42 protein-coding genes, 2 tRNA genes, 3 pseudogenes and 1 riboswitch (1 of these 48 only partly in view) are annotated in these 46774 nt (G+C 65.2%); of the genes and pseudogenes, 14 read left to right on the top strand and 33 right to left on the bottom strand.

Features of this window, described 5'->3' with window-relative positions; translation table 11 throughout:
* Nucleotides 1-222: 222 nt before the first annotated feature.
* From IWX77_RS17390 to IWX77_RS16905, 6 genes and pseudogenes are all read right to left on the bottom strand, one after another.
* Nucleotides 223-429, bottom strand: coding sequence for a hypothetical protein (locus IWX77_RS17390; RefSeq protein ID WP_442784415.1), 207 nt, complete (start codon nt 427-429; stop codon nt 223-225).
* A gap of 70 nt (nt 430-499) precedes the next feature.
* Nucleotides 500-796: pseudogene (locus IWX77_RS17385) on the bottom strand (tyrosine-type recombinase/integrase); the annotation flags it as partial.
* A 614-nt stretch (nt 797-1410) separates the two neighbouring features.
* A complete protein-coding gene (locus tag IWX77_RS01580) occupies nt 1411-1647 on the bottom strand; it encodes a helix-turn-helix domain-containing protein (protein ID WP_196842737.1) in 237 nt (78 codons plus the stop codon).
* A gap of 171 nt (nt 1648-1818) precedes the next feature.
* A tRNA-Arg gene (locus IWX77_RS01575) sits at nt 1819-1891 on the bottom strand.
* Nucleotides 1892-1954: 63 nt separating this feature from the next.
* A pseudogene (locus IWX77_RS16910) lies at nt 1955-2583 on the bottom strand (isocitrate/isopropylmalate family dehydrogenase).
* Complete coding sequence (locus tag IWX77_RS16905; protein WP_327012044.1) at nt 2576-3094, bottom strand: isocitrate/isopropylmalate family dehydrogenase; 519 nt, start codon at nt 3092-3094, stop codon at nt 2576-2578. The pseudogene IWX77_RS16910 and the gene IWX77_RS16905 overlap by 8 nt, the downstream one beginning before the upstream one ends.
* Before the next feature lie 251 nt (nt 3095-3345).
* On the opposite strand from IWX77_RS16905, the pseudogene IWX77_RS01565 reads away from it, so the two are divergent.
* Nucleotides 3346-4682 (top strand): annotated as a pseudogene (locus IWX77_RS01565) (aldehyde dehydrogenase family protein).
* Between the two features lie 20 nt (nt 4683-4702).
* Nucleotides 4703-5476, top strand: a complete 774-nt coding sequence (locus IWX77_RS01560; protein WP_196842736.1) for an SDR family NAD(P)-dependent oxidoreductase — start codon at nt 4703-4705, stop codon at nt 5474-5476.
* A 53-nt stretch (nt 5477-5529) separates the two neighbouring features.
* On the opposite strand, the gene IWX77_RS01555 is transcribed toward IWX77_RS01560, so the two are convergent.
* From IWX77_RS01555 to IWX77_RS01535, 5 genes are all read right to left on the bottom strand, one after another.
* Nucleotides 5530-6978: an amidase gene (locus IWX77_RS01555; RefSeq protein WP_196842735.1), complete on the bottom strand. Its 1449-nt coding sequence runs from the start codon at nt 6976-6978 to the stop codon at nt 5530-5532.
* Nucleotides 6979-7020: 42 nt separating this feature from the next.
* On the bottom strand, nt 7021-8805 hold the full coding sequence (locus IWX77_RS01550; RefSeq protein ID WP_196842734.1) for a dipeptide ABC transporter ATP-binding protein: 1785 nt from the start codon (nt 8803-8805) through the stop codon (nt 7021-7023).
* Nucleotides 8802-9683 carry an ABC transporter permease gene (locus IWX77_RS01545; RefSeq protein WP_196842733.1) on the bottom strand — a complete coding sequence of 294 codons (882 nt, stop codon included), beginning with the start codon at nt 9681-9683 and terminating at the stop codon, nt 8802-8804. The genes IWX77_RS01550 and IWX77_RS01545 overlap by 4 nt, the downstream gene beginning before the upstream one ends.
* Complete coding sequence (locus IWX77_RS01540) at nt 9680-10627, bottom strand: ABC transporter permease (protein WP_196842732.1); 948 nt, start codon at nt 10625-10627, stop codon at nt 9680-9682. The genes IWX77_RS01545 and IWX77_RS01540 overlap by 4 nt, the downstream gene beginning before the upstream one ends.
* 103 nt (nt 10628-10730) lie before the next feature.
* The gene (locus tag IWX77_RS01535) at nt 10731-12242 is read right to left on the bottom strand and encodes an ABC transporter substrate-binding protein (RefSeq protein ID WP_196842731.1); all 1512 of its coding nucleotides are present in this window, start codon (nt 12240-12242) and stop codon (nt 10731-10733) included.
* 217 nt (nt 12243-12459) lie between these two features.
* Between IWX77_RS01535 and IWX77_RS01530 the strand changes: the two genes are divergently transcribed.
* Complete coding sequence (locus IWX77_RS01530; protein ID WP_196842730.1) at nt 12460-13227, top strand: FadR/GntR family transcriptional regulator; 768 nt, start codon at nt 12460-12462, stop codon at nt 13225-13227.
* Between the two features lie 8 nt (nt 13228-13235).
* On the opposite strand, the gene IWX77_RS01525 is transcribed toward IWX77_RS01530, so the two are convergent.
* The gene (locus tag IWX77_RS01525; RefSeq protein ID WP_196842729.1) at nt 13236-13496 is read right to left on the bottom strand and encodes a thioredoxin family protein; all 261 of its coding nucleotides are present in this window, start codon (nt 13494-13496) and stop codon (nt 13236-13238) included.
* Between the two features lie 81 nt (nt 13497-13577).
* On the opposite strand from IWX77_RS01525, the gene orn reads away from it, so the two are divergent.
* From orn to IWX77_RS01505, 4 genes are all read left to right on the top strand, one after another.
* Complete coding sequence (gene orn, locus IWX77_RS01520) at nt 13578-14252, top strand: oligoribonuclease (protein WP_196842728.1); 675 nt, start codon at nt 13578-13580, stop codon at nt 14250-14252.
* Nucleotides 14253-14296: 44 nt separating this feature from the next.
* Nucleotides 14297-14372, top strand: a tRNA-His gene (locus tag IWX77_RS01515).
* Nucleotides 14373-14428: 56 nt separating this feature from the next.
* Entirely contained in the window at nt 14429-14779 is a 351-nt protein-coding gene (locus IWX77_RS01510; protein ID WP_196842727.1) for a metallopeptidase family protein, read from the top strand.
* A gap of 24 nt (nt 14780-14803) precedes the next feature.
* Nucleotides 14804-16123 (top strand): hypothetical protein, encoded by a 1320-nt coding sequence (locus IWX77_RS01505; RefSeq protein ID WP_196842726.1) that lies wholly within the window; start codon nt 14804-14806, stop codon nt 16121-16123.
* Between the two features lie 6 nt (nt 16124-16129).
* Here the strand turns inward: IWX77_RS01505 and IWX77_RS01500 are convergent, their stop codons facing one another.
* The gene (locus tag IWX77_RS01500; protein ID WP_196842725.1) at nt 16130-16405 is read right to left on the bottom strand and encodes a hypothetical protein; all 276 of its coding nucleotides are present in this window, start codon (nt 16403-16405) and stop codon (nt 16130-16132) included.
* Between the two features lie 693 nt (nt 16406-17098).
* On the opposite strand from IWX77_RS01500, the gene IWX77_RS01495 reads away from it, so the two are divergent.
* A complete protein-coding gene (locus IWX77_RS01495) occupies nt 17099-17800 on the top strand; it encodes an Ig-like domain-containing protein (protein ID WP_196842724.1) in 702 nt (233 codons plus the stop codon).
* Here the strand turns inward: IWX77_RS01495 and IWX77_RS01490 are convergent.
* On the bottom strand, nt 17793-17981 hold the full coding sequence (locus tag IWX77_RS01490) for a hypothetical protein (protein WP_196842723.1): 189 nt from the start codon (nt 17979-17981) through the stop codon (nt 17793-17795). The genes IWX77_RS01495 and IWX77_RS01490 overlap by 8 nt on opposite strands.
* A gap of 481 nt (nt 17982-18462) precedes the next feature.
* On the opposite strand from IWX77_RS01490, the gene IWX77_RS01485 reads away from it, so the two are divergent.
* A complete protein-coding gene (locus tag IWX77_RS01485; protein ID WP_196842722.1) occupies nt 18463-18990 on the top strand; it encodes an RHS repeat-associated core domain-containing protein in 528 nt (175 codons plus the stop codon).
* A gap of 1533 nt (nt 18991-20523) precedes the next feature.
* Here the strand turns inward: IWX77_RS01485 and IWX77_RS01480 are convergent.
* The 4 genes from IWX77_RS01480 to IWX77_RS01465 are packed head-to-tail and all read right to left on the bottom strand — an operon-like array spanning nt 20524 to nt 24090.
* Nucleotides 20524-21126: an AAA family ATPase gene (locus tag IWX77_RS01480; protein WP_297414359.1), complete on the bottom strand. Its 603-nt coding sequence runs from the start codon at nt 21124-21126 to the stop codon at nt 20524-20526.
* The gene (locus IWX77_RS01475) at nt 21119-21913 is read right to left on the bottom strand and encodes an energy-coupling factor transporter transmembrane component T family protein (protein ID WP_196842721.1); all 795 of its coding nucleotides are present in this window, start codon (nt 21911-21913) and stop codon (nt 21119-21121) included. Before IWX77_RS01475 ends, IWX77_RS01480 begins: the two co-directional genes overlap by 8 nt.
* Nucleotides 21910-23439 (bottom strand): ABC transporter ATP-binding protein, encoded by a 1530-nt coding sequence (locus IWX77_RS01470; RefSeq protein WP_196842720.1) that lies wholly within the window; start codon nt 23437-23439, stop codon nt 21910-21912. Before IWX77_RS01470 ends, IWX77_RS01475 begins: the two co-directional genes overlap by 4 nt.
* Before the next feature lie 3 nt (nt 23440-23442).
* Entirely contained in the window at nt 23443-24090 is a 648-nt protein-coding gene (locus IWX77_RS01465; protein ID WP_196842719.1) for an ECF transporter S component, read from the bottom strand.
* 32 nt (nt 24091-24122) lie between these two features.
* A riboswitch (TPP riboswitch) is annotated at nt 24123-24232 on the bottom strand.
* Nucleotides 24233-24274: 42 nt separating this feature from the next.
* On the opposite strand from IWX77_RS01465, the gene IWX77_RS01460 reads away from it, so the two are divergent.
* Nucleotides 24275-24514 carry a hypothetical protein gene (locus IWX77_RS01460; protein ID WP_196842718.1) on the top strand — a complete coding sequence of 80 codons (240 nt, stop codon included), beginning with the start codon at nt 24275-24277 and terminating at the stop codon, nt 24512-24514.
* An 80-nt stretch (nt 24515-24594) separates the two neighbouring features.
* On the opposite strand, the gene IWX77_RS01455 is transcribed toward IWX77_RS01460, so the two are convergent.
* Genes IWX77_RS01455 through IWX77_RS01430 form a run of 6 tightly spaced genes read right to left on the bottom strand, consistent with a single transcriptional unit; the run spans nt 24595 to nt 30250 of the window.
* On the bottom strand, nt 24595-24921 hold the full coding sequence (locus IWX77_RS01455) for a hypothetical protein (RefSeq protein ID WP_196842717.1): 327 nt from the start codon (nt 24919-24921) through the stop codon (nt 24595-24597).
* A gap of 9 nt (nt 24922-24930) precedes the next feature.
* Nucleotides 24931-26148, bottom strand: a complete 1218-nt coding sequence (gene dinB, locus IWX77_RS01450; protein WP_196842716.1) for a DNA polymerase IV — start codon at nt 26146-26148, stop codon at nt 24931-24933.
* A 52-nt stretch (nt 26149-26200) separates the two neighbouring features.
* On the bottom strand, nt 26201-27001 hold the full coding sequence (locus IWX77_RS01445; RefSeq protein WP_196842715.1) for an ABC transporter permease: 801 nt from the start codon (nt 26999-27001) through the stop codon (nt 26201-26203).
* A 9-nt stretch (nt 27002-27010) separates the two neighbouring features.
* A complete protein-coding gene (locus IWX77_RS01440) occupies nt 27011-27937 on the bottom strand; it encodes an ABC transporter permease (protein ID WP_297414351.1) in 927 nt (308 codons plus the stop codon).
* Nucleotides 27938-27970: 33 nt separating this feature from the next.
* A complete protein-coding gene (locus tag IWX77_RS01435) occupies nt 27971-29164 on the bottom strand; it encodes an ABC transporter substrate-binding protein (protein WP_196842714.1) in 1194 nt (397 codons plus the stop codon).
* A 24-nt stretch (nt 29165-29188) separates the two neighbouring features.
* Entirely contained in the window at nt 29189-30250 is a 1062-nt protein-coding gene (locus tag IWX77_RS01430; protein WP_196842713.1) for an ABC transporter ATP-binding protein, read from the bottom strand.
* A 193-nt stretch (nt 30251-30443) separates the two neighbouring features.
* On the opposite strand from IWX77_RS01430, the gene IWX77_RS01425 reads away from it, so the two are divergent.
* Nucleotides 30444-31265, top strand: a complete 822-nt coding sequence (locus tag IWX77_RS01425; protein ID WP_196842712.1) for a FadR/GntR family transcriptional regulator — start codon at nt 30444-30446, stop codon at nt 31263-31265.
* Nucleotides 31262-32071: a cache domain-containing protein gene (locus tag IWX77_RS01420; RefSeq protein ID WP_196842711.1), complete on the top strand. Its 810-nt coding sequence runs from the start codon at nt 31262-31264 to the stop codon at nt 32069-32071. Before IWX77_RS01425 ends, IWX77_RS01420 begins: the two co-directional genes overlap by 4 nt.
* Here the strand turns inward: IWX77_RS01420 and IWX77_RS01415 are convergent.
* From IWX77_RS01415 to gatC, 5 genes are read right to left on the bottom strand one after another with little or no spacing between them, the layout of a single operon-like run.
* On the bottom strand, nt 32068-33177 hold the full coding sequence (locus IWX77_RS01415) for a VIT1/CCC1 transporter family protein (RefSeq protein ID WP_297414345.1): 1110 nt from the start codon (nt 33175-33177) through the stop codon (nt 32068-32070). The two genes, IWX77_RS01420 and IWX77_RS01415, sit on opposite strands and share 4 nt — an antisense overlap.
* A complete protein-coding gene (locus tag IWX77_RS01410) occupies nt 33174-33446 on the bottom strand; it encodes a hypothetical protein (protein WP_196842710.1) in 273 nt (90 codons plus the stop codon). The genes IWX77_RS01415 and IWX77_RS01410 overlap by 4 nt, the downstream gene beginning before the upstream one ends.
* Before the next feature lie 4 nt (nt 33447-33450).
* Complete coding sequence (gatB, locus tag IWX77_RS01405; RefSeq protein ID WP_196842709.1) at nt 33451-34956, bottom strand: Asp-tRNA(Asn)/Glu-tRNA(Gln) amidotransferase subunit GatB; 1506 nt, start codon at nt 34954-34956, stop codon at nt 33451-33453.
* Nucleotides 34956-36503, bottom strand: a complete 1548-nt coding sequence (gatA, locus tag IWX77_RS01400; protein ID WP_196842708.1) for an Asp-tRNA(Asn)/Glu-tRNA(Gln) amidotransferase subunit GatA — start codon at nt 36501-36503, stop codon at nt 34956-34958. The genes gatB and gatA overlap by 1 nt, the downstream gene beginning before the upstream one ends.
* A gap of 2 nt (nt 36504-36505) precedes the next feature.
* The gene (gatC, locus tag IWX77_RS01395; RefSeq protein ID WP_196842707.1) at nt 36506-36802 is read right to left on the bottom strand and encodes an Asp-tRNA(Asn)/Glu-tRNA(Gln) amidotransferase subunit GatC; all 297 of its coding nucleotides are present in this window, start codon (nt 36800-36802) and stop codon (nt 36506-36508) included.
* A gap of 628 nt (nt 36803-37430) precedes the next feature.
* Here gatC and IWX77_RS01390 point away from each other — a divergent pair.
* Complete coding sequence (locus tag IWX77_RS01390; RefSeq protein WP_196842706.1) at nt 37431-38573, top strand: glutathione-independent formaldehyde dehydrogenase; 1143 nt, start codon at nt 37431-37433, stop codon at nt 38571-38573.
* Nucleotides 38574-38889: 316 nt separating this feature from the next.
* Here IWX77_RS01390 and ligA read toward each other — a convergent pair whose 3' ends face one another.
* The 3 genes from ligA to IWX77_RS01375 form a co-directional block, all read right to left on the bottom strand.
* Entirely contained in the window at nt 38890-41160 is a 2271-nt protein-coding gene (gene ligA, locus IWX77_RS01385; RefSeq protein ID WP_196842705.1) for an NAD-dependent DNA ligase LigA, read from the bottom strand.
* On the bottom strand, nt 41153-42337 hold the full coding sequence (gene mnmA, locus IWX77_RS01380) for a tRNA 2-thiouridine(34) synthase MnmA (protein ID WP_297414337.1): 1185 nt from the start codon (nt 42335-42337) through the stop codon (nt 41153-41155). The genes ligA and mnmA overlap by 8 nt, the downstream gene beginning before the upstream one ends.
* Before the next feature lie 74 nt (nt 42338-42411).
* On the bottom strand, nt 42412-43623 hold the full coding sequence (locus IWX77_RS01375) for a cysteine desulfurase family protein (RefSeq protein WP_196842704.1): 1212 nt from the start codon (nt 43621-43623) through the stop codon (nt 42412-42414).
* A gap of 70 nt (nt 43624-43693) precedes the next feature.
* Here IWX77_RS01375 and glgX point away from each other — a divergent pair, with 70 nt between their 5' ends.
* Nucleotides 43694-45772, top strand: a complete 2079-nt coding sequence (gene glgX / locus IWX77_RS01370; RefSeq protein WP_196842703.1) for a glycogen debranching protein GlgX — start codon at nt 43694-43696, stop codon at nt 45770-45772.
* 40 nt (nt 45773-45812) lie between these two features.
* Here glgX and glgP read toward each other — a convergent pair whose 3' ends face one another.
* A protein-coding gene (glgP, locus tag IWX77_RS01365) for an alpha-glucan family phosphorylase (RefSeq protein ID WP_196842702.1) crosses the window boundary here: on the bottom strand, nt 45813-46774 show its 3' portion. 1606 nt of this gene lie beyond the right edge of the window; only the last 962 of its 2568 coding nucleotides appear in the window; its start codon lies beyond the right edge, outside the window — the gene reads right to left on this strand; it ends in the stop codon at nt 45813-45815.

Raw genomic sequence — 46774 nt, 5'->3', positions numbered from 1 at the left:
CGGCCGGAGAGTGGTCCGCTTGGCCATTGGTGCCGAAGGGCGAAGCCGACGCAGCCGGCTGATCGCGCGAGCTTGCTGTGCCGGTGAGCGTTCCCTTGTGACCGCCCAGGAATTCACGCCGATTTCGTGTGAACGCAGCCAGGCTCCCACCACAAGAGAGTCGCTTCGATCTCCCGGATGTCAAAACGTTCGACGTTGGCGTTTAGAGGATCAAGGGATTCTTTACGAAGGCGGAGCCAGCCACTGCAGCACCGTCGCCGGCTCGGATTTTACGGCGCGGTCAGGCTCCGCGTAGTGCGCCTTTGTCGTCGACGTCGACGTGTGTCCGAGTACATCGGCCGCAGCCTGCAAACCCAGTTCGTTGGCGAGCAGCGTCGCCCCCGTTCGGCGGAAGGCGTGGGGGGGTGATCCCCCTGCCTTCGAGGCCAGCGTTCCGGAGAATCTGGCGGAATGTGCGCCGGACGTTGTGCGGCGCGAGTGGCTTGCCGTTCCGCGTGAAGAACAGCAGATGTTCTCCGTCCTCCGCCTCGATCAGTGCTAGACGTCGTCGTATCACCTCTGCCGCGAATTGCGGCACGGCGACGACCCTGTTCGACTCATGCGTTTTGGGATGCGCCTGACGAAGCACGCCGGCGCCACCTTGCACGACGAGCGTGCCGCGGATGTGCACCCAAGGCGGGTCGGCGGTCATATCTATGTCGCACTTTCGAAGCGCAAGCGCCTCGCCGATGCGCGTCGCCGTGCCGAGCATCACCTCGATCAGGTCCCGCACCTGCCCGTCGGGTTTGGGCCCCATCCTGCCCTCCGCTGTGCGCCAGTCGCGGGCCGCGAGGCGGATTGCTGCTACCTGATCCGGCGTGAGCGCTTTCGGGGTGTGCTGGGGCTTCTTCATCCGCGAGGTTTCCTTCACGGGATTGCGCGCGATGATTCCCCGCCGCACCGCAAACCCCAGCACCATGCTGAGGATCGTGCGGGAGTGCTTGGCTCGTGTGTACGAGATCGCGCGCTGCACCTTCAGGAAAAGCTCAATGCGGCCGACGGTCACCTCGCGAACCGTGAAGTGCTCGAAAAAGGGAAGCACGAGCCCGCGCAGCTCGTACTCGTAGACGGTTTTTGTACCGTTCGCGCGGTCGACGTCGAGCATCAGGTCCTCCAGCCAGGCCTCGGCCAGCATTCTGAACGGCGAGCCCGCGTTCACTGAGTCACCGACGTTACCGACGCGCATACGCGCGGCCAGCTCGACCTTGAGCGCGGTGTCCGCCGCGTTGCGACTCGAGCCGGTCGCGGTGACTTGCCTCGACTGACCGTCCCAGTCGCGGAAACGAGCCATCGCCCGGAAACGCCCTGCACCGACCTCGGTCGTCTTTATCGCGCCGAACGTATTGATGGGCAGTCGTGGCCGGCCGGCCATCAGCGCTCGCCCCCGCGGCCGCCCATGGACGGTACGGGCTCGTGAAGACCGTCCAGCCACCGAAGAACATCGGAGACGCGGTAGCGGATCTCCCGTCCGACTCGAATGCCGGATGGGCCGCGGCCATCGGTACGCAGGTCGTAGATCGCCTGCACGTGCACGCCGAGATACTTGGCGAGCTCGCTCGTCGTGAGTACGGGCTCCAAACCGAGCCCCGAGAGACTTGTAGCATCCATAACCCGTAGGTGCCCAAGGTCACACCAGGTGAATCGAACTGGGTCGCGTACCTTCTCTCCGAGCGCCCACACGGGGCGGGCGCCGCGGAATAAGCGTTGAATAAACGTTGAGTGAATCAAGTCTTGCCCCTTCGGTGAGGACAAGAAACCCTGGTCAGACAATTTTTTCTGTGCCCCCGGTAGGAATCGAACCTACGACAATCGGATTAGAAGGCCGGTGCTCTATCCACTGAGCTACGGGGGCGTTACCGCTCAAGGTTACCAACCCCTGCGTTGAACTCCCACCAGCCGATCGGCTGACCGGCCGTCAGCGCCCAGAGCTCAGGTCGGCGAGGTCGTCCATGATGGAATGACCGGGAACGGCGGGCACTGTCGCGCCGTTTTTTACCAAACCTGCGATTTCCCGGCCCAGTTGCTGGGTCGGGAATCCCATGGCCGGTCCGGCGGTCGACGGTAACTGGGCCAGCAGGTGCACGGCAGCAGCCTCGACCGCCCGGGCAGCGGCGCCGTCACCCAGGTGGGCGAGGCACATGGCCGTGGATAGTACTGCCCCGATCGGGTTGGCCCAGCCGCGCCCAGCAATGTCGGGCGCGGAGCCGTGAATTGCTTCGAACATGCTCGGTCCGGAGCCGTCGAGATTCAGGTTTACACTCGCGGCAACGCCCAGCCCCCCTGAATCAAGGCGCCCAGATCGGTGATGATGTCACCGAACAGGTTGTCGGACACGACCACGTTTAAGCGCTCCGGCGTCGTCGGCAGGTCGAAGCACATGGCGTCAACGTGCACGTCGTCCACGGGAACTGCGGAAAAGCGAGCGCTCAACTCGCCGACCGTGGACTGCCAGAGCGTGCCGGCCTCGACCAGGATGTTCTTTTCGTGGCACAGGGTCAGTGTGCCGCCCCGACGCTCGGCCAGTCGAAACGCGAATTCAACCACCCGCTCCACGCCCGTGCGGGTAGTGACCGATTCCTGCACGGTCACAGCGTGCGGCGTGCCGGCGTGCACCGTCGATCCACCCCCCCAGGTACGAACACTCGGTGTTATCCCGAACAATCACGAGGTCGCAACGTTCCGGGGAGAGTCCGGCAGTGGGCGTCGCCACGCCGGGATACAGCTTGACCGGTCGCAGGTTCACGGCCTGGTGAACGGTGCGTCGCATCTCCAGGATGAAGCCGCGTTCCAGAATGCCCGGTGCAACGGCGGGGTCGCCTATGGCGCCGAACAGAATCGCGTCGTGGCAGCGGAGCCGTTCCTGCAGTGCGGGCGTCCAGAGTTCGCCGGTGGCCAGGTAGTGCTGGGCACCGGCCGAAATCTCGGGGAGTTCGGTGCTGAAGCCGAACGCCGACTCCGCCGCAGCCAGCACCTCGATGGGGGCATCGATCACTTCGGGACCGATTCCGTCGCCGCGGATCACGGCCAGCCGGTGGACTCTCACGGTACTCGTCATGGCGCTCTCCCTGGTGGTCGGATGAGCGTCGCGGCAGGTCATTGACCTCACGATCGCCACTCGAGATTCTAGATAGGATACTGGTCAGACCAGTAAAAACAAGAGTATTTCATTCAGTGCCCAGGACAGAAAGCGGTCACCGTGGTTGCGTTCCCGATTCCTTACCCGGCCGGGCTTCCCGTCGGCGAGCGCTGGCTGGACTGCTCGGAGCAGCAGGAGATACTGTTTCCCTTCGACGGCTCCCCGTTGCGATGTCCCCGGTCGGCTCGGTGGCGCACGCCATACTCGCAGTGGATGCGGCCGCCTCGGTACGCGCGGACCTCGCCGGGCTGAGCACGGGCATCCGCCGTACCCTGCTCGTCGGCATCCACGATGCCCTCTTCGAGCGAACCGCCCAATTCGAACAGCTGCTGGTGCTGGAGACTGGCAAGCCGCTCGTCGACTGCCGCACCGAAGTCGCCCGCGCCCTCACGACCTGGTCGGCGAGCGCTGAGGAAGTCGCCCACCAGCACGGCGAAACCGTTCCGCTCGACCTGCAGTAATCCGGCGTGGGAATGATCGGGTATTGGACGCGGCGGCCAGCCGGAATCGTCGTCGGCATCACCGGCTTCAACTACCCCCTACTGCTGGCCAGCCACAAGCTCGCCCCCGCTCTTGCGGCGGGGTGCCCGATCATCATCAAGCCAGCACCGAACACTCCACTCACAACGCTGTGGGCGGTCGACCTGATTCGCGAGGTGCTGCGCGAACACGGAGTGTCGCCCTATACCGTTCAGCTCGTCACGGGAGACAACGCGGTCGGCGAGGCCCTGGTGCGCGATCCGCGCGTGGCCGTGGTCTCCTTCACCGGTTCCGCAGCCGTCGGACACCAGATTGCCCGCGACGCGGCACCGCGCAAGGTGGTGCTCGAACTCGGCGCCAATACCGCCCTGATCGTCGGAAGCGACGCCGACGTTGAATCGGCCGTCGACGCGGTGATTCGCGGCGCTTTCTATGCCAACGGCCAGGCCTGTATCTCGGTTCAGCGCATTCTGGTGCACGATGCGATTGCCGACGAATTCGAACACATGCTGCTCGCTCGCCTCCCCGAGGTGCTGGTCGGTGATCCCCGCCACGACAGCACCCGGGTGGCCCCTCTCATCACTGAGGCGTCGACGGCGCGCATCCTGGCGTGGATCACCGCCGCCCGGCCAGCGGGGCCCGAGTTCTCACCGGCGGCCATCTGGTCGACCGCAGCATCGCCCCGACCGTGCTGACGGATGTTCCACACGACGCCCTGGTCTGGTGCGAGGAAATCTTTGGACCGGTTGTCGTGTTGCAGCGCGTCTTAGACCTGGCTTCGGCGATCGAGCTGGTCAATCGATCGCGCTACGGCCTGCAGGCCGCAATCTTCTCGGGTTCCCTGCAACGAGCGTTTCGCTCCATCAACGAGCTGGATGTCGGCGGCGTCGTGGTCAACGAGATTCCCGGTTTTCGCTCCGACATCATGCCCTACGGCGGCGTCAAGCACTCCGGCAAGGGCCGGGAAGGGCCCCGGTTCGCCATCGAAGAGTTCACCGTGACCCGCATGGCTATGACCCGCCCGTAGCTGGCAGAGAAAGAAACATCGTGGACTATACCCAACTGTTCCAGTTTTCAAGTCGCCGTGTACTCGTGATCGGCGCCGGCAGCGGCATCGGCCGGGAGAGCGCCCTCGCCCTACACGCCCACGGCGCCACGGTCATCTGCGCCGACCGAGACGCGAACAGCGCTGCAGCCACCGCCGCTCAGCTCGGCGCCGGAGCCAGCTCGCTGCAGCTCGACGTACTCGACCCGGAAGCCGTGCGGGCCGCCGCCCGCGACCTCGATGATTTGGCCGCCCTCGTCTTCACCGCCGCCACTAACGTGAGCAAGCGCATCGCGGACTACACCCTCGACGAGTTCGATCGCGTCGTGAACCTCAACCTGCGGGCGGCCTTCGTGCTCATTCAGGCCTTTGCGCCAACCATGACGGCCAACGGCGGCGGCAGCATCATCGGCTTCGCCTCGATTCGCGCGGTCACGGTCGAACCCGGCCAGGGGGTCTACGCCGCGACCAAGGCCGGTCTGGTGCAGTTGCTGCGCACGGCCGCCGCCGAAAACGGGCCGGCCGGGGTTCGGGTGAACGCGATCTCCCCCGGCGTGGTGGAAACCCCGCTGACGGCCCAGATCAAGAACGACCCCGAGTGGTACAACGCCTACGCAGCCAAGAGTGCACTGGGCCGCTGGTCGACACCGAGCGAACTGGCCGGTGCCGTGGTCTACCTCGCCTCGGACGCGTCGCGGTTCGTCACCGGATCGGTGCTCACCGTCGACGGCGGCTGGACAGCCGTCGACGGCCGCTTCAACCCGCCAAACACCTAGCGCACGAGTCGGTTGGTGCCTCAGCCGATTCGGTCTGGTGCCAGTCGAGCCCGTCAGGGCGTCGTGCGGTCAGTGGGCCGGCTCGTGCACCGGTGAAAGGGCCAGACCGGTTCGGCCGCCGCCGGCCGCGTCTGCTCGTACCAGTGCGTGGCCCGCAGTACCGCCAGATCCTCGAAGCGGCGCCCGGCGATGTGCAGCCCGATAGGGCGCCCGTCGGCGGTGAACCCACAGTTCACCGAGCTGGCCGGCTGCTCAGAGAAGTTGTACGGCGCGGTGAACGCGATGTGATCGAGCGAGGTGGCCGCGTCATTGGTCGGCATCGGCCATTCCGCCGGAAACGCGGCGACCGGCGATACGGGTGAGAGGACCAGGTCGTAGGGTGCGGTGACCGCGACGGTCCTCGCGCGGAGGTCCTGGATGCTCTGATAGCAGCGCACCACCTCGGTACCCGACACCCCTGAACCGGCCAGTACCCAGTCCCGAATGAAGTCGAGCACCATCGCCTGCCGGGCCGGTTCGAGCTGCTCATAGTCGGCGAGGGAGCGCACCCGCAGAAACAGATCGAGATCGGCCAGGTATTTCTCCGTCATCAATGGAGCGATCTCTTCGACGATCGCGCCGGCCGCCTCGAAGAGTTGCACCGCCTGCAGAACGGATGCCGCGATCTCCGGATCGGTCACCATCCCGGCGCCGCCGGCCAGATGAAACCCCACGCGCAGTCCGACCACACCGGCTCCGGCGTAGTGCACGTCGGTCCAGTCCAGGTTCTGCTCTCCCAGGCTGGTGTAGTCGCGCAGATCTGGCCGGGTGAGCACACCCATGAGCAGGGCCGCGTCATCCACTGTTCTGGTGAGTGGCCCGGCCACTCGGCCCATGTAGGGCGGGTCGACGGCGATGCGGCCGAAACTCGGTTTGAGCGTAACGAGCCCGAGCCAGGTGGCCGGCAGCCGCAGGGACCCACCGATGTCGGAGCCGATGTGCAGCGGGCCGATTCCGGCGGCGGCAGCAGCGCCCGCCCCGGCGCTCGACCCGCCGACCGTCCACGCCGGGTTCCACGGGCTGCGGGTGATTCCGTGCAGGCTCGACACGCCGGAGGAGAGCATGCCATAGTCCGGCATGACCGTGACACCGAAGATGACGCCGCCAGCCTCCCGAATGCGGGCAGCGCTCGGCCCGTCGGTGGGCGCGACGGGCGCGTCGAATTTGGCGGCGGTGCCGGAGGGTTGGCCGAAGCCACGAACAGCCACGTTTTCCTTGATGCTGGTCGGCACGCCGTCGATCGTCCCAAGCGGAGTTCCGGCGGTCCAGCGGCGTTCGCTGGCTGCGGCCGCTTCGAGCGCTCCAATCCGGTCGAGGCCCCAGAAACAGTTCAGCTCGGGCTGCAGTTGCTCGGCCTTGTCGAGGACCGCGGCCGTTACATCCACCGGGGAGAGGTCACCACTGGCGTAGCGTGCAACGAGCTCCGTCGCCGGCAGGTATTCGATGGGCACGGTCTCGGTCATGGCGGCAAGTCCAATGGGTCGGGTGCGGTGGGGCGGGCGGCATCAGGCGGTGACGCGACGGGCCAGCTCGTCCAGTGACGGCGTCGCGCTGACCAGCTGGCGCGTATACGGGTGCAGGGGGTGGTCGTAGACGTTGTCGGTGGGTCCGCATTCGACAATGCGTCCGTCGGAGATGACGGCCACGGTGTCGCACAGGTGACGAATGACTCCGAGGTCATGGGAGACAAACACGAGCGTGAGCTGATATTCGTCGACCAGGTCGGCGAGCAGGTTCAGCACCTGTGCCCGCACCGACACGTCGAGGGCGCTGACCGCTTCGTCCGCCACCAGAACTCGCGGCCGGGTGATGAGCGCCCGCGCAATCGAGATGCGTTGCCGTTGGCCGCCGGAGAACTGGTGCGGATGCCGGTCCATCACGTCGGCGTCGAGCCCGACGGCGGCCAGCTGCGCTTCAACCCGGGCTCGGGCCTCGGCCCGACTGACGTAACGCAAGGGTTCGGCGACGATGTCGCGCACCGTCATGCGCGGGTCCAGTGACCCCATCGGGTCCTGAAACACGATCTGCACCTGACTGCGAAAATCACGCAATTGCCGTTCCGCGGCAATATCGATTCGTTGACCGAGTACGTCGATCGTGCCGGAACTCGGCTGGTCCAGGGCGCAGAGGATGCGCATGAGCGTGGATTTACCGGAACCGGATTCGCCCACGACGCCGAACCGTTGCCCCTCGGCCACATCGAAGGACACGTCGCGCAGGCCGTGCACGATCGGTGCTGGGGAGAACAGGTCGCCGCCGCGCCGACGGTACTGCCGGCTCAGGTCGCGCACGCGAATGACGGGTGCACCGGCCACCTCGTTAAAAATCACCGGCGGGCCGCCGGGTTCGAGCCGCTGGTGTGCGGCCCGGTGAGCCGGCAGCATCGGCGGCGGCGCATCCGCTTCGACCCGGCGGGGTGCCGCTGCGGCGGCGGGTACGAACGGGGTCGCGACGACGGGCATCGACACGGTGTGCAGCCGGCCACGGTCGTCGACCCAGGAGAGATCGGACGCCGCGATGAGGTTTTTGGTATACGGATGCTGCGGCGCGGTCAACACGCGTCCGACCGGTCCATCCTCGACAATGTTGCCCTGGTACATGACCAGCACCCGCTGGCATACCTCCGCGACCACCGCGATGTCGTGGGTGATCAACATGAGCGCGGTGCCGCGGTCGGCCACGAGGTTTCCGATCAGTTTTAGTACCCCGGCCTGCACGGTGACGTCGAGCGCCGTGGTCGGTTCGTCGCAGAGCAACAGCTGGGGGTCGTTGGCCATCGCCATGGCGAGCATGACACGCTGGCGTTGCCCGCCGGAGAGCTGGTGCGGAAACGCGAGGGCCGCCTCGGTGGGGTTGGGCAGTTTGACCTGCGCCAGCAGGTCGACGGCGCGTTCCCGGGCCTGGCGCCGACCCTTCTCGGTGCGGTGCACCATCATAATTTCGGCCACCTGGGCTCCGACCCGCATGAGCGGATTCAGGGCGGTCATCGGCTCTTGAAACACCATCGCCATGGTGCTGCCACGTAACTGATTCAGGCGACGCTCGGCCGCGGTGAGCAGATCGGTATCGAGACCGTTCAGGCGCACGGTGCCGGTGGCCCTGAGAGTTTCCGGCAGCAGCCCCATGACGGATATCGCGGTGAGCGACTTTCCCGAGCCTGATTCCCCGATCAGGCCAACGCGTTCGCCGGCCGCGATGTCGAAACTGATGCCGTGCAGCAGCTCGACGAAGGGCGAACCGACCCGCAGGTCTCGCACGCTGAGAGTCGATGTTGGTGTGATCGAGGTCATCGTTTCACCTGCATTTTGGGGTCGAAGCGATCGCGGAGGCCGTCACCGAGCAGGTTGAAGCCGAGCACCGCGATGGCAATGGCGATTCCCGGCCACACGATCAGCAGCGGCTCGATGAACAAGTAGCCCTGGGCATCCTGCAGCATGCGCCCCCAGGACGGTGTGGGTGGTGGCGTGCCGAGACCCAAGTATGAGAGGGCGGCCTCGGCCAGGACCGCGATGCCGAACGAGACCGAGGCCTGCACGATGAGCATGCCGCTGATGTTGGGCAGAATGTGCCGCACTCCGATGAACACGCCGCTCTTGCCCGAGGCGCGGGCCGCCTGCACGAATTCACGGCTCATGATCTGCATGGTTCCGCTGCGGGCGATGAGCGCGAATGCGGGTGCCGTTCCGATTCCGAGTGCCACCATCGCGGTGACCGTGCCGGCCCCGAAGATGGCGCCGAAGATGATCGCGAGCAGCAGGGCGGGAAAGGCGAGTGATATGTCGTTGCCGCGCATCATGAACTGGTCCCGTCGGCCCGGGTTCATGCCGGCGACGATGCCGAAGGGCACACCAAGCACGGCCGCGATGCCGACCGCGACGGTTCCCACGAGCAGCGAGATTTGGGCACCGCGCAGGATGGAACTGAACACGTCTCGCCCGAAGCTGTCGGTGCCCAGGAGGTGTTCCGAGCCGGGTGGCCGCAGGATGGAATCTGAGAAGACCCCCTCCGGGTCGAACAGCGTCCACCACAGCGAGACGACGGCAGCCAGCACGACGAGGCCGATGAGTACGAGGCCGGCCCCCAGCGTTGCCCTGCCATTCCCGCGGCTGGCCGCTCGGCGAGGCCGTGGCCCGGTCGCGGCGAGAGCCTGGGGATCGATAGCGCTCATGAGGCACTCCGAAGCCGGGGATCGATCAGCGTGAAGGCGAGATCGACGAGAAAGTTCAGCACCAGCACGAACACGACGAGCACGAGCACGATGCCCTGCACGGCGGGCAGGTCACGCAGGGCGACCTTGTCGAGCAGCAGGCTGCCGAGGCCGGGAATGCTGAACACCCGCTCGATCACGACGGCGCCGACCAGGAGGGTGGCGATCTGCAGACCGAGCACGGTCATCACCGGAACGGCAGCGTTCCGCAGTCCGTGCCGGAACAGCGCCCGTCCCGCGCCGAGGCCCTTGGCCCGGGCGGTGCGGATGAAGTCTTCCCGCATGACTTCCAGGACTGACGATCGCACGTAGCGGCTGAGTACGGCGCCCTGCACGCTGCCGAGGGCGATTGCGGGCAGGATGAGGTGCTCAAGGAATCCCCTGAAGTCGTCACCCGGGTCGACCCAGCCGCCCGCCGGGAGCCAGCGCAGCGTCACGGCGAAGACGGTGACGAGCAGCATACCGGCCAAAAAGCCGGGCACGGCAACACCGATCTGGCTGATGCCCGACAAAATCACGCCGTCGGGCTTTCGATGCCTGACCGCGGTCAGGATTCCGAACGGGATCGCGAAGAGCAGGGCCAGCACGACGCTGGTCAGCACGAGAATCACCGTGATGCCGAGGGCATCCGCTATGTCGGGGCCGATCGCCTGACGCGACACGGTGGAGGTACCGAAGTCACCGACGAGTACGTGCCCAAACCAGTCCAGATAGCGCACGACCGCGGGTCGGTCGAGTCCCATGGCCGTGGCCTGCTCGGCAACATCCGCTTCAGTGGCCTGAACCCCCAGGGCGATGCGTGCAGCGTTGCCGGGCAGGATCGACAGCATCAGGAATGTCACGATCGAGGCCACGACGACCGTGGTGGCGAACACGCCGATGCGTCGTAGAACCACAAGCGCCATAACGGGACTTTCCTCTGACTGATTTACGGTTGGTACGACGCTCGACACTGGCGCGCCAACCGCTTGAACAACAACAACCGTACGCGCGCCGGCTCCGACTTCCCTATCGTTCGATGGTCGACAGATCCAGCGCGAGGCTCGGGGTGTTCTTGGGAACGCCGAGCAGGTCGGCGTCGGCAAGGGAGATGGCCGGCTGAAGGTAGAGCCAATCGGCGGCGGCTTCATCGGCCATGGTGGTCGTGGCCTCCTTCATCAGTTCGATGTAAGCGGTCGGGTCGGCGGCATCCGCTTCAGCGAACGTCGCCATCACCTCGGGAGAGTCGTAACCCGCGTAGTAGGTGGGCGCGGCGAAAGCCGTCACGTCGCGCGGCTCGCTGTGCATGATGAGCGACATGTCGTAGTCGTGGTTGGAGAAGACCTCATCGAGCCAGACAGCTGGAAATTCGAGGGCCGTCACGTTGGCGGTGATGCCCACCTTGGATAACTGGTCCTTGACGACCTGAGCGCCGGCCACGGCGGAGGGAAGGTTGGGTATTTTGAACGACACGGTCCGGTCGCTGACGCCGGCCGCGTCGAGAAGCTCGGTGGCCTTGTCGGGGTCGTGCGGGTAGAGATCGGCCAGGCTGGCGTCGTACCAGGGGTCGGTCGGCGCCACCATGGAGCCGATCAGCAGACCGTAGCCGCTGTTCGCCGTGTCCATCACGGCCTGACGGTCGATCGCGTACATGACGGCCTGCCGCACACGAACGTCGCTGAACGCATCGCTGGCGTTGTTCATCGACAAGGTGACCTCACCGGTGCTGGCGCCCTCCAGCACCTGGAAGTCGGCGTTGGACTTGAACTGGTCGACAAGCTGGAACTGCGAGATACCCGAGATGAGGTTGATATCGCCGCTGAGCAGGGCGTTGGTCTGCGCGGTCGCATCGGTGAAGTAGCGCAGCGTCACATCCGTCATATACGGGGCCTCGCCCCAGTAGTCGGCGTTGGCTGAGAGAACGAGGCTTTCTCCGGTTTTGAAGGAGCTGACCGTATACGGTCCGGTACCGACCGCAGCGGTGGCGAGGTCGGCGATACCGGATTCGGTGAACATGGTGCCGACCGGACCGCTCATGTTGAACAGCCAGCTGTTGCTCGGCTTCGACAGGGTAATGCGAGCCTCGGTGTCACTGACGGCCTCGATAGCGGCAATCGGGTCGAGGTAGGCGGGACCGTTGGCGGTCCAGTTATCCTTGACACGTTCGAGACTGAACTTGACGCTGTCGGCGGTGAACGGTGACCCGTCGGAGAAGGTCACGCCCGCGTTGAGTTGAAAGTCGTAGACCAGCCCGTCGTCGCTGACCGTCCACGACTTGGCGAGCAGGGGAATGACCGTGCCGTCGTTGTCGAGTTTCACCAGCCCCTCGTAGACGTTGTAGAGGAGCGCCTGCGGGATCGCGGCACCGGCGGTCGTGGTGTAGTCGAGGTTGCCGGGAGTAGCCAGCAGGCCCACGGTCAACGAGGTGTCGGGTTCTCCCTCGACGTTTGTTGACCCGGTGGAACAGCCGACCAGGGCCATGGATGCAACCATGACCGTGGCGAAGCTGGCGATCATTCTTCGCCGGGTGCGTGCCCTCATAGGAACGTGCCCCTCTGGTTCGGCTGGCCCGACGAAGATCGGCCAGAAATGCTGTCAGAAAGTGTGTGAGAAATACTGCGGAAATGTACTGTCCACACCGATGAAATATATGGTCAGACCAGTACACTCTGTACCAATGTCAGCTTTACATGCAGATCTCAGATCGTCAAGATCGACCCCGATATTGACACTGGGTCGCAACCTCGAGGAAGTGCAGATGACCCACAAAGCCGCATTTACCGCCGTCAAAACCGTGAAAGCCTACGAACGCGTCGTCGAGCAGATCGAAGGCGCCATCAGCACGCGGGAACTGCGCCCCGGCGATCGTCTGCCGAGCGAGCGCGAACTGATGCTGACTTTCGAGGTGAGCCGGTCGACCATTCGTGAGGCCTTGCGCGTTCTCGAGAGCACCGGACTGGTACGCTCGCGCCCTGGAGATCCGCGCGGACCCGAAGTTCTGCAAGCCTCGCCGGCCATCCTGACCAAAACCGTCAACCGTCTCGTGCGCCTGGAAACCATCGCCCTGGAAGAGCTTGTGGAGTTTCGCATCATGTTGGAGGGCGCCGCCTGCACCCTGGCCGCGCAGCACCGCACCGAGGACCAGCTGCAGACGATGCGTGCCGCCGTTGACGCGATGCAGGCTGAAGTGAAGCACGGACCGATCGCGTTTAGCCGAGCGGATGTCGCCTTTCACGTGAGTGTGTGGGAGGCCAGCCACAATCAACTCATTCAGATCTGCGGCGAGGCGGCCCGCGGCGCCCTCATCGACATGGTCGCCGAGGAACTCGATCGTGCGCCCAACTCCCAGGCCAAGATGGAACTGTCTCTGGCCCACGATCGCGAGATCCTGGGCGCGATCTCGGCGGGCGACGGACCAACCGCCGGACGGTTGGCCCGGTCCTTCGTCATCGAGTACTACGGCGACATCATGTCGCTGAAGAACCGGGCTGCGCTGGGTGCCGCTGACGACGTGGCTCTGTCGTAAACCCCGGTTCAGAGCGCTTTGGCGGCGGCGACGAGCACCTGCGTTAAAGTGGGAACGCCGGCCGCACGAAACACTTCGGTGCCGGCACCGTTGGTAATGATGACCGTTGGGGTGTTGCGGATGAGCAGCGCCTCGGCCTGCTCGGGTTCGCCGGCAACGTCGATTTCGCGCACCGTCGCGCCGGGGACTAACCGTTTCGCCTCGGAGAGGACCGCTCGCGTCTGCATGCACGGTTCGCAGAATGCCGAAGAATACAGTGTGAATTCCATCAAAGCCTCACAGGTCGTGCGTTGAAAATGGTCTCCCTCAAGTTTACAGGCCGTGTGGGAGGCCACCGGTAGACTCAACGTATGACGAACAGCACGACTGGTACAGCACCGACGACCGCCCCCACGATCTCCGCGACGTCGAAGAGTCCCGACCGCCTGGTCTGGATCGACTGCGAAATGACCGGGCTCGACCTGGACCGCGACGAGCTCGTCGAGATCGCTGTCGTCATCACCGACTACGATCTCAATGTGCTCGATCCCGGCCTGGACATCATCATTAAGCCCAACGACTCGGCCCTCGAGAATATGGGCGAATTCGTACGCAATATGCACACGTCCTCGGGTCTGATCACCGAGATCCCGAACGGCGTCAGCGCCGCCGAGGCAGAGTTTCAGGCTCTCGAATACGTACTGAAGTTCATTCCAGCCGAGCAGAAAGCCCCGCTCGCCGGCAACTCCATTGGCACCGATCGTGCCTTCCTCACCCGCTACATGCCGCGCCTCGACAACCAGCTGCACTACCGCAACGTCGACGTGTCATCGATCAAAGAGCTCGCCCGACGCTGGTACCCACGGGTATACTTCAACGCTCCGGCCAAAGACGGTGGACACCGTGCCCTGGCCGACATTCTCGAGTCGATCCGCGAGCTCGCGTACTACCGACAGACCGTCTTCGTGGCGGACCCCGGGCCGACCAGCGACGAAGCCAAGTCGCACGCCGCGGAAGTCGTGCACTTATTCACCTCCGAGGTGTAATAGGATTGCCAAGTTGCCCCGCATTGTAGACGCGGGGATGCATGGTGGGTATAGCTCAGTTGGCAGAGCGCCTGGTTGTGGTCCAGGAGGTCGCGGGTTCAATCCCCGTTACTCACCCCAATGACAGTCCGCGTGTCCGGCTCCGGCCGCCGTCGGGTCGTCGAGAGTAGGCCGCGATGTTAGACCTGGACGCATCCGAATTTGAGCGACTCGTCGTGGGCGAGCTGGATCTGCTGCCCGATGACATGGTCGACGGGCTCGACAATGTGATCTTCGTGGTCGAAGACCGTCCCGACGACGGCACCCTCGATATTCTGGGCCTGTATGACGGCGTCGCACTCACCGAGCGCGGTCAATACGGCTTTGGCGAGATGCCCGATCGCATTGTGCTGTATCGGGAGCCGCTACTGGCCATCTGTACTAGTCTCGACGACCTGCACGATGAAATTCACATCACCCTGGTTCATGAAATCGCCCATTTCTACGGCATTGATGACGACAGGCTGCACGAACTCGGCTGGAGCTGACCTCGAGCGGTCTAGCCTTGGAGCATGAGTTCCTTCCGTCCCGGCCGTTTCGTCGGCATCCTGGTCGGAACCGTGGTGATTCTCGGAATCGGCGTGTACGGCCCCGCGACATTGCTGGGGCCCCTGCCTGCCGTCACCACCACGACGGTCACTCCCGCCGCGAGTGCCGCCGCACCCACTCCCCCGGCGCTCTCGGCACATGGCGCGAGCGCCATCGCCGTACTCGCTGTCACGACGAGCGATGCTTCCGGCACGACCTCAAACGGCACGACCGGCTCGTCTTCAGCCAGCACGGATTCAACCAGCACCGCGGTTCCGGCGCCGATCGCGGTGGCTGGCACCGCCGAGGCGCTGCCGATGGCATCCATTGCCAAGGTCGTGACCGCACTCGTTGTCCTCGATGCGAAACCAATTGTGGCGGGCGAGACCGGCCCGATTGTCACCCTCACTGCGGCCGATTTTCAGAGCTATCTCGACTATGACAAGGTCGGTGCCCGCTCGGTTGCGGTCTTTGCCGACGAGCAGTGGACTGAGCTGGAGCTGTTGCAGGCGCTATTGCTCGGGTCGAGCAACAATCACGCCGACAGTGTGGCCCGTTGGGCGTTTGGCTCGGTCGACGCCTACGTTGTCGCCGCCAACGCCTGGCTGGCCGACAACGGGCTGACCGGCACCGCTGTCGTTGACGCCACCGGGCTCCACGATGCGAGCGCCGGCACTGCAACGGACCTGGCTCACCTCGCGGGCCTCGCCGCGACCAACCCGGTCGTGTCTGCGATGCTGAGCAGTCCCGCATCCGCTTTGGCAGACCGTCGTGGCGTCGAGAACACCACCTCGTATCTGCCGGAGGAAGGCGTCACGGGCATTTCGCGCAGTTACACGGATGCCGCCGGTATCTGTTTTCTGTTCACCGCGGAGGTCAGTGACGGCGCCTCGAGCTTCACGTTCTCTGGCGCCTTTATCGGTGAACCGACCTACGACGCGCTCACGGCCGACCTGACCGCCCTCATGGCAAGCGCGCGGGCCGGGGTCGGCCCGCTTCCGGTGCTCGCTGCCGGCGATGCCTACGCGACCTTTAAATCAGCGTGGGGTGATGAGGCTACGGCCGTTGTCGGAGTGTCGCGCACTCGTTATGGTTGGCAGGCCGCCGCCCCGGAGGCCGCGACGGTGACACTGAAGAGTTTCACCACGGCCCGCAAGGGCGCAAACGTCGGCCAGGTGCAGCTCACCGTCACTGGCGAGAAGCTCTCGGCCGCACTGAAACTTGACGGGGGCATCGCCGACCCTGGCCCGGGCTGGCGACTGTTGCATCCGATTGTCATGATCACAGCCCTGTTCAGGCAGTAACTCCGACTACAGCGGCTCGACCTCGGTGTCGATCGGGTCGCTCTCACCCTGGTCGAAGGCGTAGCGCACGCGGCGTTGCCCGTTCATGTCTCGTTGGTCTACCTCGTCGTACCAGAAGACTGATTCCAGACCGGCGACGGCCGCCACCATACTAATGCGGGGCGCGTGTTTTCCGCCCACGAGCACCCGGGAATCGATCTGACCCTCCAGGGGTCCGTCAATGAACTCGGCAATATATGTCTCGTTTGCCGAGTCGGCCCCGGTCTGGTCTGCACTTGTCATGCCAACAAACCTAGTCCTCTCCCACGCCTTTTCACGGCAGGTGCGGAACGCAATAGGGCCGCGGCACATTGACGAACCCGCGCTGACGGGCCACGATGGCTCCGTCTGCGGGCAGTATCCCGGCTGCCGCGATGTCGGCAAACAAATTGGAGATCACTGATGCTCTCGCACTTCTCAGTACCCGCAGGAGCGTCTCGCCCACCACGGCTGCGATCGCTCGTCGTTGCTGCGAGCACCGCCGCACTCGTCGTCGCGTCTCTCGCTGGCACTGCTGGCGTGGCCTCGGCTGCGCCTCCGCCGAGCAGCGCGCACAGCGCTGTGACGTCCAACCCTGATTTCACGGCCAACACCGGTTTTGTGCGGCAGCTGTCCACCAGGTCCGGTGACTCGGCCCAGCGCCAGATTCCCGTCGGGCCGACGACTACGAAGATTGAAATCTCGGTGGCACAGATGCCCCCCGCGAACGTCACCTGCAGTTTCCGTGCAGACGGAAGCTCACTCGCCCGACGCACCTGGACACCGGCACAGTGGTCAGCATCCGGAACACGCTCCCTCACGTTTGCGGCCGGATCAGTGAGCATGTCTTCTGGGGCACCCTACTACTTGGTCTGCAACTCTGGCTCGGTCGAGTCGACGTATGGGCGTGCGGAATGGTCGTTCACGGCGACAGCCGGTGCCCCCCCGACTGTTCGGGTGAGCAACGCCGACCGGACGCTCGTGGCCGCGACCGTCACTCGTCTCTACGATGCTGATGAAAGTGCGGGGACCACCGTGCAGGCTGGACTGCGCTTTCGTGTGATCGGTGCGCCGGGAACGTGGCCGGTTCCGAGCGGGTCAGAAACCGTTGTCTCCTTCGTCAGTCTCACCAGCAGCGATCTGCGCGCCGATTCCGCGTTCGTCGGCTCGGCGACGGTATCGTCGAACGGTTCGTCACTGAGCTTCGTCATTCCGACCGACCTCGGCGCGCTGTTCTACGACGGTGAAGATGTGCTGGTCCGGGTGTCGGCCGACCGAACCTCGCCAGGCTCGTTAACGACTCCCGAGCGCACCATCGCGTCCGAGTGGCGCACGACGGTCAAGATCACGTCGACCGGCGTGAACACGACGACGCGCGTGAACCTCAGCAGCAGCGTCGCGCTGTCGACCCAGCGGGTCAGGGCCACGGCCACCGTGGTCACCACGGTTCCCATTGCGCCAGAAGTCCCATTGGCCGAAGTCACGTTCAAGGTCGATGGTCGAGCGGTCGGCACCAAGTCGTTCGTGATCGGGGGTACCAAACCCTCTATCCTGCTACCCCTACTCGCCCCTGGTCCACATCGAGTGACCGCAGAATACTCCGGTGGTTTCAACTCGAAACCCTCTACCAGCCCGGCCGTCACGCTGGTCGTCAAGTAAGCGCCGGATCGGCCCCCAGGTGAATGGTTGTCCACTGTCTGGGGGTCTCCCGCACGACATAGGCCTTCCACTGCTCCTGCCATTCGTCCCAGTGCGGTCGATACATTTCGCCGTCCCGGTCGAGGGCACGACGTTTACGCAGCGTGTCGTCGGCGTCGATCCAGACGCTCACATCACTCATGGCCTCATGGGCGGAAGCCAGCGCGCCGCAGCCTTCCACGATGAGCGGACCCTCCGGCTCGACCCGGTTCCACTCGGCCGACTCGCGTTCGTCTCACTGACTCCAGAACCGGATCTGGCTTCTTGGTATTTATTGCGCCATAGTGGGGCCACCGAGCTCTTCCGTGCTCGCCATCGATCGGCGTGTGATGCAACGACGCAACATGATCTTTGTCTTGTCCACAGCTGTTGCGGTCGCGCTGACTGTCGAGTGCGGCCGAGGCCTGTAGGCCGGGTAACGGATGACCGTCACGGAGATCATAGCCAGCCTCGGCCCCCTTATCCTATTCGTCCTCATCGTATTTCTTGGCGTCGACTTATCGAAGCAATTTCCTAAGAAAAAGGGGCGCAGACCGGAACGGTGGCGAGTGCTCTTGCTGGTGTGCTTGGTTGTCGCGACGGTGCCTGTACTTGCAAGTCTTATGGGCTAGGGATCTTGCATCGTGAGTCTCAGAAGAATGCCGGGCCAACGCAGCAGTTCCGGCACATTCCAGAACTTTCCACTGGAACTGATTGGTGAGAACGTGGGTGGCCCCAGCCGGGCCTTCACCCGCACCCCGGATGGGCAAGCCCTCAGCACCCGGCTCAGCGGCGGGTCCCGATACTATTACACCCAGGACAGCCTCGGCTCGGTCGTGGGCGTGTTCGACAGAACCGGCGTGTATCTCGGCGGCTACTCCGACAGCCCCTACGGAGAAACCCGAGCCGTCAGCACCGGAAGCGCCCTGACCACCAACCATCTCCGCTACATCAGCGGCTACGACGACACCGGATCAGGACTCTACAAACTCGGAGCCCGCTACTACGACCCCAGCATCGGCCGATTCACCCAATACGACCCCTCCGGACAAGAAACCAACCCCTACGCCTACGCCGGCTGCTACCCCATCAACGCCAAAGATCCGTCCGGGCTAGCCTGCGCTGACAATGCTCTGGCCGCGGGGCCGTCTTTGGGAACATCGCGTATGTAGCGGGTGGTATGGGACTCGTTGCCGGAGGGGTCGCTACCGCCTTTACGGGAGGTGCCAGTCTCGCGGCCGGAATCTTCGGAGCAGCAGGGGTAGTGGCTTTAGCCGCGGGGGCGCCTGCGCTACTGATCAGCAACCTATGCCCCTAGGGGCAGGAGAAGGTGAAGCATGCCTCGGAGGCAACTGTTCTTCTATTTCATTGCCCTCGGTGGTGTCGTCTTTGCAGTTTTCATTTCATCCCTCCTGCGCAGGATTCGCGGGTTTCAGCAGCCGGGGGCCGACTGGTCACTCGTGCTCGGGGCTGCGGTGGTCTTACTGGCTGCGGTGATAATCATCCGAAACCGACCGTCAAAGTGGTGACAATTTATTCGGGACTGATAGCAAATTTGATGAGCGCGATCTCCTACTCCTCACACGGTGAAGCCCGATCCACCGGCACCGACCACCTACTCACCGCCGCCAGATGCGAACCCATGAATGCGTCGGACAGTAGGGGGGATAGCGCGTGGCCCTAAACCGAACTTTGTAGGAGGATGAGGATGATTTGGAAGATCTTGTCCGTCGCGGTGTCTGCGGCCATGTCACTCTTGGGCCTATTTATCGGCATCACATCATCGGACGCTGGAAACATCCGCTACGGTTACGTCATCGCGATCATCGGGGGTATTAGTACTCTGCTCTATTCGGTTCAACTTGTCCAGGCCCGGAGAAGGGCAAAGAATAATACTCCAAAGGCCTGATGGCGACGGCGACGCGGTCAGCACACGATTCGCGGGCGGGTCGAAGTACTACTACGCGCTCGACTTCTACGATGGGACGTGCTCATGAATCTGGGACTTTCAAGTATTGGATTTGTAGTGATGCTTGCGGGAACCGTGATGTTTTTGATTGGACAGAGACATCGAAGACGCGAGACAAATCTTAATGTTCTGAGCGCATTTGGAATTATCCTGTTTGTATTAGGGATAGCAACTCTCCAGTTAGGGTTTATCGGACGAAAGTGATTCGGCCGGGACACGCTGGTATAACCCAGCCACGGGGAGGTTGGCCCCAACAAGACTTGGCTGCCACGGGGATTACGGACAGCGCTGGTGCAATTGACGCGTGCTCTGGAAGTAGTGGCATTCGTGGGACTCGCGACCCTCTTTCTTACGGAGATCGCAATGACCACGACAATCGGCCGAGAATGACGCTCTAGATTTTTCAATCCGATTCTGATTGTGGGTTTGAGTAGCGCCTTAGCGGTGGTATTTTAGATTTTCAGCTGCTGCGTCAATAAAAAATGCCGTCTAATGAAACAGGAAAATGTATGGATCTGGATTATCAGTATTGCTTTGTTCATACTGGTCGCCGCCGCTGGATTCTTGGGCAAGAATTTGGTCCTAGGAATATTGGCACTCGTCATAGGCGCAGGGTGGTCGATCTACTGGTTCAGAACAAGATTAACAAAGCACTGACCTTTGCCCTGTGTGGTATGAATTGCGGTGCTAAAGCGTCAACCTTTCGTGACCCTCCAGGTGATAGCGTCCAGCTCGGTCACGCGGTGAGGAGAATGGTTGCCCATCGGCGGGGGGTCTCCCGCACGACATAGGCCTTCCACTGCTCCTGCCATTCGTCCCAGTGCGGTCGATACATTTCGCCATCCCGGTCGAGGGCACGGCGTTTGCGGAGCGTGTCGTCGGCGTCGATCCACACGCGCACATCACTCACGGCCTCATGGGCGGAAGCCAGCGCGCCGCAGCCTTCCACGATGAGCGGACGCTCCGGCTCGACCCGGTTCCACTCGGCCGACTCCCCGCGGGCCCAGTCGTAGCGCTGCCACTGCCCGGGTTGGCCGGCGTGACGCGGCACCAGCAGCCGGGCGTGCACCTGCTCGATGGCGGCATCCAACCCCTGCCAGCCCGGGTAGATGTCGTCGAGGCGCACCAGCGTCGGGCGCTGCGGGCCCGGCCAGGTGGCGACGAGCTCGTCAGCAAGCGTACTCTTGCCGGCACCGCTCGGGCCGTCGATGAGTACCACCGCATTCGGTCCGGCAGCAACTACCTCCTGCAGCACGGGTGTCAGCAGGACCGTGACGTGTGGTGCTGGCCCTGCATCGGGGTTCGGCACGACTCGCTGCTGCAGGTTGCTATTAGGCAAGAATGAATCTCCAGGTCTCGGCCCACACTGCGACGCCGATGGCAGTGCCGGCAATCAAGAATCCGATGCCGACGAGAACGGCATCGGCCGCTCGAACCCGGGACGGCCGGGCCCAGGTGCGCGGTTCCTCGCTGCCGAAGCCACGCGCTTCCATGGCCGTGGCGAGTTTGCTGCCTCGACGCACCGAGATCACGAGCAGGGAGAAGGCCGGGCCAAAGAACCGCCGCGTGGCACCGCGCACCCCGCCACCATCGCCGACCCCTCGGGCTCGTCGTGCGAGGGTGAGCGAATGCCAGTCTTCGATGAACATGCCCACGAGCCGCAGCCCGGCCAGGCCGCCGAGCACGAACCTACTCGGCAGGCGGAGCACCTGGGCGAGGCCGTCGGCGAGGTCGGTCGGATCGGTCGTGGCAAGTAGCACGATGCCAGGCAGGCCGATGGCGAGCACCCGCAGCCCGATAGCCAGACCCAGCTGGACTGAACCTTCGGTGACACTGATGAATCCGAATTGCCAGAGCAAGGTGCCGGAGTCTTCGCCGTACAGGATCGTTGTGATCGATGCCATCGGTGCGGCGATCCAGACCGGTGCGGTGCGCAGCCAGAACTGTCGGGCGCTCAGGCCGCACCAGAGCAGTAGCACGGCCTCGAGCAGCAGGGCGACGCCCGCCGACACCCAGTCGATCGAGAGCAGCAGCGCGCAACTCACGATGAGGGCAACGGCGAGCTTGGCCACCGGGTTGAGGCGGCCGACGACGCTCGGGCGGATCGTCGGGGTCAGGAGGCTCACAGTGCTCCCGCCTCGAGCCTGATCGGGTCGGGCGTGCCGAGTCGGTATTCCTCGTCGGCGAGGGCGCTGACGAACTGGGCGTCGTGGGTCACCGCGACGAGGGCGGTTCCCTCGTCGAGGAGCTCGGCCAGAAAAGTCACGAGTTCCTGCCAGGTGCGGGAATCCTGTCCGAAGGTCGGCTCGTCGAGCACGAGCAGGCGGGGGCGGGTTGCGAGCACGGTGGCTACGGACATCCGTCGTTTCTCCCCACCCGACAGGGTGAACGGGTTGGCGTCGGCGAGATGATCCAGTCGCAGCCGGTGCATCAGCTCATCGACGCGGATGTTCTGCTCCGCGACACTCAGACCGAGGGCGCGCGGGCCGATGAGCAGGTCGTCGCGCACGCTAGCGGCCAGGAATTGGTGTTCCGGGTCCTGAAAGACGGTTCCAATTCGGGTGAGCAACTGCTTCGAACGCCACCGGTGCGGCGCGGGTTTGATGCCCGCCGCAAAGCTGTCGCTCGCGCGCAGTGTTCCCCCGGCCGGGGCGAGCAACCCCGCCAGCGTCAGAGCGAGGGTGGATTTGCCGGCTCCGTTTGGCCCGGTCACGACGGTGGCCGTGCCGGCGCACACGTCGAGGGTGATGCCCTCGGCGACAACGGATGCCGTGCGCCGGCCGAACGGAACACGGCCGACCGCGAGCGCCTCGGCCGAGAGCAGCGCCTGCCGATGACTGATCGGGTGGCGCGTCGGAAACCGTGGCGGCAGCGCCGGCACCCAGACACCGGCCTGCGCCAAGCGTTCACCCTGGCTGGACAGGATTTCGCGGGTCGCACCGTCAGCCAGTACGCCGCCAGCCGGATCGAGCACGATGACGCGATCCACGACGTCTTGCCAGACCTCGACTCGGTGCTCGATGACCACAAACGTTGCCCCGGAGTGGTCGAGGGAACGCACGACGGCGTCGCGCACGTCGATGACGCCGCCCGGGTCGAGGTTGGCCGTTGGTTCGTCGAGCAGCAGCAGCCCCGGCTGCATAGCGAGCACGCCGGCGAGGGCCAGGCGCTGTTTCTGGCCGCCGCTCAGGCCCGAGGTGGGATGGTCGAGCGGCAGGTTCAGGCCCACCTCGGCCAAGGCGCGTCGCACGCGCGGCCAGATCTCGGCACGCGGTACGGCGAGGTTCTCGCAGCCGAACGCCACGTCGTCTCCGACCCGGGCGAGCACAACCTGAGAATCCGGGTCTTGCAGCACCAAACCGACCCGCCCACGTGCCTCGGCGGCGCGTCGCCCGTCAACGAGTAGACAACCCGTCTCGTCCCCGTCTTCAGCGTCGCCGAGCACCCCGGCCAGCGCGTGTACCAGGGTGCTCTTTCCGGCACCGCTGGCCCCGAGCAGCAGTACCCGCTCGCCGGGCTCAATCTGCAGGTCGAGCCTCGATACCGCCTGGTTATGGCGCCCGGCGTGGCGCCAGCCCCAGTTGCGGGCGCGGATCTGCACGGCTCGGATCTGCGGGCGGCGAGCGGGCGTGAACGAAGAGGGGGGAGGCATCCGCTAGCTGAGCGCGGTGGAGGGCGCTGGCGAACCTTCCCGCCCGGAGGCGAACCGGCCGAGTGCGCCGGTGCGGGCCAGGCCGCGCACGGTGAGCCAGGACAGCAACCCGGCCAGAACGGTGCCCGACACCACAGCGGATACGAAATAGACGGCCTTGTAGCCAAAGTCCAGCGCCGCATAGCTCGTGAAGGTCGTGTCGAGCAGTCCAACGGCCACGCCCGCTCCGGCGCCCGCGAGCAGGGCTACGCCCAGGCGCCAGTTGGCGTACAGGAACAGGGCCAGCACGATCTCCGCGCCGAGACCCTCCACGATGCCCCAGATGAGTGTGGAGAACCCCCACTGGGTGCCGATCAGCATCGACACAACGGCCGCGATGACCTCGGTGTAGAGCGCTGCGCCGGGCTTGCGAATGATGAGGCCGCCGAGCACTCCGGCAAACAGCCAGCCGCCGGCCAGCAGGCCTTCCAGTCCGGGCGTGAACGCGAGGATCGCGCTGAGCGGCGACCAGGCGAGGCCCCAGGCCCAGAAGATGACACCGCTCGCGACGCCGATGACGCTCGCGACGACGATGTCGACGACGCGCCAGCGAAAGTTGCGCGGCGTGCGCTCAGACGTGGGCTGGCCCAGATGTGTGGTTGTAGCGTGCACTGTTCGTGCCCTTTCCGTAGGTGAATACAGGGCACGGGATTGAGAAGCCTCCCTGCGCTGGCATGATCCAGATCAGGTTCGACGGTCGAAGCCTATGCAGCTTCCTCTCAGCCCGGTATACCGGACTCCCGTGATCGCTTCAATACTAGTGCCCCGCCTAGACTGACGGAATGGGGAGCACACTATGAGCGTCGGTATTTTGCTCGTGTTGGCGGCCCTGTATCTTGTGCTCATGCGCCGGTTCATTCTGCGGCGCCGTCGAATCGCGCAGGGCTTGCCCGTGAACGGCCCGTGGCACTGGCCGGCCTGGTTGCGGCCGCGCGTGCCGCACTGGTTGCGGCGTCGTTTCGCGCGCCGCCCGCGCTGGCCGCTGCGCATCCGGCGCGAGCGCAGGCCGCGCCGTACTCGTCTGGGCCCACCTTAGGAAGGCGGGCCCAGGTTCTCTCATGGGCCCACGTTCCGGGCCGGGCCCGGAAACAGCGAAGGGCCCGGTGCAGAGAAGAGCTACTTCTTGAGGGCTCGGATCACTCGCGCGAGGGCGCGACCGGCCACGATCAGGAACGGTACGCCGACGGCGAGCAGCGCGATGACGTTGGGCTCGAAGCGGGCGGTTCCGCCAGACTTCACGTACGCACCGATCGGCACGGTCACTCCGCCGCCGCCACCGCCCGAACCGGCACCACCTTCACCGGCGTCGCCGCCACCGAAGCCGTAGTAGGCAAGCGCCACGGGAACGAGGGTGACGCCGTCGATTTGCACGGGGTCACCGTAGGCCGATTTCACACCGGCGGCACGAAACGTTTCTGCGAGTTTTTCCGGGAGGCTGGTCATTCCAACAGGTTAGCGCGCCCAGGGCTTGAAGAACGAGGCCGGACGCACGGTTCCCGCCCCGAATCGTTCGGTCACGGAATCAACCGCCAGCTCGGCACTCCGCCAGTCTTCGTCCGGATCCCACAGTCCCACCGATCCCGACGCCGTCCCGAGTTGCTCGGCGCGCACCCCGATCAGGCGCACGCGAATGCCCGAGGCGGCCAGCAGGTCGAAGGCGACGACCGCTTCCTCGTAAATTCGGCGGCCAACGTTGCTGGGTTCGGCGAGAGTGCGCGACCGGGTGACCGTACTGAAGTCGGTGTAACGCAGTTTGAGGGCCACGCGACGCGCCACGAGATCGCTCCGCCGCAGCCGCGCGGCCACGAGGTCGCATTGCCGCAACAATTCGCTGCGCAGCTGGTCGATATCGGTCACATCGTGTTCAAAGGTCACCTCGTGGCCAACGCTCTTCTCCTGGCGCTCGAGGGTCACCGCGCGCGGGTCACGCCCCCACGACAGCTCCAGCAGCTTCTGACCGGATGCCTCCCCCAGCGTCTTCTGCAACACCATGAGCGGGGTGTGCGCAATATCGCCGATGAGCTTCAAGCCCAGGCGGGTCAGCGCCTGCTCGGTGGCCGCTCCCACGCCCCAGAGGGCGGTCACGGGCAGCGGATGCAGAAACGCGATCGTCTCCTCGGCCGGAACGACGAGCAGACCGTTGGGTTTGGCCAGGCCCGAGGCAAGTTTGGCGATGAACTTGGTGGACGCCGCGCCGACCGAGCAGACCAGCCCGGTTTCGGCGAACACCCGTGCGCGAATGAGCTCCCCGATCACGGCCGGTGAACCAAACAGATGCGTCGCGCCAGCCACGTCAAGGAAGGCCTCGTCGATGCCGAGCCGTTCGACGAGCGGAGTGACGTCGTCGAAGATGCTCATGACCCGCGCAGAAAAGTCGCGATACAGCCCCATGTGTGGCTCGAGCACGATCGCGTTCGGGCACTGCCTCAGCGCGAGTGCCATCGGCATGGCTGAGTTCACGCCGTAGCGCCGGGCGATGTAGTTGGCCGCCGTCACAACTGAACGGCCACCACGGTGGCCGACGATCACCGGCTGGTCGACGAATTCGGGGTGGGACAGCAACTCGACCGACACGAAGAATGCGTCGAGGTCGACGTGCAGCACGGTCGCCGAACGGTCATCGACGTCATCCGCCGAGATCTGCCGCCCGCTGCCGTCCTGTCTGCCCACCGAAAAACCCTAACCCGATCCCACGCCTGGGCACTACCGCAGTTACGAAAAGCTAGCGCACGACTTTTTCTGCGCCGGCGATGCGCTGCGCGAAGTAGATGGGAATGATCGAGACGAGCACAAGCACAACGGCGATGACGTTGACGACCGGCGCCTGGTTGGGCCGGAACAGGTTGTCCAGAATCCACAGCGGCAGCGTCTTCACGCTCGACCCAGCCGTGAACGTCGTCACGATGATCTCGTCGAAGCTCAGGGCGAAGGCGAGCAGGCCGCCGGCGAACAGCGCCGACCGCAATTGCGGAAAGGTCACCAGGCGAAACGTTGTCCAGATGCCGGCGCCGAGGTCGGAGGAGGCATCTTCGAGACTCGTACCGAGCCGCCGCAGCCGGGCGATCACGTTGTTGAACACGGTCACGATGCAGAACGTCGCGTGGGCGATGATGAGTGTCAGAATCGACAGCTGCACGCCGAGACCGGTGCGAAAGGCGTTGTTCAGGGCGATGCCGGTCACAATGCCGGGCAACGCGATCGGCAGAATGACCAGCAGGCTGATGGCATCCCGCCCGAAGAATTCGAAGCGTTGCAGCCCGAGCGAGATGAGGGTGCCGAGAACGAGCGCCACCGCCGTCGACGCGAGCGCCACCTGCAGGCTGGTTAGCACCGCGTCGAGGGCTCCGTCGCTCTGGAACGCCTTCGCCCACCATCCCAGGGTGAAGCCCGGTGGCGGCCAGGTGAGGTTCTGGCTGGTGCTGAACGAGTTCACGAACACCACGAGCAGCGGCAGGTAGATCAGGGCCAACACCACGGCCGTGATCGCCGCGAGCAGGCCTCGGGCCGAGCGACTCAAACGCATAACAGACTCCTACAGGTTGTTGAGCGCGCCCGTGCGCCGCACGGCGGCGAGGTAGGCGAAGATGATCAGAATGGGAACAAGCGCAATCGCGGCCGCGAGTGGCAGGTTGTTCGCCGCCCCGACATTGGTATAAACGAGGTTGCCGAGCATCTGGTTGGCCCCGCCGACGATATTGACGGTGATGTAGTCGCCAAGGGAGAGCGAGAAGCTGAAGATCGACCCGGCGATGATGGCCGGCCAGATCATCGGCAACACCACCAGGCGCAGGGTCGACCAGGTGCCACCACCAAGATCACCGGATGCCTCCAGCAACGAATCCGGCACCCGCTCCAGTCCCGCGTAGATCGGCAGAATGACATACGGTAACCACAGGTATGACAGCGTGATGATCGTTGCCGGCAGGCCGTAGCCGGGACTGTGACCGCCGAACGGTGACACGAGCCATTCAAAGATTCCGCCCTGGGAGAGCACCGAGCGCCAGGCGTACGCCTTGACGAGATAGCTCGCCCAGAGCGGCATCAGAATCGCGATGACGAGTATGCGCTGGGCCCGCGGGCTGGCAACCTTCGCCATGTAGAACGCGATCGGCAGGGCAATCACGATGTCGATGATGGTGACCAGAAGCGCGACGCCCAGCGTACGCAGCGTCACGGTTTGGTAGAGCGAACCCGTCAACACCGCCACGATGTTGTCGACGGTCCAGGTCTGCGAAATCTGCCCGGTGAACGAGTCGACCGTCCACAGGGCGGTGATCAGCAGCGCGGCGAGGGCTGCGATATAGACCAGGCCCAGCCAAAACAGAGGTGCGCCAAGCAGCAGCGACAGCCGCAGGCGCGGGTGCCGGCTGAGAAAAACCGAGCCCCGCCGGGCGATGGTGCCCTGCCGTAGAGGCACCACCGCCCGGCGAGTGGGTGGCGCAGACGCGTCAACCATCATGTTTTATCCTTCTGCCTGACTCGAGCAGGCGGTTCAGCCCTTGATCTCCTGCCAGGCCGTGGTCCAGTCGGAGTAGTCGGTGCACGTGACATCGGTGCGACCGTCGAGGCACTTCGCGATCGGTGTCGACCAGTACCAGATCTGGGCCGCGTAGTCGGCGTCGCCGGCGTGGAAGCTGGCACAGTGGTCAGGGTTGACCGTGAAGTCGCAGGCTCCGGCGTTGGAGGGCGCCTCACCGAAGTACTCGGTGGCTTGGGCGTTGGCCTCGGGGCTCGCGATGTAGTCCAGCCAGGCGTAGGCGCAGTTGGGGCTCTTCGCGTTGGCGGCGATCATCCAGGTGTCCGACCAGCCGGTCGCACCCTCGTCGGGCAGGACGACCTCGGCCGGGGTGCCCTCGGCGAGGCTGTTGCGGATGACCTGCCAGGTGGTGCCGACGACGGTGTCGCCGGTTTCGAAGGCCTGCACCGCCTTGAGGTAGTCCGACCAGTACTCGCCGATGTTGATCCGCTGGTTCTTGAACAGGTCGACGGATGCCGCCAGTTGCGTTTTGTCGAGCGCATACGGGTTCGTGATACCCAACTCGGGCTGGTGCGCCATGAGATACACCGCCGCATCCGCTATCGAAATCGGCGAATCGTAGGCGGTCACCGCGCCCTTGTAGTCGGACGACTTATCGAAGACAACATTCCACGACGTGGGTGCCGGGGTGACGACCTCCGTGTTGTACATGAGCAGGTTGGCACCGTAGCCGTGCGGAATTCCGTAGGAGACACCGTCGACGCTGTTCCAGGACTGCATCTTCAGAAAGTCGAAGATGCCGTCGTAGTTGGGAATGAGGTCGGTGTTGACCGGGGCCACGTCACCGGCGGCGACGAGCCGCAGCGAGGCGTCGCCGGAGGCAGCGACAACGTCGTAATCACCGGTCTTCATCAGACTGAATGCTTCGTCGGAGGTGCCGTAGGTCTTGCTGGTGACGGTGCAGCCCGTCTGCTCTTCGAAGGCGCTGACCCAGTCCACGGTGGGGTCATTGCTGCCGTCTTCGACGTAGCCGGGCCAGGCCAGCAGCGAGACGCTGCCTTCCATATCGCCCAGTTCGGTCTGCGCCGTCGTCGGTGCAGCCGTGCCGCCGCCCTGGCTGGTGCCGCAGGCGGTGAGCAGGAGGGCAACCGACGCGATCGCGACGCCGGTGAGGGCGACGGATGTTGGGCGTGCAGAAATACGTTTCATGACTTTCTCCATTCGTGAAATCGGTCAGGGGTGCGGAGCCAAGATTGCGGGTGCGGGTGCGGGTGCGGACAGGGTGACGATGTCGGAGTTGTTCCAGCCGATAGTGACGCGCACGCCGCGTTCGGTGGTCGCCACGCGGTGCGCATCGTTCTGTTCGAGCACCACGACGCGTGTTCCGGCATCCAGATCGACGATGAGCTGGGTACTGCTGCCGACGTAGATGACCTCGGCGAGCGTGCCGGCCGCGGTGCAATCAGCGGCGAGGGGCCGGTTCTCGGTGGTGACGCTGACCTTTTCGGGACGTACCGAGTGGGTGCCAGCCCGGCCGAGGAGTGCGTGCGACACGGTGTCGTCGAAGATGTTGGAGGTGCCCACGAACGCGGCCACGAACGGTGAGGAGGGTCGTTCGTAGATTTCAGCCGGGGTCCCGAGCTGTTCGATCTTTCCCTCGTTGAAGACCGCGATACGGTCACTGAGGGTGAGGGCTTCCTGCTGGTCGTGGGTGACGAAGATGAACGTGATGCCGAGATTGCGCTGCAGTTCTTTGAGTTCGACCTGCATCTGTTCGCGCAGCTTGAGGTCGAGGGCGCCGAGCGGTTCATCGAGCAGCAATACCTTGGGTTGCACGACCGTGGCGCGGGCCAGGGCGACCCGCTGGCGTTGACCGCCGGAGAGCTGGCTCGGCTTGCGATCGACGAAACTGCCCAGGCGCACGGTGTCGAGGGCTTGCCGAGCTTGTTCGTACCTGGCCCGTTTGGAGACGCCGCGCACCCGCAGCCCGTAGGCAACGTTGTCGAGCACACTCATGTGCGGAAACAGGGCGTAGTCCTGAAACACGGTGTTGACGTCGCGGTCGAACGGCGCCCGGTCGGTGACGTCCTGGCCGAGCAGCGAAATCGTTCCGCTGGTTGGTTTCTCGAAGCCGGCGATCAGGCGCAACACCGTGGTCTTGCCCGATCCGGACGGGCCGAGCATGGAGAAGAACTCCCCCTCGAAAATGTCGAGGTCGACGCCATCGACGGCATTGACGTTGCCGAAACTCTTGGTCAGGCCGGTCAAACGGATGGCGGGCTGCGCACCGGTCACAATCTCTCCCTGCTCATTGGGCTGGCCTGCTCATTCAACGGCTCCCTGCTCATTCAACGGCTCCCTGCTCATTCAACGGCTCCCTGCTCACTCACAGGCTCCCTGCTCACTCACAGGCTAATCATATGGAGTTAGATGTCATGAAGGTATGCCGAGATGTTACGGTCGTGTCACAACCTGAAAAGAGCCGCCCATGCCGCAGTCCATCCGCGTCGGATCGGGAACGCGCGCGGCTATTTTCGCTCCACTCGACGGTGTGGGCCGCGCCGAACTGGTATTGCAGCGCCTGACCGACGCGATCGTGCTCGGGGTGCTGCACGATGGCGAACGGCTGCCGAGCGAGGCCGAACTGGCCCGTCAGCTCGGCGTTGCCACCGTTACCGCGCGTGAAGCCCTCGAGATTCTGCGCCGTAACAAGCTCGTGCACACCAAGCGCGGGCGCGATGGCGGCAGTTTTGTCACCTTCGCCGGCCGGGGCGTGAACGACCTGCAGGACGAACGCCTGTTGGCCTGGTCCCGGGTGCAGGTGCGCGATCTGGGCGTTCATTATTCCGCGATCGCCGGCCTGGCCGCCGAACTTGCCGCCGACCGGGCCAGTGCGGCGGACATGGATAACCTCGAGCGCATCCTCGACCGCACCGACGCCGCCACAGCGGCTGCCGCGCGCCGCGGACAGGGCACCTTTCGTCTCGAAGTGGCCGCGCTCAGCCAGTCTGCCCGACTCGTGCGCGAAGAGTTGCGATTGCAGGCCGAATTCGGTTCCCTGCTGTGGCTCAGCCTGCGCGAACCGCTTCGACGGGAACGCTGCCGGGCGGTACAGCGCGAGACGGTCGCCGCGCTGGCCGCCGAGGACGGCGCCCGGGCTCGCCAACTCACCGTCACGCAGATCACCGAGTCCATCGAGTGGCTCATCGAAGCGAAATCACTTTTGGAACAGAAGGGCATGTCAACGATGACAGGCATCACGACGACAGCGAACATCATCGCGCCGCTACCCACGGGCGCGCACGCATGAGCCCGGAGACGATCACTCCCGATCAGAAGATACCCCCCACCAACGCCTGCGCCCTGTCCATTGCCGCTGTCTTCGACCCGGTCTTCACTCGTTTAGAACGCTGCGCAGATCTGGTGGAACGCTACGCCGCGCGTCCCAACAGCGTCGCCGACCGCGCCGAACTCGATTCCGTGGTGGAAACGGAGGTGCGCCGCCAGTTCGCCGACTCCACTGGCATGGTCATCGGGGCCGGTTTTGTGTCCGCGCCGCACTTTCTGGGCTGGCATCTGGCCTGGTGGCTGAGTGGGCAGAACCCGGCGTCGTCGGAGCTGCCGGCGACCGGCATCCGTCATCTGGAAACGGTCGAAGACCCCCGCGATGAGAGTTTTCGCGATTACACGGCTCTGGAATGGTGGCGGGTTCCCGTACAGACCGGGCGCCGGCACATTACCGGCCCCTACGTCGACTACTTGTGCACCGATGAGTACACGCTGACGCTCACCCTGCCGGTGTATCGAGACGGTACCGACCTGATCGGGGTCGTCGGAATCGACCTCTCGGTCGATGAGATCGAACGGGGCCTCGTGCCACGCCTGTGCGCCGGCGGTGTTCCAGTGACGATCATCAACGCCAGTGGTCGGGTGGTCGTCTCGACCGACACCCACCTCGCGACCGGCGCGCTGCTCCGCCTGCCCGGTTTGTCCGAGCGCCTGAGCGAGGTCGCGACATCCACGCCGGTCCTGCTGGTCAATGGGGCACACACGTTCCAGTGGTGCGGCCAGACCGGTCTCGCCGTCGTCGCCGGACTGTCTCCAACGGGCGACTAGCCGATCGTGGTACCGAAGACCAGCCCGAGCAGGTAGGTGACTGCGGCCGCGCCAAGACCGATAACAAGTTGCCGCACGGCGCGCTTCAGCGGTGGGCCTCCGGAGAGCAGGCCCACGACAGCACCGGTGGCGAGCAGCGCGACACCCACCAGAACGGTTGCAACGATGATGGCCGCATAGCCGCTCATACCGAACAGGTAGGGCAGCACCGGCAGCAGCGCGCCCGACGCGAAGAAGCAGAAGCTCGACAGTGCGGCGCCGGTTCCGGTGCCGATGGCCTCGTGCTCGTCGGGCTCCGGAGCCTGCTTGCTGACCGCGAAGATCGGTCCGGTCGCCGCGTAGGCGGTGGCCAGTACCCCGCGGGCGTAGGTCTCTGCCTCGGCTTCGGACATGCCGCGGGCCCGATAGACCAGGGTCAATTCGTTGGCGGCGAGGTCGAGGTGCGAGAGCACGCTCTTGGCCGGGGCAGCTGGCGTGGAGGCTTCGAGTAGTTCGCGCTGGGAGCGCACCGAGACGTATTCTCCGGCGCCCATGGAGAGCGCTCCGGCCAGCAGCCCGGCGATGCCGGTGAACAGAATCGTCGCGGCCGGCACCCCGGTCGCGCCGATCCCGAGTACGAGGGCGAGATTGCTCACGAGCCCGTCGTTGACACCGAACACGGCGGCCCGAAAGGTGCCGGACAAGCGTTTGCGGCCGCGCGCTGCGAGGCCGCGCACGACCTCTTCGTGCACGGTTTCGTCGGCGGCCATGGCGTTGGTCGCGTCGGCATCCCCGTCGTAGGGCGAGCGCCCCTCAGCCCGCTGGGCGAGGGCGAGCACGAACACCGAACCGAAGCGGCGGGCGAGCAGTCCAAGAAATCGGGTGCGCAGGGCGCCGCGTCTGGCTGCGCCGATGTCGCTGCCCAGCAGTTGGCGCCAGTGTTCTTCGTGACGGCCTTCGGCGTCGGCGAGGGCGAGCAAGATCTGGCGCTCTTCACCGGCACGACGATTCGCGAGATCGCGATACACCGCGGCTTCGGCCTGTTCGTCGGCCAGGTACTGCCGCCACCGACGGATGTCGCGCGTCGACGGGGCGCGCCCGTCGCGCTCCGGAGTGATCGCGTTCACGCCTCCGGCGCCGCTTCCAGAAAGCTTTGCGGAATACGGGCGGAGTCGTGCGGGCCGGATCCGTCGAGACCTAAAAACGGTTCCTCGAACCGAACGATCCAGAACTTCTGCCGCACCGCGGTCGGCGCGTAGAGCCCCGCCCCCTCCGACTCGCCCGCCGCCACGATCACGCCGATCGGGTCATCGATCAGCGACTGGGGAAAACGGGTGCGGTCGAGGTGCACGATCACCTGCACGCCCACCCCGAATGCTGCGCCCTGAGTTGTCACTGCGCTACTCGATCGTCGCGGCACGTTCGAGCACGAGTTCGCGCACGCGCGCAGCATCCGCTTGCCCGCGCATGGCTTTCATGACCGCGCCGATGACGGCTCCGGCGGCTTGCACCTTGCCGTCGCGAATCTTGGCGAGCACGTCGGGCTGGCCGAGCAGCGCGGCGTCAATGGCCGCGATGAGCGCGCCGTCGTCGGAGACCACGGCAAGGCCCCGGCTGTCGACGACTTCGGCGGGGGTGCCCTCGCCGGCTATGACGCCCTCGAGCACCTGGCGGGCCAGGCGGTCGGTGAGGGTTCCGGCCTCGACCAGTTCGATCAGCGCGGCGAGCTGCACCGGTGTCACGAGCGAGTCGGCGACAACGCCGGCCGCGTTGGCGAGCCGGGCGATTTCGCCGGTCCACCATTTGCGCGCGGCCTGGGCGGATGCCCCGGCGGCGACGGTCGCTTCGACGGCGTCGAGCAGGTCGGAATTCACGACGTCCTGGAACTCGAGGTTCACAAATCCCCACACCGCCTGCAGGCGTTTGCGGCGAGCCGCGGGCGCCTCGGGTAGGGTCAGGCGCAGCTCGTCGACCCATTCGCGCGACGGCGCCATGGGCAGCAGGTCGGGCTCAGGAAAGTAGCGGTAGTCGTCGGCGTCGCTCTTGGGTCGACCGGCACTGGTCATGCCGGTGTCTTCGTGCCAGTGCCGCGTCTCCTGCGTGATGGTGCCACCGGCGTGCAGCACGGCCGCCTGACGCTGGATCTCGTAGCGCACCGCACGCTCCACCGAGCGCAGGGAGTTCACGTTCTTGGTCTCGGTGCGGGTGCCGAGCACGTTCGACCCGCGCACACGCAGGGAGACGTTGGCGTCGCAGCGCACGTTGCCCTCTTCCATGCGGGCGTTGGAGACGCCGAGCGCCTTGGCGATCTCGCGAATGGCCGCGACGTAGGTCTTGCCGATCTCGGGGGCGTCGTGTTCGGCGCCCTCGATCATCTGGGTGACGATCTCGACCAACGGCACACCGCCGCGGTTGTAGTCGACGAGTGAGTAGTCGGCGCCCTGGATGCGTCCGGTGGCGCCACCCATGTGAGTGAGCTTTCCAGCGTCGTCTTCCATGTGGGCGCGTTCAATCTCAACGGTGACCAGACGGCCGCTTTCGAGTTCGATCGTGATCGAACCGTCGTGGCAGATCGGGTCGTCGTACTGGCTGGTCTGAAAGTTCTTCGCCGTGTCGGGGTAGAAGTAGTTCTTGCGGGCGAATCGCGAGTGTTCCGCGATTTCACAGCCCAAAGCCAGCCCCAAGCGGATGCTGGATTCGATCGCCTTCTTGTTCACCTGCGGCAGACCGCCGGGCAGACCAAGGCAGGTCGGGCAGGTGTTCGTGTTGGCGCCGGAGCCGAACTCGTTGGCGCAGCCGCAGAACATTTTGGTTTTGGTGTTGAGCTCGACGTGCACCTCGAAACCGAGCACCGGCTCGAACAGTTCGAGTGCTTCGTCGAAGTCCATCAATTCGGCCCTGGCCATCAGACGGCTCCCTCTTCGCTGGCAAACATTTCGGTCGGTGTCAGTGCTGGGGCCTGGCTGAGCATGGTGTGCCCCCACCTCGCTTCGAGCAGCTGCTCGATGGCGGCGCCGACGGTGTACAGGCGGGCATCCGCTTTGGCGGGGGCCATGATCTGCAGGCCGACCGGCAGTCCGTCTTCGGGCGCCAATCCGATCGGGATGCTCATGCCGGGCACTCCGGCGAGGTTCGCCGGAATGGTGGTCACGTCGTTGATGTACATGGCCATCGGGTCGGCGAGCTTCTCACCGAATTTGAACGCGGTGGTCGGTGCGCTCGGTGAGACGAGTACGTCGACCTGGCTGAACGCGGTGGCGAAGTCGCGCTGAATGAGTGTGCGCACCTTCTGGGCGCTGCCGTAGTAGGCGTCGTAGTAGCCGGCGCTCAGGGCGTACGTGCCGAGGATGATGCGGCGCTTGACCTCGGCGCCGAAACCGGCCTCGCGCGTGGCGCTCATCACGTGCTCGCTCGTGAGCGAGCCGCTCTCCGGGTTCACCCGGATGCCGAACCGCACCGAGTCGAAGCGCGCCAGGTTACTCGACGCTTCCGCTGGCAGAATCAGGTAGTAGGCCGCGACGGCGTACTCGAAGTTCGGGGCGGAGACCTCGGTGATCTCGGCGCCGGCGGCGACGAGCAGGGCGAGGGTCTCCGTGAAGCGTTGGGTGACGCCGGCCTGGAATCCGTCGCCGGAGAGTTCCTTGATGACGCCGACGCGCACGCCCTTGAGGGCGCCGTCGGTGAGCCCGGCCTGCGCGGCGGCGGCCATCGAGGGCCAGCTGTCGGTCAGCGACGTGGAGTCGAGCGGGTCGTGACCGCCGATGACGTCGTGCAGCAAAGCGGCGTCGTAGACCGTGCGAGAGACCGGGCCGACCTGATCGAGGCTCGAGGCGAGGGCGATGGCACCGTAGCGGGAGACTCCGCCGTAGGTGGGCTTGACGCCGACCGATCCAGTGACGGCGGCGGGCTGGCGGATAGACCCGCCGGTATCACTGCCGAGGGCGAGCGGCGCCTGAAAGGAGGCGACGGCCGCGGCCGAGCCGCCGCCGGAGCCGCCGGGGATACGGCCGCGGTCCCAGGGGTTGCGGGTGACGCCGTAGGCGGAGTGCTCGGTCGACGAGCCCATGGCGAATTCGTCCATGTTGGTCTTGCCGAGCGGCACGAGGCCGGCCGAACGCAGGCGGGCAACGACGGTCGCGTCATACGGCGGAACCCAGCCTTCGAGAATTTTCGAACCGGCGGTGGTGGGCATGTCGTGGGTGGCGAGCACGTCTTTGATCGCGATCGGAACACCGGCGAGCGGGTTGAGCGTTTCGCCCGCAGCACGGCGGGCGTCGATCCGGGCGGCGGCCTGGAGGGCGGCGTCGCCGGCGACGTGCAGAAAAGCGTGCAGATCGGTGTCGACGGCCGTGATGTGGTCGAGGTGGGCGCGGGTCGCTTCGACCGCGCTGACCTCTTTGGCAACCAGCAGTTCGCTCAGGGCGGCGGCGGAGAGTTTGGTGAGATAGGTCATGGTCACTCCTCGTCCAAAATGGCGGGCACCCGGAATTTGTCGCCGGCGCGGTCGGGCGCGCCGGACAGTGCCTGCTCGACCGTCAGCGACGGAACGACGACGTCCTCACGGAAGACGTTGGTCAGCGGCATCGGGTGGCTCGTGGCCGGGGTGTCAGCGGTGGCTACCTCGGAGACTTTGGCGATCGAATCGACGATCTGGCCGAGGTCGTGGGTGAGATTGGTGATCTCGAGGGGGCTGAGGTCGATCCGGGCGAGGTATGCCAAATGGGCAACCTGCTCGGCCGTGATTTCAGACATGGTGCTCCGATACGCATTGGGGTGGACTGTTCAATCCTATTCGCCAGCCGCCGAGAACCAGATCCGCCTGACTGCCGCCCCCTTCGCACCCACCGCCTCAAGCCACGGTTGCAGTCAGTGTCCATTACCCAGCACAGGAGCCGGCAGCGGTGGGACCCTTTCGCCCTGGTCGAGGGAAACGTGGCGCCGCCGATAGTGAGAGTGGAGTCTTCCCGGATCATTCATTTACTGGGAAGTGACCTCAAGCCGGGCGAAACGGTGCTCATTCATGCGGCTGCCTCCTCGTTGGGGCTTCAGTGCGGACAGCTGGCAAGATACCTGGGCGCTGGGCTCGTTATTGCTTCCGTTCGAACGGACCGGGCCACCGACCCGCTCCGTACCGTAATCGACACCGCCGTAATGGGTGGCGACGGCGCCTCGCAACAAGCACCCGCTCGATATTCTGCGACGTCGTCTGCCCTTTATGAAGGGCACCTCTGGCCAGGTCGAGTTCGATCGTGATAAACCTGAACTATTCACATTTTCCGCACAGCCCGAGACTGTCCGGATATTCATCCTCAGTAAATCTCCGCAAGTGGATACGGATCTTCCGTCGTTCACTGTTATAAAATTCAGGGAGTGAAGAGAAATGAAGGCAGTCGTTTATAAGGGCCCCAACTCGGTCAGCGTTGAAGACGTTCCGGATGCCAAGATCGAACGTCCCACTGACGTTCTTGTACGCATTACCGCGACAAATATTTGCGGTTCAGATTTGCACATGTACGAGGGACGCACCGATTTCGAGGTGGGACGCACGTTTGGTCACGAGAACATGGGCGAGGTCATCGAGGTCGGTAACGGCGTCGACGCGGTTAAGGTCGGTGATCGGGTGGTGCTGCCGTTCAATATTTCCTGCGGGTTCTGCAAGAATTGTGAGCGCGGTTTTACCAGCTATTGCCTGACCACTCAACCGAACCCGGCCGCCGCGGGTGCCGCCTACGGCTTCGCTGGCATGGGTCCGTATCCCGGCGGACAGGCCCAAATGCTGCGGGTACCCTACGGCGACAACAATTGCCTGCGCTTGGGTGAAGACGCAATCGAAAAGCAAAACGACTACGTCATGCTTTCGGATATCTTTCCTACCGGCTACCACGCTACCGAGATGGCCGGCGTGCTCCCCGGAGACTCGGTGGTGATTTACGGTGCAGGTCCGGTCGGGCTCATGGCCGCCCTGTCGGCCACGATCAAGGGCGCGAGTACGGTCATGATCGTGGATCGACGGCCCGACAGGCTGCGCCTCGCCGAGCACATCGGTGTCATTCCGATTGATGATTCGAAGACGGACCCGGTTCAGTTCGTGCTGGACCAGACACAGGGTGTGGGCGCGGACCGGGGTTGTGAATGCGTGGGCTATCAGGCCCACGACCCCCAGGGCACCGAAGATCCCGCCGCGACTCTGAATCAGCTGATTCAGTCCGTACGCTTCACCGGGGGAATCGGCGTTGTCGGTGTCTTCCTGCCGGCAGATCCCGGCGGCTTCGACGAGAACGCCAAGCAGGGCAAGATTGCAATTGACTATGGTCTGCAGTGGCTCAAGGGCCAGAGCATGGGCAGCGGCCAGTGCCCAGTGAAAAAATACAATCGGCAATTGCGCGATTTGATTGCCGTGGGCAAGGCCAAGCCATCATGGATCGTTTCCCATGAGATCCCACTCAGCAAAGCCGCGGACGCCTACAAGAACTTCGACGACCGCACCAACGGTTGGACCAAGGTCATCCTCAAGCCCGAGTAGGCCAATGCCGCACGAATTCGCCGCGGCGCAATCACCGCCCGGACTCGACCGTTGAGGCGGCGAATTCGACGTTCTCGAGTAAGTCAATTTCCAGAAGCGCAACCGTCACGGGCACCGAGGGGTCAATTGCGTCGCGCTTGCCAGCGATGGCAGCGTAGGTTCTGTGCTGACTGCGTGGTGCACAAATGCTCCGTCGGACGACGTCCGCGGAGCATTCATCGTGGTGGTCGTTGACCGCGCTGACGCCGGATCATTCAGGTGTAACGGGTCAGAGGACGCACAGCCGATGGAGTTTCGCGGCACGTCAAGGAAGAGGTCAGTCCGGCGGCGGGGCGAAGGACTCGGGGGCGCTCGAAAGCCCGGCTGGCCCCTCAGCGAGCAGAAGGCGAAACTCGTCGGCGTCGAGAATGCGAATGCGAAGGGTTTCGGCCTTACCGAGCTTGGAGCCGGCGCCCGGCCCGGCGGCGACGAAGTCGGTGTTCTTCGACACGCTGGACGCGCTCTTGCCGCCGGCGGCGATGATCGCCTCCTGGGCACCCTCGCGGGTGAAGCCTTCGAGCGAGCCGGTGGCGACGACGGTGACCCCGGCCAGCACTCCCCCGGCGGCCTCGGCGGCGCCCGGTCCGGGGTGCCCCGGGGTGGCGAACTGCACTCCGGCCGCGGCCCACTGGGTCACGATATCGAGGTGCCAGTCCACCAGGAACCAGTCGAGCACCGCATCGGCGATGATGCCGCCGACACCGTCTACCTCGGCGAGTTGGCCGCGGGTGGCGCCACGAATGGCGTCGAGTGAGCCGAAGTGGTTGGCCAGGGCGCGGGCGGCGACCGGACCGACGTGACGGATGTTCAGGCTCACCAGTATTCGCCACAGCGGCTTGGTCTTGGCCTTATCGATCTCGACGAGCAGCTTGAGCGCACTCGAGGACGGCTGCGGGGCCGTCAGACCCTGCTTCTTTTCGGCGGCGGTTGGATTGCGCTGGAACGGCATCCGCTGCCGAACGGTGCCGTCGTCGTCTTCTTTCGGTAGCCCGGTGTCGGCGTCGCGCACGATCACCTGGATCGGCAGCAGGTCGCCAAGTTCGAGGTCGAACAGGCCGGCCTCGGTCGGCAATGGCGGATCGACCGGCACGGTCGGCTGGGTGAGCGCGGAGGCCGCGACCTCGCCGAGCACCTCGATGTCGAGGCCGCCGCGGCTGCCGATGTGTTCGACCCGGCCGCGCACCTGGGCGGGGCAGCTGCGCGCGTTCGGGCAGCGCAGGTCGATGTCGCCCTCCTTGGCTGCGCCCAGCGGGGTGCCGCATTCCGGGCAGTTGCGGGGCATGACGAATTCGCGTTCAGTGCCGTCGCGCATCTCAACGACCGGGCCGAGCACCTCGGGAATGACGTCGCCGGCCTTGCGCAGCACGATCGTGTCGCCGATCAGCACGCCCTTGGCCTTGACAACATCCTGATTGTGCAGGGTCGCCTGACGTACCTCGCTGCCGGCCACGAGCACCTTCTGCATGACGGCGAAGGGGGTGGCTCGGCCGGTGCGGCCAACGCTCACGACGATGTCGAGCAGTTTCGTGTTGACCTGCTCCGGCGGGTACTTGTAGGCGATGGCCCAGCGCGGCGCCCGGTTGGTGGCGCCGAGCTCGGCGTGCAGGGCGAGCTCGTCGATCTTGATCACGATGCCGTCGAGTTCGTGCACGACGCTGCCGCGATGTGCCCCGTAGTATTCGATGAACTCGGCCGCCTCGGCAACCGTGGTGACCACCCGAAAGTACGTACTGGTCGGCAGGCCCCAACCATCGAGCAGGCCGTACACCTCGGACTGGGTCTGCACGGGCGGGTTCTCCCAGGCGCCGATGCCGTGCACCAGCATGCGCAGCCGGCTCAGGCGGGCTGTCATGAGGCGCAGCTGGTCGGTGTTCTTTCCCGCGGCTTTCTGCCGCAGCGACCCGGCCGCCGCGTTGCGGGCATTCGCGAACACCCGTTCCCCCGCGGCGGACTGCGCCGCATTCAGCTCGTCGAACGCGGCCACGGGAAAGAACACCTCGCCGCGCACCTCCATGAGCGGTGGATGCCCGGTGCCGGCCAGGCGGGACGGGATGCCGGGGACAAGATCAATGTTCTCGGTGACGTCTTCGCCGACGACGCCGTCACCGCGGGTGGCGGCGGAGACGAGCACGCCGTTGGCGTACCGCAGGTTGATGGCGAGGCCGTCGATCTTGAGCTCGCACAGGTAGTGCACTGCACGGCCCGAGTTCTCGCCGGCCTTCCGAGCCCAGGTCTCGAATTCCCCGAGGGAGAAGACGTTGTCGAGGCTGAGCATGCGTTCGGCGTGCGTCACCGGGTCGAACAGGGTCGTTGCGGCGCGGCCGCCGACCGTCTGGGTGGGGCTGTCCTGGCTCTGCAGCTCGGGGTGCAGGCGTTCGAGTGCACCGAGGCGCTGCACGAGCAGGTCGTACTCGGCGTCGGAGATGACGACCGTGTCCCGATCGTAGTAGGCGTCCCGGGCGGCCAGCACGCGGGTGGTGATCTCGGCAGCTTCCGCGGCCGCCTCGCTCAGGCCCGCGGGGGTAGTGTCGGCGACGGACTCAGGCATTGACCGTGGCGGGGCTGGCCGACGCGGAGGGGATGAGGGAGGGTGCGGTCACGGGAACCGCGCTGACCGTGCGGTCGATGGTGCACTGGCCGAGCACGCGGGTACCGACATAGACGACGGCGGTCTGCCCGGGGGCGACGCCGGCGAGCGGCTCGTTCGGAATGATGCGCAGTTCGACGGTGCCGTCACGGCCTGTGACGGCCCTCGTCGACACAACCTGGGCTCGTGCTGGAACCGGGTCGGCGTGGGCGCGAATCTGTACGTGGCAGGCAAATTCCACCTCGGGGTGTTCCGGGGCGAGCCCGGCCCAGGTGTACGTGTTGCCGGCGATCTCCTTGATGGCGAGCGCCTCTTTCGGGCCGACAATGACCGTGTTCGTGATCGGGCGTACCTCGAGTACAAAGCGCGGCTTGCCGTCGGCGGCCGGGGTACCGATCGACAGGCCCTTGCGCTGGCCGACGGTGAACGCGACGGCGCCGTCGTGCTGGCCGAGCGTGTTGCCCTCCCGGTCGAGAATATCGCCGGTGACCGGGGCGACGCGTTCGCCGAGCCAGCCCTTGGTGTCGCCGTCGGGAATGAAACAAATGTCATAGGAGTCGGGCTTGTTCGCAACCGAGAAGCCACGTTCGGCCGCTTCGGCCCGAACCTCGGCCTTGGTCGGCGTGGCGCCGAGCGGAAACATGGAGTGGTTGATCTGGTCGGCGGTCAGTACGCCGAGCACGTAGGACTGGTCCTTGGCCCAGGCGGCCGCACGGTGCAGCTCCTTGTTGCCGTCGGCATCCGTCAGAATGCTTGCGTAGTGGCCGGTGCAGACGGCGTCAAAACCGAGGGCCATGGCCTTTTCGAGCAGAGCGGCGAACTTGATCTTCTCATTGCAGCGCATGCACGGGTTCGGGGTGCGGCCGGCGGCGTACTCGGCGATGAAGTCGTCGACGACGTCCAGCTTGAATCGTTCGGAGAAATCCCAGACATAGTACGGAATGCCCATGATATTGGCGGCCCGCTGGGCATCCATGGAATCTTCCACGGTGCAACAGCCGCGGCTACCGGTGCGCAGCGTTCCCGGCATTCGGCTCAGCGCCAGATGCACGCCGACCACCTCGTGCCCCGCTTCGACCGCACGCGCGGCTGCGACGGCGGAATCTACACCGCCACTCATTGCTGCTAAAACCTTCACCCGTTGAGTGTACGCGGAGTGCCGGATCGAGCCAACGCAGAGCCAACGCAGAGCCAACCGAGAGTCAGCGCGGTTCAGTGCCCGGGCACCCGATCGGCCATGCCGGCGGCGAGCGCCTGAGCGTGTGCGGCCGGCAACGCCTTGAGCAGAGCGTCGACGTCGGCGTCGGTGGAGGTATGACCGAGGGTGATGCGCAGAGCGCCGCGGGATTCGCTCTCGCTGCGGCCCATGGCCCGCAACACGTGCGAGGGTTCGGGCACCCCGGCCTGGCATGCCGAGCCGGTCGACACCGACACCCCGGCCGCGTCGAGCAGAAACAACAGCGAGTCGCCCTCGCAGCCGGGAAAGCTGAAGTGAGCGTTGCCGGGCAGCCGGCGCTCCGGGTCGCCGTTGAGCACCGCGGTCGGCGCGACCAGGGCGACACCGCTGATCACCCGGTCGCGAAGGGCAGCCAGGCGTGCGGCTTCAACGCCGCGTGCGGCCCCGCGCGGGTACGGTGCCAACTGCTGCGCCGTGACAGCGGATGCCGCCACCGCGAACGAGACCGCCGCCGCGACATCCTGGGTGCCGCTGCGCACCTTGCGCTGCTGACCGCCCCCGTGAATGAGCGGCTCGACGGTGGTCGCCCGTCCGAGCACGAGCGCGCCAATGCCAACGGGGCCGCCGACCTTGTGCGCTGAGACGCTCAGCGCCGACACCCCCGCGGCGGCAAGCGCACGAAAGTCGACCGGAATGTAGCCGTAGGCCGCGACGGCGTCGACGTGCACCGGAATGCCGTGGGCTGCGGCGAGCGCCGCGACAGCGGCGACGGGTTCGATGGTGCCGACCTCATTGTTGGCCATGAGCAGGCTGACCAGGGCAACATCGAGGGGGTCACGGGCAATGGCGGCCTCGAGCGCGCCGAGATTGATGCGGCCCTGGACATCGAGCGGAATCCACTCGACGATCGCTTTCTCGTGGTGCACCAGCCACTCGACCGTGTCGAGGGTCGCGTGGTGTTCCCCGCCGGGCACCAGAATGCGCCGGCGCGGGGCGCGTGCCCAATACACACCCTTGATGCCGAGGTTGATCGCCTCGGTGCCGCTGCCGGTGAAGACCACCTCGATCGGATCGCAGGCGAGGCTCTCGGATACGATTTCGCGCGACTCTTCGAGCATCCGTTTCGCATTTTGGCCCTGGCTGTGCACCGATGCGGGGTTACCGACAACGCCCATCGCCTCGGCGTAGGAACGGATCGCGGTGGGAAGCATGGGCGTGGTCGCCGCATGGTCCAAATAGACAACCATCCGACTATTTTAGCCGGGCTTCGAATGCCGGTGGTCGTCACGCTCCCTGACACTCATTACTCTTGAACCCATGAGTCCCACCGACCCCCTGCGCAATCTCGGTGTGCGACTAACCAGCGCCGGCGGTGAGCTACGCGTCTGGGCCGAACACGCCGACGCCATGGACCTGTGCCTGTTCGATCAAACAGACCCGAACTGGATCATCAAGAGCGTGCCGATGACAAAGGATGTGCACGGCGTGTGGTCCGGCAAGTCGCGCACACTGTCTCCGGGGCGCCGCTACGGCATCCGCGTTTCTGGGCGGGCGAGCCCGAAGAACTCCTTTCACCCGGAGAAAACCCTCATCGAGCCGTATTCTCGTGGTCTGGTTCGGGTCGGGGCCGGTTTGTGGCAGTCGTCGGTCGTCGATGACTACTTCGACTGGAACGGCGCGACGAAACCGGGTATTGCCCTCGATCACACCGTCGTGTACGAGGCGCACGTGCGCGGCATCAGCCGGCTCAACCCGCTCGTTCCGGCTGCCCTGCGCGGAACCTACGCCGGTCTCGCACACGAATCGACCATCGCCTATCTGAAAGACCTCGGCGTGACCGCGGTCGAATTGTTGCCGGTGCAGGCGTTCGTGTCGGAGCAGCGCCTGATCAAACAGGGCCTGATCAACTACTGGGGTTACAACACTCTCAACTTCTTTTCGCCGCACGCCGACTACGCCACCCAGGCGGCCCAGTCCGCCGGGCCGGAAGCCGTGCTGCGCGAGTTCAAGGGCATGGTCAAGCTGCTGCACGAGGCGGGCCTCGAGGTCATCCTCGACGTCGTGTACAACCACACCGCCGAGGAGGGTCGCAACGGCCCGGTCACCAGCTTGCGCGGCATCGACAACGCCGCCTATTACCGACAGGACGAGTCCGGCGCGTACATCGACGTGACTGGCTGTGGCAACACGGTCGACTTCAGCCACGACGTGCCCCGGCGACTCGTGCTCGATTCGTTGCGCTACTGGGCAAACGACCTGCAGATCGACGGGTTTCGATTCGATCTCGCCACGACGCTCGGCCGGGACGCCGGCGTGGTCTACGACCCGGAGCATCCGCTGCTCACCGAGATTCGCGACGACACGGAACTCGCCGGCGTGAAGCTCATCGCGGAACCGTGGGATGTCGGCCAGGGTGGCTGGCAGACCGGCAACTTTCCGCCCGGATGGACCGAGTGGAACGATCGGTACCGCGACCGCATGCGGGACTTCTGGCTCTCCGACATGAAGAGCCTGCGCCTGACCGGCTCGGCCGGCAGCGGCATCGGACGGTTCGCAACCCGTGTCGCGGGTTCGTCGAACACCTTCTCTCAGCAGCGCGGCCCGCTCGCCTCGCTCAACTTCATCACCGCGCACGATGGGTTCACCCTCGCCGACCTGACCGCCTACGACACGAAGCACAATCTGGGCAACGGCGAGTCGAACCGCGACGGCACCGACAACAACAACTCCTACAATCACGGCGTTGAGGGCCCCACCCGCGACGTGGCCATTCTGGCCACGCGGCGCAAGGCCATGCGCAACCTGCTCGGCACACTGCTGCTGTCGGCCGGTATTCCCATGCTGACCGCCGGCGACGAGTTCGGGCGAAGCCAGCGCGGCAACAACAACGCCTACTGCCAGGACAGCGAGCTGAACTGGCTCAACTGGGACTTCGACGACTGGCAGCAGGACCTGCATCGGGTCACCCGCCGACTGTTGCAGTTGCGCCGGGAAAACCCGGCGTTGCGGCCGGTGCACTTCGGTCGATTCGGCGAGACGACGCCGAGCGCCAGCCAGCTGGACTGGTACAACACCGCCGGTGAGGCGCTCACTGGCGAGGCCTGGTATTCGCCGACCGAGCGCACCCTGCAGTACGTGGCGGCGTCCACCCCCGAGCACGAAGCCTTCAACCGCATCCTGCTCGTGGTGAACGCACGGGAGCAGGACGAAACGGTCACCCTGCCCGCGCACGAGGGAGTGAATGCCTACACGTTGCTCTGGGATTCCGGTCACGACGACGTGCGCGATTCGGTCATCGAGCACGCGCCCGGGGCTCCCCTGTTCGTGTCCGGCGCCTCGATGAAGCTTATGCGCGCGCAGGGCCCCTTCGTGCCGCGCCGCACGTCACGCACGTAGGCCCGGCCGGCGCTTTCGAAACCGACGGGCGCCGTCCGTGCTAGTTCGCGACGGCGACCAGCCCCATTTCGGCCGGGCTGATCAGCAGGTCATTCCGCGGAACGACGCGCACGGTGTAGCCAAAGGCTCCGGCCCGGTCGAGTTCGACCGTGCCAGTGAACAGGGTGGCCCCGCCGGTTGGGGCTTCTTTTGGCGGTGCCGGTTCGAGCGCCTGAATGGCCACATCACGCAGTTCGTCGGTGCCGAGGCTCTTACCGTAGACGACCTCAACGGTCACGTCCGCGGCGGAGAGTCCGCCCAGCTGTACGTGCGCGCGCAGGTGCAGGTCGTCGCCCACTTCGGGCACCGATGACACCCCGCCCGATTCGACGTGGGTCACCGCGACCTGCGGCCAGGCCGAGACGATTTTGCCCTTCCACGCGGCCAGTTCGCGGGCCGCGCGGTAGTTGTTCGCCGACATCAGCGCGTCATAGTGCCCGGCCGGGCGGTACAGTCGCTGCACGTACTCGCGCACCATGCGGTCAGCGGACAATTGCGGCGACAGGGTGGCCAGGGTGTGCCGGATGTTGGACACCCAACGTTCGGGGACGTCATCGCCGTTGCGTTCGTAGAACGTCGGTGCTACCTGGTGTTCGATCAGGTCGTAGAGCGCCTCGGCTTCGAGCCGATCGCGTTCGGCAGAGTCACCGGCCGAATCGGCCGACGGAATCGCCCAGCCGTTCTTGCCGTCGTAGTATTCCGGCCACCAGCCGTCGAGGATGGACAGGTTGAGCACGCCGTTGAGTGCCGCTTTCATACCGCTCGTACCGCAGGCCTCAAGCGGGCGGAGCGGATTGTTGAGCCAGACATCCGTTCCCGGATACATCAGCTGGGCCATCGCAATGTTGTAGTCGGGCAGAAAAGCGATGCGGGTGCGCAGGACAGGATCAGCGGCGAACTGCACAATCTTCTGGATCAGCCGTTTTCCCTCTTCGTCAGCGGGGTGTGACTTGCCGGCGATAA

Origin of the sequence: Cryobacterium sp. CAN_C2, assembly GCF_015751745.1 — a bacterium.
GTDB lineage: Bacteria > Actinomycetota > Actinomycetes > Actinomycetales > Microbacteriaceae > Cryobacterium.
Note: the sequence above shows the minus strand (reverse complement) of the source record. Positions and strands in the feature narration are given on the sequence as shown.

What these genes read in the sequence shown, in the direction of transcription:
- IWX77_RS01580 (WP_196842737.1), bottom strand. Translation starts at nt 1,647, where the DNA reads ATGGATGCTACAAGTCTCTCGGGGCTCGGTTTGGAGCCCGTACTCACG.
- IWX77_RS16905 (WP_327012044.1), bottom strand. Translation starts at nt 3,094, where the DNA reads ATGACGAGTACCGTGAGAGTCCACCGGCTGGCCGTGATCCGCGGCGAC.
- IWX77_RS01555 (WP_196842735.1), bottom strand. Translation starts at nt 6,978, where the DNA reads ATGACCGAGACCGTGCCCATCGAATACCTGCCGGCGACGGAGCTCGTT.
- IWX77_RS01550 (WP_196842734.1), bottom strand. Translation starts at nt 8,805, where the DNA reads ATGACCTCGATCACACCAACATCGACTCTCAGCGTGCGAGACCTGCGG.
- IWX77_RS01545 (WP_196842733.1), bottom strand. Translation starts at nt 9,683, where the DNA reads ATGAGCGCTATCGATCCCCAGGCTCTCGCCGCGACCGGGCCACGGCCT.
- IWX77_RS01540 (WP_196842732.1), bottom strand. Translation starts at nt 10,627, where the DNA reads ATGGCGCTTGTGGTTCTACGACGCATCGGCGTGTTCGCCACCACGGTC.
- IWX77_RS01535 (WP_196842731.1), bottom strand. Translation starts at nt 12,242, where the DNA reads ATGAGGGCACGCACCCGGCGAAGAATGATCGCCAGCTTCGCCACGGTC.
- IWX77_RS01530 (WP_196842730.1), top strand. Translation starts at nt 12,460, where the DNA reads ATGACCCACAAAGCCGCATTTACCGCCGTCAAAACCGTGAAAGCCTAC.
- IWX77_RS01525 (WP_196842729.1), bottom strand. Translation starts at nt 13,496, where the DNA reads ATGGAATTCACACTGTATTCTTCGGCATTCTGCGAACCGTGCATGCAG.
- orn (WP_196842728.1), top strand. Translation starts at nt 13,578, where the DNA reads ATGACGAACAGCACGACTGGTACAGCACCGACGACCGCCCCCACGATC.
- IWX77_RS01510 (WP_196842727.1), top strand. Translation starts at nt 14,429, where the DNA reads ATGTTAGACCTGGACGCATCCGAATTTGAGCGACTCGTCGTGGGCGAG.
- IWX77_RS01505 (WP_196842726.1), top strand. Translation starts at nt 14,804, where the DNA reads ATGAGTTCCTTCCGTCCCGGCCGTTTCGTCGGCATCCTGGTCGGAACC.
- IWX77_RS01500 (WP_196842725.1), bottom strand. Translation starts at nt 16,405, where the DNA reads ATGACAAGTGCAGACCAGACCGGGGCCGACTCGGCAAACGAGACATAT.
- IWX77_RS01490 (WP_196842723.1), bottom strand. Translation starts at nt 17,981, where the DNA reads ATGAGTGATGTGAGCGTCTGGATCGACGCCGACGACACGCTGCGTAAA.
- IWX77_RS01470 (WP_196842720.1), bottom strand. Translation starts at nt 23,439, where the DNA reads ATGCCTCCCCCCTCTTCGTTCACGCCCGCTCGCCGCCCGCAGATCCGA.
- IWX77_RS01460 (WP_196842718.1), top strand. Translation starts at nt 24,275, where the DNA reads ATGAGCGTCGGTATTTTGCTCGTGTTGGCGGCCCTGTATCTTGTGCTC.
- IWX77_RS01455 (WP_196842717.1), bottom strand. Translation starts at nt 24,921, where the DNA reads ATGACCAGCCTCCCGGAAAAACTCGCAGAAACGTTTCGTGCCGCCGGT.
- IWX77_RS01445 (WP_196842715.1), bottom strand. Translation starts at nt 27,001, where the DNA reads ATGCGTTTGAGTCGCTCGGCCCGAGGCCTGCTCGCGGCGATCACGGCC.
- IWX77_RS01440 (WP_297414351.1), bottom strand. Translation starts at nt 27,937, where the DNA reads ATGATGGTTGACGCGTCTGCGCCACCCACTCGCCGGGCGGTGGTGCCT.
- IWX77_RS01435 (WP_196842714.1), bottom strand. Translation starts at nt 29,164, where the DNA reads ATGAAACGTATTTCTGCACGCCCAACATCCGTCGCCCTCACCGGCGTC.
- IWX77_RS01425 (WP_196842712.1), top strand. Translation starts at nt 30,444, where the DNA reads ATGCCGCAGTCCATCCGCGTCGGATCGGGAACGCGCGCGGCTATTTTC.
- IWX77_RS01420 (WP_196842711.1), top strand. Translation starts at nt 31,262, where the DNA reads ATGAGCCCGGAGACGATCACTCCCGATCAGAAGATACCCCCCACCAAC.
- gatB (WP_196842709.1), bottom strand. Translation starts at nt 34,956, where the DNA reads ATGGCCAGGGCCGAATTGATGGACTTCGACGAAGCACTCGAACTGTTC.
- gatA (WP_196842708.1), bottom strand. Translation starts at nt 36,503, where the DNA reads ATGACCTATCTCACCAAACTCTCCGCCGCCGCCCTGAGCGAACTGCTG.
- gatC (WP_196842707.1), bottom strand. Translation starts at nt 36,802, where the DNA reads ATGTCTGAAATCACGGCCGAGCAGGTTGCCCATTTGGCATACCTCGCC.
- IWX77_RS01390 (WP_196842706.1), top strand. Translation starts at nt 37,431, where the DNA reads ATGAAGGCAGTCGTTTATAAGGGCCCCAACTCGGTCAGCGTTGAAGAC.
- ligA (WP_196842705.1), bottom strand. Translation starts at nt 41,160, where the DNA reads ATGCCTGAGTCCGTCGCCGACACTACCCCCGCGGGCCTGAGCGAGGCG.
- IWX77_RS01375 (WP_196842704.1), bottom strand. Translation starts at nt 43,623, where the DNA reads ATGGTTGTCTATTTGGACCATGCGGCGACCACGCCCATGCTTCCCACC.
- glgX (WP_196842703.1), top strand. Translation starts at nt 43,694, where the DNA reads ATGAGTCCCACCGACCCCCTGCGCAATCTCGGTGTGCGACTAACCAGC.